This is a genomic window from Mesorhizobium sp. M0136 (assembly GCF_040322515.1).
GTDB lineage: Bacteria > Pseudomonadota > Alphaproteobacteria > Rhizobiales > Rhizobiaceae > Mesorhizobium.
In genome coordinates this window covers 168,097-225,767 of record NZ_JAMYTP010000001.1, presented here as the reverse complement: position 1 = coordinate 225,767, position 57,671 = coordinate 168,097, and the positions used below count along the sequence as shown (strand labels likewise).

Here is a 57,671-nt window from a genome sequence, read left to right as displayed (position 1 = left end):
AACCAATATCCGGGCGGATATCAATCCGAATACCGGCGAGATGAAGCTGCAGCGGCTGATGGAAGTGGTCGAGAAGGTCGACGACTACGCGACCCAGATTGCCATTTCCTCGGCGCGCGAGCGAAATCCGGACGCCCAGCTCGGCGATTTCATCGCCGAACAGCTGCCGCCGATGGATTTCGGCCGTATCGCCGCCCAGTCGGCCAAGCAGGTCATCGTGCAGAAGGTGCGCGAGGCCGAGCGCGACCGGCAATATGACGAATACAAGGACCGCATCGGCGAGATCGTCAACGGCACCGTCAAGCGCGTCGAATACGGCAACGTCATCGTCGATCTCGGCCGCGGCGAGGCGATCATCCGCCGCGACGAGCTGATTCCGCGCGAAAACTACAAGTATGGCGATCGCGTCCGTGCCTATGTCTATGACGTGCGCCGCGAACAGCGCGGTCCGCAGATCTTCCTGTCGCGCACCCATCCGCAGTTCATGGCGAAGCTGTTCACCATGGAAGTGCCGGAAATCTACGACGGCATCATCGAGATCAAGTCGGTCGCCCGCGATCCGGGTTCGCGCGCCAAGATCGCTGTCATCTCGCGCGACAGCTCCATCGATCCGGTCGGTGCCTGCGTCGGTATGCGCGGCAGCCGCGTCCAGGCGGTCGTCGGTGAATTGCAGGGCGAGAAGATCGACATCATTCCGTGGTCGCCTTCGGCGGCGTCCTTCATTGTCAATGCATTGCAGCCGGCGGAAGTCGCCAAGGTGGTGCTCGACGAGGATGCCGAGCGCATCGAGGTCGTCGTTCCCGACGATCAGTTGTCGCTGGCCATTGGCCGCCGCGGCCAGAACGTCCGTCTTGCCTCGCAGCTCACCGGCTGGGATATCGACATCCTGACCGAGCAGGAAGAGAGCGAACGCCGCCAGAAGGAATTCGTCGAACGGTCGTCGCTGTTCATGGAAGCCCTCGACGTCGACGAGATGGTCGGCCAGGTGCTCGCCTCCGAAGGCTTCACCAGCGTCGAGGAAGTCGCGTATGTCGATTCCGGCGAAATCGCGTCGATCGACGGCTTCGACGAGGACACGGCTTCGGAAATCCAGACCCGCGCCCGCGAATATCTGGAGAAGATCGAAGCCGAGCACGACGAGAAGCGCAAGGCCCTCGGCGTCAAGGACGAATTGCGCGAGATTCCCGGCATCACCACCGCCATGATGGTGACGCTCGGCGAGGACGGCGTGAAGACGATCGAGGATTTCGCCGGCTACGCCGCCGACGACCTGACCGGTTGGAAAGAACGCAAGGACGGCGAGACGAAGGTATTCCCGGGTGTGCTCGCCAACCATGGCGTATCACGCGCCGATGCCGAGCAGATGGTCCTGGCGGCTCGCCTGAAGGCTGGCTGGATCACCGAAGACGAGCTTGCCGCCGAGGGCGTGCCGGCTGACGAAACCGTCGGTGCGTGAGGTGAAACCGCATCGCACCGAACCCGCCCTTGGACGAGATGAACGATCGCACCTGCATCGTCACCCGCAGGCAAGCCGAACCGGATGAACTGATCCGTTTCGTCGTCGGCCCGGATTCGGCCGTCGTTCCGGACATCAAGAGAAACCTGCCCGGCCGCGGTTGCTGGGTGACGGCCGACCGCCTACATATAGACAAGGCAGCGGCGAAAAACCTGTTTGCCCGTGCTTTCAAGGCGCAGGTGAGCGTGCCAGCCGATCTTGGCGGTATGGTCGACGCGCTGCTTTCCAGGTCCGCTCTGGGCATGCTTGGCTTGGCCCGCAAGGCGGGCGCCATAGCGCTCGGAGCGACCAAGGTCGAGAGTGCCGTGCGCGGCGGACTTGCACTTTTCGTGCTCCACGCGACCGAGGCTTCCGACGATGGCGTCCGCAAGATAAGCCAGGCGCGACGGGCAACCGTCCACCTCGGCGGGCCTGCGATCCGCGCTTACAAACTTTTCTCCGAGGCCGAGTTGAGCTTGGCATTGGGGGGTACAAATGTGATACATGCTGCCGTTCTCGCGGGAGACGCGGGCAGGGCGGTCCAGAAGCGCATGGTTGCGCTCGACCGATATCGGGGCGGTTCCCCGGACGATCTGGCAATGCTTGCGGCCGTTGCTGACGAAGATGATGCCGCAGAGGATATGGAATGAGCGATACGAAATCGGGCGACGACAAGACGCTGAGTGTTACGCCGAAGAAGACCTTGACGCTGAAGCGCCCCGGTATGGAACAGGGCACGGTGCGCCAGAACTTCTCGCATGGCCGCACCAAGTCGGTGGTCGTCGAGACCAAGAAGCGCAAGTTCTCGCTGCCTGGCGACAAGCCGGAGCCGGCGGCAGCGCCTGTGTCCGTTTTCACGCCGAAGCCGGTCGCGGCAGCGCCTGCCGTGCAGGAAGCTCCCAAGGCGCCGCCGCCTCCGCCGCCGGTCGAACGCGGCGGCATGGTGCTGAACGAGTTGTCGCGCCAGGAAATGGAAGCACGCCGCCGGGCTCTCGAGGGCTCGAAGGTCCGCGACGTCGAGGATCGCCAGCGCGCCATCGAGGAGGCCAAGCGCCGCAGCGAGGACGAAGAGCGCCGCCGCCGCGAGCGCGAGGAATCGGCTCGCCGTCAGGCCGAGGAAGAGGCACGGCTGCAAGCCGAGGCCGAATCCCGCCGCCGTGCCGAGGAAGAGGCGCGCCGCCGTGCGCCGCTCGCCGCCGAACTGGCGACGGTCGATGACGAGGAAGAGGTCAAGCCGAAGCGGACCGGTGCCGGTGCACCGGTGCGCCGTCTGGTCACGCCCGAAGTGGCACGTCCTGCCAAGCCGACCAAGGGCGAGGAAGACCGCCGCCGCGGCAAGCTGACGCTGAATTCGGCTCTTTCCGACGAGGATGCGCGCGCCCGCTCGCTGTCGTCGATGCGCCGCCGTCAGGAGAAATTCAAGCGCGCGTTGCATAACGAGCCACGCGAGAAAGTCATGCGTGAAGTGATCCTGCCCGAAACCATCACCATCCAGGAGTTGGCGCAGCGCATGTCCGAGCGCGCTGTCGACGTGGTCAAGTTCTTCATGAAGCAGGGCCAGATCCTGAAGCCTGGTGACGTGATCGACGCCGACACGGCCGAACTGGTCGCCACCGAATTTGGCCACACGGTCCGCCGCGTCGCCGAGTCCGACATCGAAGAGGGCTTGTTCAACATCGCCGATCGTCCCGAGGACCTGCAGCCGCGTCCGCCGGTGGTAACGATCATGGGCCATGTCGATCACGGCAAGACCTCGTTGCTCGATGCCATCCGCAATGCCAACGTCGTCTCCGGCGAAGCCGGCGGCATTACCCAGCATATCGGCGCTTATCAGGTCGAGAAGAACGGTCACAAGATCACGTTCATAGACACGCCCGGCCACGCCGCCTTCACGGCGATGCGTGCCCGCGGTGCCCAGGCGACCGATATCGCCATCCTCGTGGTGGCAGCTGACGACAGCGTCATGCCGCAGACGATCGAATCGATCAATCACGCCAAGGCGGCCGGCGTTCCGATCATTGTGGCGATCAACAAGATCGACAAGCATGACGCCGACCCGCAGAAGGTGCGCTCGGAACTGCTGCGCCACGAGGTGTTCGTCGAATCCATGGGCGGCGAGGTGCTGGATGTCGAGGTGTCGGCTACCAAGGGCATCAATCTCGACAAGTTGCTCGAAGCGATCCTGCTGCAGGCCGAAATCCTCGACCTGAAGGCCAATCCGGACCGCACCGCCGAAGGCGTGGTCATCGAAGCCCAGCTCGACAAGGGCCGCGGCCCGGTCGCTACCGTGCTGGTGCAGACCGGCACGTTGATGCCGGGCGACATTCTCGTCGCCGGCAACGAATGGGGCCGGGTACGCGCGCTCGTCAACGATCGCGGCGAGCAGGTCAAGGAAGCGCCGCCGGCAATGCCGGTGGAAGTCCTCGGTCTGCAAGGTACGCCGCTGGCCGGCGACCGTTTCGCCGTTGTCAACAACGAAGCCCGCGCCCGCGAGATCACCGAATATCGCCAGCGTCTGGCGCGTGAGAAGGCGGTGGCCAGGCATGCCGGCCAGCGCGGCTCGCTTGAACAGATGATGTCGCAATTGCAGACAAGCGGATTGAAGGAATTCCCGCTGGTCATCAAGGGCGACGTGCAGGGCTCGATCGAGGCGATCAATGCGGCGCTCGACAATCTCGGCACCGACGAGGTGCGCGCCCGCATCGTCCATGCCGGGGCCGGCGGCATCACCGAAAGCGACGTGTCGCTGGCGGAAACTTCCGGGGCTGCGATCATCGGCTTCAACGTTCGCGCCAACGCGCAGGCCCGCGCAGCCGCGGCTGCGGCAGGCATCGAGATCCGCTACTATTCGATCATCTACAATCTGGTCGATGATGTGAAAGCGGCTCTTTCCGGCCTGCTCTCGCCGGAGCGTCGCGAGACCTTCATCGGCAATGCCGAGATCCTCGAGATCTTCGACATCACCAAGGTCGGCAAGATCGCCGGCTGCCGTGTCACCGAAGGCAAGGTCGAGCGTGGTGCGGGCGTGCGCCTGATCCGCGACAATGTCGTCATCCACGAAGGCACGCTGAAGACCCTGAAGCGCTTCAAGGACGAAGTTTCGGAAGTTCCGGCCGGCCAGGAATGCGGCATGGCCTTCCAGAACTACGAGGACATGCGCGTCGGCGACGTCATCGAGTGCTTCCGCGTCGAGATGGTGACCAGGACGCTGTAGTGTCGGCATATGGAGCAAGAACGAAGCCTTGAGTACCGCTTTGTTCTGTCTCCTGCCGATTTTTCAGGGGTCTACTCAAGGGCGCGGAGCGAAAGTCGTCTCGGGGCCCTGAGACGGTTGTTTTACTGCTTTCTCGTTGGCATTCCGCTTGTGCTTGCCACAAACTATCTCGACGGCTCCGGTGCTTTGGCCGGAGTCGCGGGAGTTGTGGGCATGATGACCATTGTCACGGGTATCATGATCAATCTCGGCCCCATTCTCGCGAGGCGAGTCGAGGTTGCTCATTTCGAGCCTGAACCCACCATGATCCGAGTGGATGTCGCCGGCATCTCAAAGCGCGCCGCAGATGCAGAGATCCACATCGGATGGAAATCCGTAAACCGAGTTACTCTGACCGAATTCGGCATCGGTTTTGTGACGCAAGAGGGTGGCTGGTTTATTCCGATGAGTGCATTTGGGTCCGAGAGCGATTTGAAAGCCGAATACGACAGGATCGTTTCGTTCATGGTCTCATTACAGGCCGGCCCGGAGACAGAGCATTCACTGCCGCGCACCTTACATTAGCTGAGGTGCGGGTTCCTTGGGGTAGCCAAGCCGGATCAACGGCGCTAAGTCAACCGTTTGAGGCGGTTCGAACCCGCACTGTGAGAAGAGATTTTCATGCCAAGACCATCAACAGCTGGCCCATCCCAGCGCATGCTGCGCGTCGGCGAGCAGGTGCGCCATGCGCTCTCCGAGACTTTGCAGCGCGGCGAGATTCTCGATCCGCTGATCGAGAATGCCGTGGTCTCGGTCTCCGAAGTGCGCATGTCGCCCGATCTGAAGATCGCCACCGCCTTCGTCTCGCCGCTTGGCGCCAAGGATGCCGGTGCGGTGGTCGAAGCGCTCAACAAGCATGCGAAGTTCGTCCGCGGCCGCGTCTCCGGCGCGCTGCGGCAGATGAAGTACATGCCGGAATTCCGCTTCCGGCTCGACACCAGCTACGACAATTTCCAGAAGATCAACGAATTGCTGCACTCGCCCGAAGTGGCGCGCGATCTCAGCGCCGGCGACAAAGACAAAGACAAAGACGACCGGAAGGATAGCGAATAGTGGCGCGTCACGGCAAGAAGAAGGGCCGGCCGATCTCGGGCTGGCTGGTACTGGACAAGCCGGTCGGCATGGGCTCGACCGAAGCCGTGTCCAAGATCAAATGGCTGTTCCAGGCAGAGAAGGCCGGCCACGCCGGCACGCTCGACCCGCTCGCGTCCGGCATGCTGCCGATCGCGCTCGGCGAAGCGACCAAGACCGTGCCTTACGTCCAGGACGGCGCCAAGGTCTACCGCTTCACGGTTGCCTGGGGCGAGGAGCGTTCGACCGACGACCTCGAAGGCCCGGCGACCAAAAGCTCGGACCGCCGTCCGGCGGAAGCCGACGTACGGGCGCTGCTTTCGAAATATACCGGCGTCATCATGCAGACACCGCCGCAATTTTCGGCGATCAAGATCGCCGGCGAGCGCGCCTACGACCTTGCCCGCGATGGCGAGACGATCGACATTCCGGCACGTGAGGTCGAGATCGGCCGGCTCGACCTGGTCGACCACATGGCCGATCGCACCATCTTCGAGGTCGAATGCGGCAAGGGCACCTATGTCCGCTCGCTGGCCCGCGACATGGGCCGCGACCTCGGCTGCTTCGGCCACATTGCCGAGCTGCGGCGGGTCGAGGTCGAGCCATTCACGCAGGAAGATTTCGTCACCCTGGCCGAGCTGGAAGCCGCCCGCTTCGGCGAGCAGGGCGAGCCGCAGGCAGCGGACGCCCCGATCGACTTCGGTGCCATCGATGCACTTCTGGTTGACACCGCCGCCGCGCTCGAATGCCTGCCGCAGGTCGCGATCAGCGATGATGCGGCAACCAAAATCCGCCTCGGCAATCCGGTCATCATTCGCGGCCGTGACGCGCCGGTAGAAGCGGAGGAGGCTTGCGCCACCGCGCGCGGCAAGTTGGTCGCCATCGGCGCTATCGAGCAAGGCATGTTCAAGCCAAAGCGGGTCTTTATCGGGTAACAGCTGTCGCCCGGCGCATGATCTCCAAACCGGATTCTATTTTGGGAAACGATCATGCGTTAAATCCAACGGGGCTACGGTGCCGTTTGCCGTCCGAAAGGATGCGCTGCGCTGTAGTGCCGTTCGACGCTGCACTTGAGGGGGCACATGGCAAAGGCTGACACGGTCAACAAGCGGGCGGCGCTCAAAACACGGAGGCCGCCGGTCGGGGCTTCGCCGGGCACGCTGATCGCCGACCCGGCGGCGCGCCGCTCCGAGCTCAGGCTGACGTTGATCTCGCCTGAAAAGTTCAAGACGATCGACAATGCCAGCATCGACGACGTCAACACCCATTGCCACAATTGGCCGGTCATCTGGCTCGACTGCACAGGCCTCGCCAATATCCAGCTGATCGAGGAGATCGGCCGGATTTTCAACCTGCATCCGCTGGCGCTGGAAGATGTCGTCAATACAGGCCAGCGGCCGAAGGTGGATTTCTTCGAGGACCACGCCTTTGTCGTCGTCAGGATGATCGACGACGTCACCGCGCACCGTTATGAACAGATCACCGTCTTCTTCGGCAAGAATTTCGTCGTCACCTTCCAGGAGCGCGAAGGCGACCCGTTCGATCCCGTGCGCAAGCGGATCGCAAGCTCGGTGCCCAACCGCTTGCGCTCGCGCGGCGCCGACTATCTCGCCTATGCTTTGATCGACGCCATCGTCGACAGCTATTTCCCGCCGATCGAGGCTGCTGGCGAATTGGTCGACAGCATCGAGGACCAGATGCTGCACCAGGCGCACAAGCACCAGATGCGGCAGCTTCACGAATTGCGGCGCGATGCCAATGTGCTGAAGGGCGTGCTTTGGCCGATGCGCGATGCGCTGGCGACCATGATCCGCAACGACGTGCCCTATGTGAAGGCCGAAACCAAGATATTCCTGAACGACACGCTCGATCATTCGCTGCGATTGATCGAACTGGTCGAAACCCAGCGCGACATGCTGACTGGCCTGATCGAGATGCACTTGTCGCTCAGCCAGGCGCGCACCAACGACGTCATCAGCTACCTGACGATCGTCTCGGTGATCTTCATGCCGCTTACCTTTCTCGTCGGCGTATGGGGCATGAATTTCGACCCCGACACCTCGCCCTGGAACATGCCGGAGCTGAAGGCCTATTACGGCTATCCCCTGTCGCTCGCCTTCATGGCGCTTGTTGCGGTCGGGCTCTTTGCGTACTTCAAATGGAAGAAATGGCTCTGACTAGGCGGAAGTGCCCGTTTATGCAGCAAAAAGCCGGCTTGTGAATTAGGCTGGCCTTTTTGTCGGAATTGCACTATATGCGCCGCAGCTTCGCGCTTTGACGCGTTGCTTGCACCGGCCCCTGCTGGACGACATCCCGGCTGAGGGCGTCCCGTTTCCTCAAACAGACAAGGAAAAACACGATGTCGATTACTGCCGAACGCAAGAAGGAATTGATGGGCGAATTCGCAACCGCCAAGGGCGATACCGGGTCTCCGGAAGTTCAGGTGGCCATCCTTTCCGAGCGCATCAAGAACCTGACCGATCATTTCAAGGACCACAAGAAGGATAACCATTCCCGCCGTGGTCTGCTCGCTCTCGTTTCCCAGCGCCGCAGCCTGCTTGATTATCTCAAGCGCAAGGACGACGCGCGCTATCAGACGCTGATCGAGAAGCTCGGTCTGCGCCGTTGACGAATTGACCGGCGGGTTCTTTCGAGAGCCCGCCGGTCGCGCATTGGAGCACCGGATCATCCAAGGCTCCAATGAAGAAAGCAGAGCGCCGCGCACCGGTTTGGCTGCGCAAAGGACGCTCTGAAGTTTTAGATTTGCGCAGGATACTTTCCGAAAACCTGGTTTTCGGGTCCACGCGCAAGGCCAGTCGGATCGATTGGCCAACCCGGTTTCGAACAGCAGAGGGCCACTCGAAACCGCCCATGGACGGTCATGGGGCAGGATTGCAGGACGCTCGTGCGGCACCGCGCCGAATAGCCGAGCTTCCCGTTGTCTTGCCCGTGGCTGCCCGAGAAAGGAAGCCAAGGGAAAGGGGCATCCGCGCACGCTGAAACGGCGCGGCCCTTTCCGCATACGAAGGACAAGACATGTTCAATTACCATAAAGTGGAAATCGAATGGGGCGGCCGCCCGCTCATTCTCGAAACCGGCAAGATCGCGCGTCAGGCTGATGGCGCGGTGCTGGCCACCTACGGCGAAACCAAGGTTCTCGCCACCGTCGTCTCGATGAAGGAGCCGAAACCCGGCCTCGATTTCTTCCCGCTGACGGTCAACTACCAGGAAAAGACTTACGCCGCAGGCAAGATCCCGGGTGGCTATTTCAAGCGGGAAGGCCGTCCGAGCGAGAAGGAAACGCTGGTTTCCCGCCTGATCGACCGCCCGATCCGCCCGCTCTTCGCCGAAGGCTACAAGAACGACACCCAGATCGTCGTCACTGTCGTCCAGCACGATCTCGAAAATGATCCGGACATCCTGTCGATCGTCGCCACCTCCGCCGCTCTGACCTTGTCCGGCGTGCCGTTCATGGGCCCGGTCGGCGGCGCCCGCGTCGGCTACATCAACGGCGAATACGTGCTCAACCCGCACGTCGACGAGATGCAGGAATCGAAGCTCGACCTGGTCGTCGCCGGCACCGCCGACGCCGTGCTGATGGTCGAGTCCGAAGCCAAGGAACTCGGCGAGGACCTTATGCTCGGCGCCGTCATGTTCGGCCACAGGGGCTTCCAGCCGGTGATCGACGCGATCATCAAGCTGGCTGAAGTCGCGGCCAAGGACCCGCGCGACTTCACCGCGCCGGACTATTCCGCACTTGAAGCCGAGATGCTCAAGATCGTCGAAGGCGAGCTTCGCGACGCCTACAAGATCACCGACAAGCAGAAGCGCTATGCCGCCGTCGACGCCGTCAAGGCGAAGGTCAAGGCCGCGTTCGCGCCGGCAGAAGGCGAAGAGGCCAAATACACGTCCGAACAGATCGGCACCGTGTTCAAGGAGCTCCAGGCCAAGGTCGTGCGCTGGAACATCCTCGACACCGGCTCGCGCATCGACGGCCGCGACCTGAAGACGGTCCGCAAGATCGTCTCGGAAGTCGGCGTCCTGCCGCGCACGCACGGCTCGGCGTTGTTCACCCGTGGCGAGACCCAGGCACTGGTCGTCGCCACGCTCGGCACCGGCGAGGACGAGCAGTATGTCGATTCGCTGACCGGCATGTACAAGGAGAAGTTCCTCCTGCACTACAACTTCCCTCCCTATTCGGTCGGTGAAACCGGCCGCATGGGTTCACCGGGCCGCCGCGAAATCGGTCACGGCAAGCTCGCCTGGCGCGCCATCCGGCCGATGCTGCCGACCGCCGACCAGTTCCCCTATACGTTGCGCGTCGTTTCGGAGATCACCGAGTCCAACGGTTCGTCATCGATGGCTACCGTCTGCGGCACCTCGCTGGCGCTGATGGATGCCGGCGTGCCACTGGCCAAGCCGGTCGCCGGTATTGCAATGGGCCTGATCAAGGAAGGCGAGCGCTTCGCCGTGCTCTCCGACATTCTTGGCGACGAGGACCACCTCGGCGACATGGACTTCAAGGTTGCCGGCACCGCCTACGGCATCACCTCGCTGCAGATGGACATCAAGATCGAGGGCATCACCGAGGAGATCATGAAGATCGCCCTCGACCAGGCCAAGGAAGGCCGTCAGCACATTCTTGGCGAAATGGCCCATGCGCTGTCCGGCGCGCGTGCCGAGCTCGGCGAGTTCGCACCGCGCATCGAGGTCATGCACATTCCGACCGACAAGATCCGCGATGTGATCGGCTCGGGCGGCAAGGTCATCCGCGAAATCGTCGAAAAGACCGGTGCCAAGATCAACATTGAGGATGACGGCACGGTCAAGATCGCTTCGGCCAACGCCAAGGAGATCGAGGCGGCGAAGAAGTGGATCCACACCATCGTCGCTGAGCCGGAAGTCGGGGAGATCTACGAAGGCACGGTCGTCAAGACCGCCGACTTCGGCGCTTTCGTCAACTTCTTCGGCCCGCGCGACGGTCTCGTCCACATCTCGCAGCTCGCCAATGATCGTGTCGCCAAGACCTCCGATGTCGTCAAGGAAGGCGACAAGGTCTGGGTCAAGCTGATGGGCTTCGACGAGCGCGGCAAGGTCCGCCTGTCGATGAAGGTCGTCGACCAGGCCACCGGCAAGGAAATCGCTCGCGACAAAAAGAGCGAAGGCGAAGAAAACGCCGCCTAAGCTGATCTAACTATGCAATCGAAGCGGGCGCGCCGGAAGGTCGCGCCCGTTTGCATTCAACAACAGCCTTGCAGTTCAAGAGTGGTGAATGTCCGCCGAGCCGCTGAAGACGCTTTTCCATCCTTTCGTGGCAGGGGCTGTGTCCCTGCCACGAAAGGATGAATGCATTCTCTTTCTCGGTGCCGAGCCCGGCTTTCGCTTACCCGCAGGCTTTGATGCCAAGCTTCATCTCGTCCAAGGCTTCAGACCGCATTTTCGTGCCTTGCAGGCATCCGGCTTCACTGTCACGCCGCAGGTCGAAGGCGAGGCTTTCGACGCGGCATTTGTGCTCGCCGGCCGCCATCGCGGCCAAAACGAGTTGCGCGTCGCCGAAGCGGTCGAACGCGTGGCACCAGGCGGGTTGATCGTCGTCGCCGGCGGCAAGGACGATGGCATCGCCAGCCTGCGCAAGCATGTCGGCGCCCTTGTGCCGCTCGAAGGCCACCTGCCGAAGCATCACGGCATTGCCTTCTGGTTTCGCCGGCCGACCGATACCGTTGCCGCGGCAACGCTTCGCGCCGCCAATCCGGACTTGGTGGTCGAGGACCACTTCCGCACGGCCCCAGGCATGTTTTCCTTCGACAAGATCGATGGGGGATCGAAGCTGCTGGTCGAAAATCTGCCCAACGATCTGCGTGGCAGTGTTGCGGATTTCTGTGCCGGTTGGGGCTATGTCGCTGCCGAGGTCGCCGCCCGCTCACCCGGCATATCGGCGCTTGACCTTTACGAAGCGGATTTCGAGGCGCTGGAGGCGGCCAAAACCAATGTCGGCAACACAGGCGTGGAGCCACGTTTCTTCTGGACAGATCTTTTGAGCGAACCGGTGGAGCGCCGCTACGATGTGGTCGTCATGAACCCGCCCTTTCACCGCAGCCGGGCGACTGAGCCGGAAATCGGTGCCGGTATGATCCGCGCGGCAGGCAGAGCGCTGAAGCCGGGCGGCCGGTTGTTCATGGTGGCAAACCGCCAGCTTCCCTACGAACCGGTGCTGGCGGCCGCCTTCTCCACCCATGCGGAGCTCGCCCGTGACGGCATGTTTAAGATCTTCTCGGCGCGACGCTGAAACGCTGCGGCGCAAGCCGGCGACACGTCGCTCGCGCTATTCCCGTCCGGCGTCAGTCTGCTTCAACTCGTCAAGCGTCGGCATGGACACGATGTGATAGCCGGAATCGACATAGTGGATTTCGCCGGTGACGCCGGACGACAGGTCGGACAGCAAATAGAGCGCGGAGCCGCCGACTTCGTCGATCGTCACCGTACGGCGTAGCGGCGAGTTGCGCTGCTGGTAGGAGAACATGTGGCGTGCGTCGGAAATCCCGGCGCCCGCAAGCGTCCGTACCGGTCCCGCCGATATGCCGTTCACCCTGATGCCGCGCGGGCCGTAGTCGTTGGCTAGATAACGGACGCTGGCCTCCAGCCCGGCCTTGGCAACACCCATGACGTTGTAGTTCGGCATGACGCGAACCGAACCCGCATAAGTCAGCGTGATCATCGAGCCGCCGTCCTTCATCAACGTGGCGGCGTGGCGGGCAACCTCGGTGAAGGAATAGCAGGAGATCACCATGGTGCGGATGAAATTGTCGCGGCTGGTGTCGGCGTAGAGGCCTTTCAGCTCGTTCTTGTCGGAAAAGCCGATGGCGTGAACGATGAAGTCCAGCCCACCCCATGCCTTGCCCAAGGTCTCGAAAGTTGCGGCGACCGATGCGCTGTCCTCGACGTCGCAAGGCACCACCAGCGAAGCGCCCAGCTTCTCGGCGAGCGGCTTGACCCGGCGTCCGAAGGCGTCGCCCTGATAGGTGAAGGCGAGTTCCGCGCCATGTTCGGACAGTTTGCGGGCGATACCCCAGGCAATGGAATGATCGTTGGCGACACCCATGACAAGCCCGCGCTTGCCCTTCATCAATCCGTCCATGGTCGGCAAATCCTTATGCGGAATAGCGCTGGAAAATCAGCGTAGCGTTGGTGCCACCGAAACCGAACGAATTGGACAAAACAGTGTCGATCCTTGCGTCGTCGATGCGCTTGCGCACGATCGGCATGCCTTCGAATTCCGGATCGAGGTTCTCTATATGGGCGCTCTCGCCGATGAAGCCGCCTTGCATCATCAGGATCGAGTAGATCGATTCCTGCACGCCGGCCGCACCTAGCGAATGGCCGGTCAGCGATTTCGTCGATGTGATGAAAGGCATCTCCTCTCCGAACACCTCGCGGATGGCGCCCATTTCCTTGGAGTCGCCGACCGGCGTCGAGGTGCCGTGCGTATTGATGTAGTCGACTGGTGAAGTGACGGTCGCCATTGCCTGTCGCATGCAGCGTGCCGCGCCTTCGCCCGATGGCGCCACCATGTCGTAGCCGTCCGATGTGGCGCCATAGCCGACGATCTCGGCATAGATCTTGGCGCCGCGCGCTTTTGCGTGCTCGAGCTCTTCAAGAATCAGCACGCCGGCGCCGCCGGCAATGACGAATCCGTCGCGATCGACGTCATAGGCGCGGGAGGCGACCGATGCCCTGTCGTTGAACTTGGACGACATGGCACCCATGGCATCGAAGAGATCCGACATCGTCCAGTCGAGATCCTCATGGCCGCCGGCGAAGACGATGTCCTGCTTGCCCCACTGGATCAGCTCGTAGCCATTGCCGATGCAATGCGCTGACGTCGAGCAGGCCGATGAGATGGAATAGTTGACGCCGTGGATCTTGAACCAGGTGGCAAGCGTCGCCGACGCGGTCGACGACATCGCTTTTGGCACCGCGAACGGGCCGATCCGCTTGGGGCTGCCGTTTTTGATCGTGGTCTCGGCCGCCTCGACGATTGCACGGGTCGACGGTCCGCCGGAGCCCATCACGATGCCGGTGCGCTCGTTGGTGATGTCGGTCTCGTCGAGGCCGGCATCTGCGATCGCCTGGTCCATCGCGACATGGTTCCAGGCAGCACCCTGCGACAGGAAGCGCATGGCGCGACGGTCGATCATGCCCGATGGATCCAGCGTCGGCGCACCCCACACCCGGCAACGGAAGCCATGCTCGGCGAAAGAGTCGGAGAAGCTGATGCCGGATCTGGCATCGTGCAGCGAGGTCTGCACCTCGTTGGCATTATTGCCTATCGACGACACGATGCCGAGACCTGTGACTACGACCCGTCTCATTCGCAACTCCTTCCAGCGCGGACCGAAACCTGAAATCGATTTCCGGAACGGAACCATGCGCAAAATTAAAGTGCTACAGCGTCCTTTGGACGTCCAAGACGTGGCACTGTAGGGTCTTCGTTCAGACGGCGGCCGATTGCTTGGAAAGACCGACCTTCAGATCCGTTGCCGCATATATGGGCTCGCCATCTGCCTTCAGCCAGCCATCGGCGATACCAAGCACAAGCCGACCGCGCATCACCCGCTTGAAGTCGACGCCATACTCCACCTTCTTGACCGTTGGCGTGACCATGCCTTTGAACCTCACCTCACCGGTCGACAGTGCCATCCCCTTGCCGGGTTCACCGAGCCATCCGAGATAGAACCCCGTCAACTGCCACATGGCGTCCAGGCCCAGGCATCCCGGCATGATCGGATTGCCGATGAAATGGCAGGCGAAAAACCACAAATCCGGCTTGATGTCGAACTCCGCGCGGATGAAACCCTTGTCGAACGCACCGCCAGTTTCGCTGATCTCGGTGATGCGGTCGAACATCAGCATCGGCGGATAGGGCAGCTGCGCATTTCCCGGTCCGAACAGCTCGCCGCGGGCGCAGGCAAGCAATTCCTCGTAACCGTAGCTGGATTTCGAACCCGCCATCAATCTCGTCCCCGTGATCGTCCCGGGCGAAAGGCGCCCTTGTCGGTGGTTTCCTAACACAATCTGTTTCAGGCCGGAAACCGGCGTTTGCGCTTAACCTGCCCGTCTGCCCGGGTCAATGCGCGCTATTGATCGCATTCGGTCGACAGAATATATGTCAGGACACGTCCAGTTTCGGCAGATGCTCAATTTCTGCCATTTTGGACGTGTCTGAGGCGCAACTGTGAGCGCGACGGATAGATGGATCTGGGTTGCCGGAAGGATAATGTCGCTGTGGACAAGCGGGTTCGCGAGGCCGGTCTGAGGCCGACACGCCAGCGCATCGCGCTGGCCGATCTGCTTTTCGCCAAGGGCGACCGCCATCTTTCGGCCGAGGAACTGCACGAGGAGGCGCTTGCCGCCGGCGTGCCGGTGTCTCTGGCCACCGTCTACAATGCTCTGCACCAGTTTACCCAGGCCGGTCTTCTGCGCATCCTTGCCGTCGAGGGATCGAAGACTTATTTCGACACCAACACCTCCGATCACCATCATTTCTATATCGAGGGCGAAAACAGGATCTTCGATATCGACAGCGGCCCGGTGACGGTTTCCAACTTGCCGGAACCGCCGGAAGGCATGGAGATCGCCAATGTCGATATCGTGGTGAGACTGCGTCCGAAACGCTGCGACTGACCGGCGCCTTATGAAATTCCTGGATTTGACGCTCCGGCTCGAATGGGTCGCAGTCGCGGTGGCGGCTTTTGTCTTCTATGCGATCGCTGGTGTTCCTGGTGGTTGTTTGGGATATGGCTTGAAGCTGTCGAGCAGTTTCCAGGATACCCATCTCGGCCGCATCGGCCGCTAAACCATCCCCGAACCGAAGATCAGCGAAACAAGTGCCGGATCCGGTGCTTGCCGTGCTGGCCCGACCTGCGGTCCAGAAACGTCAGTTCTTGACCTTTTCGCCGGGATAGGCACCCCAGACGAGCGACTGCGCGAGCCAGCCGGTATGACCGTCGAAGGTCATTTCGCACCACTGGCCATCGCAGGACTTGATCGTGCCCATCACCCCCGGTTCGAGGATCGCGATGACGCCAGCATCTTTTGCCGGATCGTCCAGGAGGTTGACGCGAGCGTCCTTGCCGCGCTGCCAGGGGGCGACGATCGCCGTACGGCGGCCCGAAAGCAGCGACTGATTGATCCAGCCTTCCGAGCCGTCGGCATCGCGCACACGGCGCCACGTATCGAACTCCTGGATGATCTCCATCGGCAGGCCTGGCTTCATATACATCCAGTCGACGGAATAATTGACGCCCGGCCCAACGCGCGAGTTGACGCGGCCGGATTTCAGGCTGACGAAGCGCGGCAGCGGCAAGCCGCTTGGTCCGAGCGTGACGCTCTGGGCGGGTGCCGCGGCACTTTGCGCCATCACCAGTGGGCTATGGATGAGAGCGCCGAGGAATGCTGCACTGAGGGTCAGGCGGAGCGACGCGAAACCAGACACTTTCGTTCCTTTCGGCGCCGGCCCATCGGCCTTCGCCCCTTTTTCTTTGTCTTCGGCGGAACCGCTTGTTACATGAATGACCGGTACCGCGATCGGCTCTCAGTTTCGCCGTTCTTGGTTAAAGAGGTCTCAACGAGATCGGGTTCGAGGAAACAATGGCAGGCAAAAAGAAGCCCCTCGTCATCATCACGCGCAAATTGCCCGACCCGGTCGAGACCCGCATGCGCGAGTTGTTCGACGCCCGCTTGAATGTCGAGGACAGGCCGATGACGCAGCCGGAATTGGTGGCGGCGGTCAAGGAGGCCGACGTGCTGGTGCCGACCGTGACCGACAATATCGATGCGGCGCTGATTGCCCAGGCTGGCGACAACCTCAAGCTGATCGCCAATTTTGGCAACGGCGTCGACAAGATCGATGTTGCGGCAGCGGCCAAGAAAGGCATCACCGTCACCAACACGCCGAACGTGTTGACCGAAGATACGGCCGACATGACCATGGCGCTAATGCTGGCCGTGCCGCGGCGGCTGGCCGAAGGCGCCAACGTGCTGACCGGCGACAAGAAATGGGCGGGCTGGTCGCCGACTTGGATGCTCGGCCGGCGCATCTGGGGCAAACGGCTCGGCATTGTCGGCATGGGTCGCATCGGCACCGCCGTCGCCAGGCGCGCCAAGGCCTTTGGCCTCTCGATCCACTACCACAACCGCCACCGCGTGCTTCCGGCAATCGAGGACGAGTTGGAAGCGACATATTGGGAAAGCCTCGACCAGATGCTCGCCCGCATGGACATTATCTCCGTCAATTGCCCATCGACACCGGCAACCTTCCACCTGCTTTCGGCGCGGCGGCTGGCGCTTCTGCAACCGTCAGCTTACATAGTCAACACCGCGCGCGGCGATATCATCGATGAGGAATCGCTGGTCAAGCTCATCCATGACGGCAAGATCGCGGGCGCCGGCCTCGACGTCTACGAGCACGAGCCGGCGCTGAACAGCAAGCTGCTGAGACTTGCCCACAAAGGCAAGGTCGTGCTGTTGCCGCATATGGGCTCGGCGACCCTCGAAGGCCGTATCGACATGGGCGAGAAGGTAATCATCAACATCCGCGCCTTCTTCGACGGTCATCGCCCGCCCGACCGCGTGCTGCCATTGAGGGCGTGACCTGCCGTCACACCGGCACCGGTCTTGCCGCGGCAACCGCGTGTTCGTCGTTGGATAGCGTTGGCTTACCAAAGGGCCTTGCGCATGGTGATTGAGGTCGGTCGGTCGTAGCCCTTGTGCGCTGTCCGTTCGGTTTCACGAAAACCGAGGCGGGCAAAGGCTGCGTGATTTCCGGTCAGCTCGATCCGGGTCTGGAGCTCGATGGCGGTCCTGTTATGGCCGCGGGCGAGATCTTCGACGGCCTGCAGCAGCTGTTTTCCAATGCCTTGTCCCTGAAGAACCGGCTCGACCGCGAGCTTTCCAATATAGAGGTCGTCTGCGCGCTTCAGGACGAAGACGCAACCGACGATCTCGTTTTCCTTCAGGGCCAGGAATGCTGTCTCCTCCAGCGCTCTAGCCCTGAGATTTTCAACGGTAAGTCGATGCGCCGAGGACGGCGGGTCAATGACGCCGTCCATGAAGGCGAAGGCGCGCAGGACAAGGGCCAAGAGCTCGGCCCAACGGTCGAAATCGGCCGCAAGCTGCACAATGGAGACCTCGGCAGGCTGGCTCACGGGCTGGTTCGCTTGTAGCGGATCGTATCGAAGCGTGCGGCCAGCGCATCGTAGAGCAGCAGTCGCCCGACCAGCGGCTCGCCAATCCCGGTGATCAGCTTGATCGCTTCCATTGCTTGCAGCGTGCCGATGACCCCGGTCAGCGCGCCGACAATGCCGGCCACCGCGCAGGACGGCACCAGTCCCGGCGGCGGCGCCTCGGGAAAGAGATCGCGGTAGCTTGGGTTCAACGTGCCGTCCGGGCCGGTTTCGAACGGCTTCAGCACGGTGACCGAGCCGTCGAAGCGGCCAACGGCGGCATGCACGAGCGGCCGGCTTTCGGCGGCGCAGGCGTCGGCCACTGCGTAGCGTGTTTCGAAATTGTCGGAGCCGTCAACGACGATGTCATAACGGGCGATGAGGGCAGGGGCGGTGTCTGCGGTCAGCCTGAAATTGTGCTCTTCCACCACGACGTTTGGATTGATGCGGCTGATCGCAGCCTTGGCACTGTCGGTCTTTGCCATGCCGACCATGTCCGTGCCGTGGATCACTTGTCGTTGCAAGTTGGAAAGGGAGACACTGTCGTCATCGACGATACCGAGCGTGCCAACGCCCGCAGCGGCGAGATATTCGAGCACCGGCGCACCCAATCCGCCGGCGCCGATGACCAGCACCCGCGCCCGCTTTAGCCGCTGCTGGCCGGCGCCGCCGATTTCGGGCAGCACTATGTGGCGGGCGTAGCGTTCGAGCTCTTCGTCGGTAAGGGCGGCTGCGATCATCCCCGGACCTTATAACGGAGGAAAAAACTTGTCAGGCATCAATACGTGCCACTCAGCAATGCGCCATGGCCGAAGGTCAAATGGTCGGCCTGACCTTACCGTGATCTACGGTCAGGAACTGCGCTCGTCCCTTGAGGCTGTCAAACAACGCGGCATCGGTCCCGGTCATGAAGGCCTGGCAGTTCAGTTCCTCCAGGATCGAGAACAAGGCCGCCCGTCGACCGCCGTCGAGATGGGCGGCAATCTCGTCGAGCAGCAGGATCGGCGTCATGCCCGATATTTCGCCGGTTAGCCGCGCATGCGATAAGACGATGCCGACCAGCAGCGCCTTCTGCTCGCCGGTCGAACAGAGCTCGGCTGGCATCGCTTTGGGCCGGTGGCGCACCACGAGGTCGGTACGGTGCGGGCCGTCGAGCGTGCGCCCGGCGGTGCGGTCGCGGTCGCGCCCCTGGGCAAGGGCGTGACGGAACCGTTCCTCGACGTCGACGGCCGGTAAAACACCGATTTCGCCTTCCAGTTCGCCCGAGATGCCGATGTCGGCTTGCGGAAACGGTCCGTCGCCGGGCAGCCGGTCGATCATGGCGGCGAGCAGGCGCACCAGTTCGGCACGCGCCGCGGCAATTGCCACGCCGGTCTCGGCCATTTGCATCTCGATTGCATCGAACCACGCACTGTCGCGCGAACCGTCGGCGAGCAGCCTGTTGCGGCCGCGCATTGCCTTTTCGTAGTCAAGCGCGCGCTGGCCGTGGCCGGGATCGATCGCAAGCACCAGCCGGTCGAGGAAGCGCCGACGATCGGCCGCCGGCCCGGGGAACAGGCCGTCCATAGCCGGTGTCAACCAGACCACGCGCAGCCATTCCAGCATGTCTTCGGCTGAGCGTGCCGCCGCGCCGTTGATCCGCACTCGCCGGCCGCCTTCGCCGTCGCTGCCCGCTATTCCGGTACCGATCTCGACCTGGCCTTCCGGCCCGTCAAGCCGGGCATGCAGCGCAAAGCCACCGTCACCGCCTTCGCGCGCCACCTCGGCATAGGGTGCGCGGCGCAAGCCGCGGCCAGGCGTGAGCAGCGAGATCGCTTCAAGCAGATTGGTTTTTCCGGCGCCATTGTCGCCGGAAAAAACCACGGCGCCGGGATCAAGGTCGATTGCCAACGCCGCATAGTTGCGGAAATTCGTAAGCGTAAGCTTACTTATGTAGGTCTGCTGCGGTTTTGCAAATTTGGTCACGACAGCAAGATGGCCCCGTTCGGGCCCTACACCCGCATCGGCATCAGCACGTAGAGCGCGGTCTCGTCGGCCATATCGTGGATCAGCGTCGGGGAACCGGCATCCGCCAGCATGAACTTCGCCTCCGTGCCGGTCAGTTGCGCGGCAACGTCGAGCAGGTATTTGGCGTTGAAGCCGATCTCGATCGGATCAGACGAATAGTCGGCCGCCAGTTCCTCGGTGGCACTGCCCGAATCCGGGTTGTTGACCGCAAGCGTGACCTGTCCTTCGGCGATCGAAAGCTTCACCGCCCGGCCGCGTTCGGACGAAATGGTCGAAACGCGATCGACGGCAGCGGCGAAACTCTGGCGATCGATAATCAGCTTCTTGTCGTTGCCGGTCGGAATGACGCGCTGGTAGTCCGGGAAAGTGCCGTCGATCAGCTTGGAGGTCAAGATAACGCTGCCGATGGTGAAACGGATCTTGGTGTCGGACAACTCGGTGGTGACTGCAACATCGGGATCGTCGACCAGCTTTTGCAGTTCGCTGACCGTCTTTCGCGGGATGATGACGCCAGGCATACCCTCAGAGCCTGCCGGCGCATCGATCTCGGCGCGCGCCAGCCGGTGGCCGTCGGTCGCGACAGAGCGCAGCTTCAGCTTGCCGCCGGCCTCGTGCGTGTGCAGATAAATGCCGTTCAGATAATAGCGCGTCTCCTCGGTCGAGATGGCGAACTGGGTCTTTTCGATGAGGCCCTTTAGTCCGACGGAATCGAGCCGGAAAATATGCGAGAACGACCCGGCTGAAAGTTCGGGAAAGTCGGACTGCGGCAGGCACTGCAGGCGGAAGCTCGAGCGCCCCGACGTCACCGTCATGGCGTTGCCGTCTTCGTCGGTCTTCAGCGCCACCTCCGCGCCGTCGGCAAGCTTACGCACGATGTCGTAGAGCAGATGCGCCGGGACCGTTGTCGCCCCGCCGCGTTCGACCTTTGCCGGCGTCGCTTCGGTCACCTCCAGGTCGAGGTCGGTCGCCTTCATTTCAAGGCTGGCCCCCTCGGCGCTGAGCAGCACATTCGACAGGATCGGAATGGTGTTGCGCCGCTCGACCACGCGGTGAACATGGTTGAGAGACTTCAGGAGATTTGACCGTTCCAGGATAACACGCATGACGAAACAGGCTCGCTTGAATGAATGAACGGGTCTCCGGCAAGCGGCGCCCCGCGAAAGGTCTGAACAGGCTCAGAATCTGCGTAAACTGACAGGAAAAACCCGGCAAACGCAAGCCCGCGCCACCGGTTCGGACCGGCTGCGCGGGCCTTCTGGGGATAAAAAGGCCGAAGTTCGCGAGCCGGCGTTTCTCGGGCCATCAGGCCTGGTCGTTGATCAGCCTTCTCAGCAATTCGAGTTCCTGCGCCAGTGTGTTGTCGGCACCGGAAAGATCCTCGATCTTGCGCACCGCATGCAGCACGGTCGTATGGTCGCGGCCGCCGAACCGCCGCCCGATCTCCGGGAGCGAGCGCGGCGTCAAAACCTTCGACAGATACATAGCGACCTGCCGCGGCTTGACGATGGTGCGTGTGCGCCGGTTGGACAGCAGTTCGGTCTTCGACACGTTGTAGTGGCGCGCGACGATGCGCTGGATGTCCTCGATACGCACCCGCTTCGGTTCACCCGAACGATAGATGTGGCCGAGGATCTCGTCGATGCGGTCGATGGTGATCTGCGGTTCGAAGGATTGGCGAAACAAAAGCTGGTTGAAGGCACCTTCGAGCTCGCGCCCGCTGCCGGTCACCGTGCGGGCGACGTGGTTGAGTATCTCTTCGGAAATATCCAGCGACGCATCGTCGAGCTTGGCGGTGGCAAGCCTGAGCTTGAGCATACCGATGCGCATGGCGAAATCCGGGGCTGACATTTCCAGCGCGACGCCGCCGTTGAGGCGCGAGCGGACGCGAGGCTCCAGCGACTCCAATTCCGACGGCGGCCGGTCGGCAGCGACCACCACTTGCTTGGCGCTGTCGAGCAGCATGTTGATCAAATGGCAGAATTCGTGCTGGATCGACTTGCCCTGCAGGAACTGCATGTCGTCGATGATGAGGAGATCGATGTCGCGCAGCTGTTCTTTCAGCGTCAGTGCGTTGTTGTCGCGGATCGCGGTGGCGAACCGCCACATGAAATACTCAGCCGTAAGATAGACGACCCGCGATTTCGGATTCTGCTTCAGCGATTCTGCGGCGATCGCCTGCAACAGATGCGTTTTGCCCAGCCCGACCGTCGCGTGAAGAAAGAGCGGATTGAAACGCACCGCGCTCGACTGCGATTCCGCGACCGCCTTGGCGGCGGCAAAAGCCACTCGGTTCGATGGTCCTTCGATGAAGGAGGTGAAAGTGTAGCGTGGATCGAGCGGCGAACCGAGAACATTGTGCCGGAACTCGGTTTCTGCCGGCATCCCCGGGCGGGGTGTCGGGACCCGTTCGACCCTGCTGGGGCTCGCCGTGCCCGCAGAGAGCGCGGTTTGCGTCTGCCTGGTCATCTTGCGCGCCGGCGCCACTTCTGGCTCGACGCTGTTGCGGCCCTGCCGTGTGGCGGTGCGAACCACGATCTCGATCTTGAGGATCTCCGGATCCTCGTGCTTCCACAACTCGGTGATGAGATCGAGATAGTGGCCGTTGATCCATGAACGCAGGAATGCGGTTGGCACTGAGATGCGGACAATGCCCTTAGAGGATTCAGCGACCTTCATGCGCCCGAACCAGCTCGAATAGACCTCGGTTCCCAGACGCGCCTTCAAGTGGGCCTTGACCCGATCGAACTTCTGTTCAGCTTCATTGGAAGCCGCCATGTCGTTCCTTCCGACTAACGTTCCAGGAAATGGGAGGTCGCCTGTAAGCTCCCTTTCGATGCCGCCGCTCTGCATGATCGAGTTCCTTGTCTCTTGTACCTGTTTTCCGCCGGGGATGCGCCTCCTGCATCCATGTTTCCGGCGACCGTGTCTTCGCTGCGACACCATCGCCGCCGCCGGCTGATGAATCGCCTCGTTGTCGGTCCGGCGCCGAAGCGCCGATCCGCGTTGGTCATGTCAGGGCAACAAAATGCCGTCCGGCGAAAAACCGCCGGCGCACCGTCGACCTGCCATGTACAATTACGCCAGTCCCCTACCGTATCGAAAAGACAAACCAACCCCGTCCGCGGAGTTGAATCCGCGCTGTAAACTCTGCCAATTTGAGCTGGCCGGTTTCAGGCTGGTCAAGGGCCAAGGGCCCATCCCTTCGATGGACAGACATTACCGAAATCGCTGTGGATAGGGCAAGGCCACCCCTAACGGATTTTTAAGGAATCTGACTAGCAAGGGACGTTTCGAACGCCATGCTGCAATAGTTGATTTTGACAAAGCCATTGTGATTCAAACCCTTTTCCGGCGAATATGAAAAAGGCCACACAACGCGAAATTTTCTGAAATAATTCACTTGACAGCCAATTGTCGCCTATCGGCCGCAGCTGATGTGAACAAGCTGTGGATCACCATCGGTAAGCTTCTGAAAGGAAACGGTAATCCGTGACGCTCGGAAATTTTCGTATTGGCGGTTTCGGAGGCTCCGAATATAAGCGGGCATGTATATGCCGGCAAAGCATTTCGAACTTTGAAATGCTCGCGGAGCGCCATTTTGCGGGCTTTCTTTTAAGTACTTGCCGGCAAACGAAAAAACCCGGCGCGATTGGCCGGGTTTGAAGTAGCGCAGTTCAGGAATGGATATATCAGGCTGACAGCACCTTGACCCGTTGGGCCAACCGCGACACCTTGCGCGATGCCGTGTTCTTGTGCACCACGCCCTTGGTCGCGGCGCGCATCAGTTCCGGCTCGGCCACCTTGAAGGCAGCTTGTGCGGCCGCCTTGTCGCCAGCCGCGAGCGCCTCTTCGACCTGGCGGATGTAGGTTCGGACGCGGGAGCGGCGGTTCTTGTTGATCGCTGCGCGACGGGCGATCTTGCGCGTTGCCTTTTTGGCCGAGGAGGTATTGGCCATGGTGCCTCTCTTCTGATCTGGTGGGCGCTTGCGGGATACCGCGGGGCGCAAAAAACAAACGGGCAGCCACAGGGCCGCCTCGGTTGGTGCGGCTTATAGTTCAGCTTTTCCGGCACGTCAACGCTGCAGTGCTTTCTTTTTGACCGGTGCCTCGTCATCTCATCGGTTAGTGAAATTCGGCTTCCGCTTGCCGGTGAAGGCCGCCATGCCTTCCTTCTGGTCATCCAGCGCAAACAGCGAATGAAACAGCCGGCGCTCGAACCGCAGACCCTCGGTGAGCGTCGTCTCATAGGCGCGGTTGACGGCCTCCTTCGCCATCATCACCGACGGCAAGGAAAAATCGGCGATCTTCGCTGCTGCCTTAAGCGCTTCCTCGATCAACTCGCCGGCTGGCACGACGCGCGAGACAAGGCCGGAACGCTCGGCCTCGGCTGCGTCCATCATTCGTCCCGTCAGGCACATATCCATTGCCTTCGACTTGCCGACAAAGCGGGTCAGGCGCTGCGATCCGCCCATGCCGGGCATGACGCCCAGCGTGATCTCGGGTTGGCCAAACTTGGCGGTGTCGGCGGCGATGATGAAGTCGCACATCATCGCCAGTTCGCAGCCGCCCCCCAGCGCATAGCCCGCCACCGCCGCGATGATCGGCTTTCGTGCCCGCGTAAATTCTTCCCAGCCGACGAAGAAATCCTGCACATAAGCATCCACGTAGGAGATCGACTGCATTTCCTTGATATCGGCACCTGCCGCGAAAGCCTTCTCCGAACCAGTGATGACCATGGCGCCAATGTCGGCATTGGCGCCCATGCTGTTCACCGACGCGACCAGTTCCGCCAGCACTTGTGAATTCAGTGCGTTGAGCGCCTGCGGCCGGTTCAGCGTAATCAGCCCGACCTTGCCGCGGGTTTCGACGATGATGGTTTCATAGCCCATGCTTTGCTCCTCCTCGCTTCTGGTTTAAGCCTGACAGGCCCGGCAATGGAAAGTCGAACGACCGCTTTGCACGATGCGCTCGATGTGGCCGCCACAACCAGGCTTGGAGCAGGCTTCCCCCTCGCGATCGTAAACCGCGAAGGAATGCTGGAAGTAGCCCAGCGATCCATCGGTCTGCATATAATCGCGCAACGACGAGCCGCCGGCGGCGATCGCATCGGCGATGACCGAGCGGATTGCTTCGGCCAGACGTTCGCTCTGCTCTTTGGCTTTCTTGCCGGCTCTCGCGAGGGTGCCCGCTTCGCGCAGCGGCGACAGGCCGGCCCGCCAAAGCGCTTCCGAGACGTAGATATTGCCCAGCCCGGCAATTAGCCTCTGGTCCAGAAGTGCCGCTTTCAGCGGTGACTTGCGACCTTTCAGCAACGAAGCGAGCAGCGTGCCGTCCAGTGCGTTGCCTGTAGGCTCGACGCCTAATCCGGCCAGCATCGGATGCATGTCGGGCTCGCCTTCCGAAAACAGCATGAACCCGAAGCGGCGCGGGTCGTTGAAGATCACGCGAGAGCGGACGCCGGCAGGGGATGCGATGTCGAAGACGACGTGATCGTGAGCAGTGTTTTTCGAACGTTCGTGGTGGAACGTGCCGGGCGTTGCGCTCTCGTCGGCCGTTTCGATGCGAAACGAACCCGACATGCCGAGATGGCAGATCAGAACCGGGCCGTTGTCCATGTGCATTGTCAGATATTTGGCACGGCGGCCGAGCGCCGCAATCGTCTTGCCGGTCAGCCGCTCCGAAAATTTCACGGGGAACGGAAACCGCAAATCCGGCCGGCGTGCCTCGACACCGACAATGCGGGCACCTTCAAGGGCCGGCTGCAGACCGCGCCTGACCGTCTCTACCTCCGGCAGCTCAGGCATGGCCGCCTATCATCGCATGGAAGGAGGTGCCGTAAGGGCCGCGCGCCAGCCCGAGATGTTCGGCCACGGTTTCGCCGATGTCGGCAAATGTCATCCTCAGTCCGATGTCTGCGCCTTTGAAACCCGGCCGTGTCCCGATAACCGGAATCCGCTCGCGCGTGTGGTCTGTGCCGCGCCACGTCGGATCGTTGCCGTGATCGGCGGTCAAAATGAGCAGATCGCCTGACCTCAGCCGTGCGAATGCCTCGGGCAGGCGCCGGTCGAACGCCTCGAGCGCGGCGGCATACCCCGCAACGTTGCGCCGATGCCCGAACTCGGTGTCGAAATCGACAAAGTTCGCGAAGACGAGGTCGCCGTCGCGGGCGTCTTCCATGGCGCCAAGCGCTTTGTCGAACATCGCCATGTTGCCGGCAGCCTTGCGGACTTCCGAGATGCCCCGGTGGGCGAAAATGTCGCCGATCTTGCCGACCGCGATAACCGGGCTGCCGCGCGCCGTCAGACGGTCGAGCAGCGTCGGTTCCGGCGGCGGTACGGCATAGTCGCGACGATTATGCGTTCGCTCGAACGTGGCGGCGGTTTCACCGATGAACGGCCGTGCTATGACGCGGCCGATATTCAGCGGATCGACGAGCCTGCGCACCACCTTGCAGAACTCGTAAAGCCGTTCCAGGCCGAAATGAACCTCATGCGCGGCGATCTGCAGGACGGAGTCGATCGAGGTGTAGCAGATCGGATTGCCGGTCCGGATATGGTCTTCGCCGAACCGTTCGATGATTTCGGTGCCCGGAGCATGGCAATCGCCGAGGATGCCAGGCACCTTCCCTTCACGCACCATTGCTTCGGTCAACTCGGCCGGAAAGGCCGGAAGCGTGTCCGGGAAGTAACCCCAGTCGAAACGGACCGGCAGGCCGGCTATTTCCCAATGGCCCGATGGCGTGTCCTTGCCGCTCGAGACCTCTTGGGCCGCGCCGTGAAAGGCGGCGGCAAGCGGCGCACTGCCGACATTCTCGAACCTGAAACCCGTCGCCGTTGCCGCGGCCTGGCCGAGGCCGAGCGAAAGCATGTTTGGTACAAGAAGGGGCCCGTCACGCAGGCCTTCGCGATCGGCGCGGCCTTCCGCGCAGGCCCGTGCGATGTGTGCGAACGTATTGGAGCCGGTGTCGCCATAGCGTTCGGCATCGGCCGCGCCGCCGATGCCGAAGGAGTCGAGGACAAAAAGGAAGGCGCGTGCCATCGAAAGGTTCATCATTGCCTGTGTGTTGGCTCAGACATAGGGTTCCGCGTCGCCATTGGCAATTCGGAAACCCAAACAGCACGGTTGGCATGCTGGTCCCGGAGAGACGAATCGCGGCATGGTCGATCTGCGGATGGAAATGCGCGGCGCGGAGCTCGCATGAGGCTTGCCCTGACAGCATTCGCCGCCGTACTGGCTTTGCTGCTGGAGGGGTCTTGCGCAAACCTGGCGCGCGCCGATTGGCGCTATGTTATCGGAACGTTCCGTATCGGTATCGTCGCCGAACCGTTGCCGGTCCGAGGGACGATGTGCCGGCTGCAGCCATCGTGCGTCTAGTCTCGGCCCGCGGTTGCAACCAATAGCAACAGACCGGTTAGCGGGCTTCAGGCGTCAGCAATCGCTGCACGGAATGGTCGGGCTCCTGCGCGGCCGCAGATAATAAGTTTCCGCAATCGATATCGAATTGAAGACCGAGCTCAACCCGAACCGGCTTTGGCCGTCCGCCGACCAGGTGATGATTGGCTTGTAGGCGAGATCACTCTCGACCCGAATGAGGAAAGTGCCTTTGATCTTGAGCGCGCTCGGGACCGTTGTGGTGGAATCCTTGACCGCGTCGACACTAGAGACGCCATCCACCAGTTTGCGCGACCACACGACCAGGACTTTCGGCGTCGTCTCGTTCGTCACCTGTATCGCCGTGATAATGATCTTCGGTTTCGAGCGGTTGTAGGGCTGGAGCGTGGAACTGCCGATCGCCATGATGGCGTCGACATCGGCCGCCTTGATGGTCTGCTGCTGTGTGACGAGGTCCGCTACCATGCTGCCGATGCGGCTGACCTTCTTGCTGGTCTCGATGGCTTGCGAGGCCTCCATTGTCATAAAGTACATGATCAACAGGACAGGCACGATGAGGGCAAACTCGACGGCCGCAATACCGCGGCGGTCGGAGCAAAGCCGGACTGCTCTTGTACAAATCCCTGCGATGCCCAACTGTGCCCCCGCACGAATCATGGCTTTGCCCTTTTCAAGCGACTAGGTGGTTCAGTTGTCGAAAGGCTCGTTCTGCCAAGTGATCGAGGCAAAATGCAGCGTTTTGCCGTCCTTCAGATTGGCCATCGACTTGGCCATGAAGTCGGTCATCACCGGCCATTTGTAAAAAACCCGCAGCATGTTTCTCGACTCCGCCAGGCCCGGTGCGACCGTGAAGGTCTGTGTGCTCGTGCCCTTGGTCAGCACGACGTCGCCATCCTGGATCTTGAAACCGGCCAGCGCCGCATCGGCGAAGGTCGGATATTCGCGCAAGTCCACCAGCAATCCGGGACAGGTCTTGGCGACCATGATCTCCAATTTGGCGCAGATCATATCCCGCAGCTTGGTCCCGGAGACGTCCGCCGGCCTTAGCTGGCCGGTACGCAATTGGCGCGCGATGTCGTCTGTGGCGTTTGCCATCACTTCCTGTGCGGCAAATGAAATGCAGCTCTCCAGTATGGCGAATACAAGAAGCGCGAAAGGAATTGCAAGCATGGCGAATTCGATCGCCGTGCTTCCGCGGCGGTCGCCCAAAAACCGTCTTGGAGAACCTGCTCGTCCTGCCTTGCTCATGTCCTCTGCCCGCCGATGCCGCTTCTGTATCGGTCCCACCCTTAGTCGGAACCGATTGAAGTCCGGTTGGAATGACCGTTAAATTCAACGGGAAGGCCTTAACCCGGCCATAACCGAAGCACGTTCTCGCCAAAGACGGAGACGTCGGCTAGCTAATGCCCGGCGCTCATCTCGGCTTCAGAGGCCTTCTCGGCATCGCTCTTATACGAGCTTTCGCAATACGGCGCGCAGGACATCGTCTGCACTTCGGCGCGTCGATAGATGCGCACCGACGCCGCCGCCTGGCGCACGACGGTTATCTGCTCATCGACGATCGGGTTGCCCTCCTGATCGAGGACGACAAGATTGGTGACGCCAAATCCCTTGCCGGTCAGTACGATCGTCGATGCGTCCTGCACGGAGGCGTCGGCGATCGCCGGATTGCCGACGACAATCGTATCGGCGGCGCGCGACAATTTGATGATCTTTGCCTGGTTCATCGTTACCTCGATGCCGGCGCCGGCCTTGGCTGGAAAGGCGAAAGCCGCTGCGGCACAAAGCACGGCAACTGGAAATGATGATCTCGGCCCGGCCATTGAGGCGTCCCCTGGCAAACTGTTCAACGGAACATGAACGAGATTGGTGAACCAACCGTTAAGCGGCTGGAGTCCAGGATCAAGCCGGAACCGGCATTGGGCCTAGCCGGCACGGCTGGAACGTCTTTGCCGAATTGCGCCTTTTGCGCCTTTTGTCGGCCCGGGGTCCTAGCGGCGGGTATTTTAGTTCTGGGTTAACCACGCAATGCCATCGAAGCGGGAAAGGAATCGGTAAGCCTGTTTATTAAGCCGATTGAAACAGCTTCTCCTTAGATTCGCAGTATCCGATCAGCCACCAAGAGAAGTTGACGGAAGTGCTGTAACAATTGGAGTAGGAGCTCAAATGTCTAACCTCATCGCACGTTTTGTGAAGGACGAATCCGGCGCGACCGCTATCGAATACGGTCTGATCGCCGCTCTCATCGCGCTCGCCATCATGGTCGGCGCCACCTCGCTCGGCACCGCGCTGAACGCCAAGTTTGACAAGATTGCCACCAAGGTCAACGCTTCGTAAGCAACAACATTCCGTTGCTTCCCAATAAGGGCCGCCGCACTGGCGGCCCTTATTTAGTCCTACGCATGATTTTGAACTTTAGACCTCATCAATCGTTAATCGAACATACCTAGGCTGGGACCAGGTACAGTTTGACCACAGGCGCCATGCCCATGCTTGAAGCCGTGATCTTCGTCGTCTTTCCATTCTGCATGCTTTTTGCCGCGATCTCCGACATGCTGTCGATGACGATCGCCAATCGCGTGCCTGTGCTGCTCGTCGTTGTCTTTGCCTTGGTTGCGCCCTTGACCGGCATGAACTGGGCCACCTATGGCGGGCACTTCGCCGCTGGCGGCCTGGTTCTTGTAGTGACATTCGGCCTGTTCGCGCTTGGCGGCATGGGCGGCGGCGACGCCAAGCTCTTGGCCGCCACTGCCGTGTGGATGGGACTGAATATCCATCTCGTCGAGTATCTCGTCACCTCGACATTCATCGGCGGTCTGCTGACCCTTGCCATCCTCGCCTATCGAAAATCGCTGCTTGCCGCCGTCACAAGCCACAATCGGTTCCTGCGCCATTTCGCCGATGAGGCGACCGGCGTTCCGTACGGCATTGCGCTTGGCATTGGCGGTCTGCTCACCTATTCCGACTCACCGTTGATGGCCTGGGCGCTTACCAGGCTGGCGGGCTGAATTTCGCTTTACGCCATTGGCGCCGAGCAGGCGAATTGGCCACGTTTTCCTTCGGGCCAGAGTTGTCGCTCTAATTTATGTAAACCTTAAATTAATCACGATCGTAAGTATAACATTAACCTTGTTTTGACGATTGCCGCTGCAAAGTCCGGCTTGGCTAGTGGTTTGCCAAGGCGAGGTTCGGACAGATGCCAGCATCCCGATTAATTATTCTAGGCGTGGCGATAGCCGCGGCCGGCGGTGCAGGCTATGTCGCGAAGAACATGGTTGTGGCTCCGCCGCCTCCGGTTGTCGATTCCGGTCCTCAGGCGCCGGCGATCGCGCTGCAGGATGTGCTTGTTCTTTCCGGCGACGTTCCGATGGGCAGTCCGCTTGAAAACAACATTTCCTGGGAGTCATGGCCGTCCGCCGGCATCAACGCAAATTTCATCACCCGCGCTGCCGAGCCTGAAGCGCTGGACAAGCTGAAGGGCGCCGTCGCCCGCGTGGCGCTCTATGCCGGCGAGCCGCTGCGCCGCTCGAAGCTGATCGGTGAAGGGCAAAGCTTCATGTCGTCGATCCTGCCCTCCGGCATGCGGGCTGTCGCCACAAGCATTTCGGCCGACACCTCGGCCGGTGGCTTCATTCTTCCGAACGATTTCGTCGACGTCATCATGACCCGCAGAACCGATGCCGCCAATGGCGGTGGTCCGGGCTTCACGACCGAAACTATCCTCAAGAACATTCGTGTCCTGGCGATCGACCAGACCATTCAGGAGGATGAGGAAGGCAAGAAGACCAGAGTCGGCCAGACCGCCACCCTGGAGCTGACGCCGCAGCAGTCCGAGATCATCACCGTCGCACAGCAGATGGCGGATCGCCTGACACTGGCGCTGCGCTCGATCAAGGACAGCCAGGACAAGAATGTGGGCGAGGCCGACTACCTGGTTTCCGGCAATGGTCGGCGCGGCACCGTGCGGTTGATCAAGTCGGGCGAAGTTTCCGAGGTGGGGGCAAGGAAATGAGGCTAAAAACCAAACTGCCGCTCACCCTGGCTGTGGCGATCGGCCTGTTTCTCCTTGGAACGAATGCATATGGCATCCTCGATGCCAGTGCGGCGGGCAATGCCAGGGTCACGGCTTCGACCGCCACCCAGCGGGTCAAACTCGGACTCAATAAATCGGTGGTCATCGACCTGCCGAGCGATGCCTATGATATTCTCGTCGCCAACCCCGCTGTAGCCGACGCAGTGACCCGCACCGCCCGCCGCATCTATCTGTTCGGAAAGGCGGTCGGCGAGACCAACATCTTCGTGTTTGGCCCGAATGGCGAGCAGATCGTCAGCCTTGACCTGGCGGTCGAACGCGATGTTGCCGGGCTGGAGGATTATATCAAGCGCTTCATCCCGTCATCGACCGTTAAAGTCGAACTCCTGAACGATAATGTCGTTCTGACCGGAACCGTGGACACTCCTCTGGACGCCAAGCGCGCGGCCGATCTGGCAAACATCTTCGTGTCCGGCGGCGAGGCGACCACGGGTCAATATTCGCAGACCGCTGCCGGCGGTTCGGCCGAAGCCGGCGTCGCCATCGACAACCCGGATGCCGAGCGCCGCGTCAGCCAGATCGTCAACCTGCTGCAGATCATCGGCGACGACCAGGTGACGCTGAAGGTGACGGTTGCCGAGGTCAGCCGCACGGTGATGAAGCAGCTCGGCGTCAACATGGTCGGCAACGGCAGCAGCAACGGCATCAGTTGGAGCGCTCTCACCACGCCCGCATACGGATTGGGAAAGCCACTGTCGCAATATTCGGGGGCCGCGATCGGCAGCTCAACTCTTCAAGCGTACATAAACGCCATGGAGCAAAGCGGTGTCATGAAAACGCTGGCCGAGCCGACTCTCACCGCCGTTTCCGGCGAGAAGGCGACCTTCAAGGTCGGCGGCGAATTCAATATCATCACCGGCCGAACAAGCAACGTTTCAAACGACAATCAAACTGGCCAGATTACCTACGAGCACGAACGCCTTGAATATGGAATTGGGCTCGAATTCCAGCCGGTCGTGCTCTCGGCGGGCCGCATCAGCCTGAAAGTGAGGACGTCGGTTTCGGAACCTACGACCGAAGGCGCCGCAGTGCTGGAAGGAGCCGGCGACTTGCCCGGCACCACTTTTCTGTCGATCCGCAAACGCCTGGCCGACACCACGGTGGAGTTGCCCTCCGGCGGTTCCATGATGATCGCGGGCCTTGTCCGCGACGACATCAGGCAGGCGGTTGCCGGGCTGCCCGGCCTGACCAAAATACCGGTGCTAGGCACGCTGTTCCGCAGCAGGGATTTCGTCCGCAACGAGACCGAACTCGTCATCATCATCACGCCCTATCTGGTGAAGCCGGTGGCGCGCAACGATCTTGCCAAGCCGGATGACAATTTCAACGCAGCCAGCGATGGCGCCGGCATGTTCCTTGGCCGCGTCAACCGCGTCTACGGCACCATGCAGACCGACAAGCCCAACGGCCGCTATCACGGCGTTGTCGGCTTTATCTACAAGTAAGCGGGGAAGTCGACATGTCTCAGGCAGTATCGAAGGCAAGGGCGGTCACCGCGATACAGTCCGTTCATTCGCGGATCTGGCGGCCGGCCGTTCCGATCATAGCGATCGCGATGGTGGCATCACTGGCCGGCTGCGCCAATCGCGACAGCGTCACGGTCGGTGCCATACCGGACGACTATCGCACCACGCATCCTATCGTCATCGCCGAGAAGGTCCAGAAGATCGACCTTCCGGTCGGCGCCGGCGACCGTGGCATGACCAGATCCCAGCGTGACACGCTCCTGGGCTTTCTCAACGGATACGACAGGAGCGCGGCTCCGGTGCTGACGATCGAGATTCCGAGCGGCTCAGCTAACGAAATCGCAGCGGCCGCGGCCGGCCGCGATTTCGCCAGGCTCGCCATAGCCAGCGGCATCAGCCGGAAGCGGATCGCCATGCGGTCCTATCAGTCTGTTTCAGCCGAAGCGTCCGCACCGGTCCGCGTTGCCTATGTCTCGGTGAAGGCTCAGACGGATAAATGCGGGCGCTGGCCCGAAGACCTGCTGCAGACTTCGGAAAACAAGCACTATGCCGATTTCGGCTGTTCGTATCAGAACAACCTGGCTGCCCAGATGGCCAATCCGTCCGATCTGATCGGGCCACGCAAACCGTCGCCGATCGACGCGGAAAATCGCGGCGCGGTGATCGACGTCTATCGTGACAGGGGTATTTCGGACGAATTCCTCGGCAATTCGGAAGTCGATTATTAACGAGTGTTGAGGCTCAACAAACTCTAAGCCGCGCAAGTCACGGAAAGTGATGACAATGAGCAATCTTGCCTATGACACAGAGGTACCGGGCGGCGAAACCTCGGAGCAGGATATTGCCGCGATGCAGGCGTTGCGGCCGATCCCGCGCATTTCGATCCAGGCATTTTGCGAGACCGAAGGCGTAGCCAATCCGGTCGAGCGCGCCGGCGAGGATCGCCGCATGGCCAAGGCCCATCTGAAGGTGCATATGGGGGGCATCCCCACCGCTATCGAATTCTATCAGTCGGCGCCGACACCGAACCTGATCCTGCTTGAATCCCGCAGCGAGCCGAAGCTGTTGCTTGAACAACTCGCCCAGCTCTCCGAGCATTGTGACCCGACCTCCAAGGTGGTGGTTGTCGGCCACTACAACGATGTCGGCCTGTATCGCGAACTCATTCGTTCGGGCATCTCCGAATATGTCATCGCGCCCGTATCGATGGCCGACATCGTCAGCGTGGTGTCTTCGATCTTCGTTGATCCGGAAGCTGAGCCGATCGGCCGCTCGATTGCGTTCATCGGCGCCAAGGGCGGCGTCGGCTCCTCGACCATAGCCCATAATGTGGCCTGGGCCATGTCGTCCCTTTTCAAATCCGAAGTGGTTGTCGCCGATCTCGACCTCGCCTTCGGAACGGCCAATATCAACTTCGACCAGGACCCGGCCCAAGGCATTGCCGAGGCGGTCTTCTCGCCGGAACGCGTCGACGAGGTCTATCTCGACCGACTGCTCGCCCAATGCGCCGAGCACCTGTCGCTGCTTGCGGCCCCTTCGACCCTGGAGCGGGTCTACGATTTCGATCCCGACGCTTTCACCCAGCTTATCGACATAGCCCAGCGTAGCGCGCCGCTCCTCGTGCTCGATGTTCCCCACTTGTGGGCGGGCTGGACCAAGAACACGCTGGTCAAGGCCGATGAGATCGTCATCACGGCGACGCCCGAACTGGCCAATCTGCGCAACACGAAGAACCTGGTCGACATGCTGAAGCGGCTTCGTCCGAACGATCCTGCGCCAAAGCTTGTGATCAACCAGGCCGGTGTGCCGAAGCGTCCCGAGATTACGCCGTCCGACTTCTCCGAATCCCTCGGCCTTTCGCCGATGTCAGTCATCCCGTTCGAGCCGCTTTTGTTCGGAAATGCTGCCAATAACGGACGTATGCTTGGTGAAATGGATGCCAAGAGTCCGGTCGTCGCCACGATCAACGAGATCGCCCATGTGCTGACAGGGCGCAGCGAAATCAAGGTGAAGAAAAAGGCTGGCCTCGGCAACCTGATAGGCAAGCTTTCGCGCAACAAGAAGTGATGCCTCAGCGGTGGAATTGGTAAGCGATCATGTTTGGTAAAAGAGGCAGCGACGACGGCAACCGGACCATCCCGGAATTCCGTCAGCCCGCACCCGCAGCTGCTGCGCCGGCTGCCGCGAACCCCATGGAAGCGGCTATAGCTGCCAGACCCGCGACGCTGCCGCCGTCCGGCGCGCCTGCAGCGCAGGTTCGCCGTGCAGTCGAGCCGCCGCCATTGGCGCCGGAGCCGAAAACTATCCAGCGCCAAAAGAGCGAAACCTACTACGACACCAAAAGCCAGGTCTTCGCCGCACTGATCGACACGATCGACCTGTCGCAGCTGGCCAAGCTCGATCCCGAAAGCGCGCGCGAGGAAATCCGCGACATCGTCAACGACATCATCGCGATCAAGAATTTCGCGATGTCCATCGCCGAGCAGGAAGAGCTTCTCGAGGACATCTGCAACGACGTTTTGGGCTACGGGCCACTGGAGCCACTGCTTGCGCGCGACGATATTGCCGACATCATGGTCAACGGCTCCAAGAACGTTTACATCGAAGTCAACGGCAAGGTCGAGCAGACCGGCATCCGGTTCCGCGACAACCAGCAGCTCCTCAACATCTGCCAGCGTATCGTCAGCCAGGTCGGCCGCCGCGTCGATGAATCAAGCCCGATCTGCGATGCCCGTCTTCCTGATGGCTCGCGTGTCAACGTCATCGCACCGCCCCTGGCTATTGACGGCACCGCACTTACCATCCGCAAGTTCAAGAAGGACAAGCTGACGCTCGACCAGTTGGTCAAGTTCGGCTCGATTTCGCCGCAAGGGGCCGAGATTCTCAAGATCATCGGCCGTGTCCGTTGCAACATCGTCATCTCGGGCGGAACCGGCTCGGGCAAAACGACGCTGCTCAATTGCCTGACCAACTATATCGACCGGGAGGAACGCGTCATCACCTGCGAGGACTCGGCTGAGCTGCAATTGCAGCAGCCGCATGTGGTGCGTCTCGAAACCCGCCCGCCCAACCTCGAAGGCGAGGGCGAAGTGACCATGCGCGACCTGGTCAAGAACTGTCTGCGCATGCGGCCCGAACGCATTATCGTCGGCGAGGTGCGCGGACCCGAAGTGTTCGACCTGCTGCAGGCGATGAACACTGGCCATGACGGCTCGATGGGCACGATCCACTCGAACAGCCCGCGCGAATGCCTCAACCGTATAGAGTCGATGATCGCCATGGGCGGCTACACGCTGCCGCAAAAAACCGTGCGCGAAATCATCGTCGGCTCCGTCGACGTGATCATACAGGCTGCACGCCTGCGCGACGGATCGCGGCGCATCACCCACATCACCGAGGTGATCGGCATGGAGGGCGACGTCATCATCACCCAGGACATCGTCCTCTATAACATCAAGGGCGAGGACGCGAACGGCAGGCTGCTGGGCGAGCACGTGTCGACCGGCATCGGCCGTCCGCATTTCTGGGAGCGCGCCCGCTACTACGGTGAGGAGCAGCGCCTCGCCGTTGCGCTCGAGGCAATGGAGAAGCGCGCTGACTGATCCGTCCGGAAACGTGGGGGCCAGGATCGATGTTCGGAATTGACGGCACCGTATTGGCATTCGTCGTGCTCGCCGGCTTCAGCGCCGGCGCTGTGGCCTATGCTTTCCTGTTCAACCGGATCAGCACCGAGAAGCAGGTCGGCAAGCGGCTTGAATCGATCAAGACCGCCGAGACGGATCGTTCCGTCGTCAAGGCTTCGCGCGATCGCGTCGCGGAAGCGGCCAAGCGTCGCAAGTCCGTCCAGGATTCGCTGAAGGATCTCGATCAAAAGCAAAAGTCCAATCAGAGCCTGGTCAAGAAACCACCGCTGAAGATCCAAATCCGTCAGGCCGGCATGAAGATCTCGCTCGAGCGCTTTTATGTCTACTCGGCGGTCTGCGGCGTCGTCTTGACGGCTCTTATTTATTTCATCGGCGCACCGCTGCTGGTCTTGCCGGCTGCGCTGCTGGTCGGCGTCTTGGGTTTGCCACGCTGGTTCGTCTCGTTTCGCCGCGGGCGCCGCGTCAAGGCGTTCCTCAACGAATTTCCGAACGCGCTCGATATCATTGTGCGTGCGGTAAAATCCGGCCTGCCGCTGAACGATGCCGTGCGCCTGATCGCCAACGAATCCCCCGAGCCGGTCAAGACCGAGTTCCGCCGCATCGTCGATTCGCAGCAAATGGGTTTGTCGATCCCCGACGCGGCCATGCGCATGCCAGAAACGATGCCGTGCACCGAGGCGAGCTTCTTCGGCATCGTCATCCAGATCCAGTCTCAGGCCGGCGGCAATCTTTCCGAAGCGCTGGGCAATCTTTCGCGCGTGCTTCGCGATCGCAAGAAAATGAAAGCCAAGGTCCAGGCGTTGTCCATGGAAGCCAAGGCATCCGCCGTGATCATCGGCGCGTTGCCTTTCGTCGTCGCCTGTCTCGTCTATTTGACGAGCCCGAACTACATCATGCCCCTATTCACCACCAGCACCGGCCATCTGATCCTCGGTTGTTCCGGCATCTGGATGTCGATGGGCATCCTGGTAATGCGCAAAATGATGAATTTCGAAGTTTAGGACTCGCGTATGACCGATCACGTCGTCAGAACTCTCACCGATCCGTCCCTGCTGATCGCACTGCTGGTCGGCATAGCGGTGTTTGCGACCGTCTTCACGCTGCTGCCCGCCTTTGGCGGGAACCAGCTCAAGGCGCGCATGAAATCCGTGGCGCTGGAGCGCGATGAGCTGCGCGCCAAGCAGCGGGCGCGGCTGGCAATCGAAGCCGACCGCCGCCGCAAGGGCCTGCGCGAAGAACAGTCGGTCGGCATGCGCAATATTGTCGATCGCCTGGATCTCAGGCGTGCGCTGGCGGATGAAGGTACCTTGCAGAAATTGAAAGTGGCGGGTTTTCGCGGGCAAAATCCGCTGACGCGCTTCCTTTTCTTCCGTCTCGTCCTGCCCTTCATCGGCTTTGCATTGGCGGCGATGTATCTGTTCGTGCTCGGCGGATTGCCCGAGCAGCCGTTTTTCGTGAAGCTGTTCGTGTGCATCGTGGTTGCCTATGCGGGGTTCTACGCGCCGGTGCTCTACGTCAACAACCGCGCTACCAAGCGCAAGCAGTCGATTCAGATGGCGTGGCCGGACGCGCTCGACCTGATGCTGATATGCGTCGAGTCCGGCATGTCGGTGGAAGCGGCGCTTCGCAAGGTCGCCGATGAGATCGGCGCGCAATCGGTGGCATTGGCGGAAGAATTCATCCTGACCAACGCCGAGCTTTCCTATCTGCAGGAGCGCAAGCAGGCCTACGAGAACCTTGCAAGCCGAACTGGGCTGGAATCCGTCAGGTCGGTGTCCCAGGCGCTGGTTCAGGCCGAGCGCTACGGCACGCCCGTGGCGCATGCATTGCGGGTGCTTGCCAGTGAGAGCCGCGACATGCGCATGAATGCCGCCGAGAAGAAGGCGGCCGCGCTGCCGCCGAAGCTCACCGTGCCGATGATCCTGTTCTTCCTGCCGGTACTGTTCGCCATCATTCTTGGTCCCGCCGGCATCCAGGTGAGCCAGCGCGGCATCTTCGGCGACCAGCCGAAATCCAGCAGCGAGTAGCACCAGCGGCGTTGCCAGAAACGCTGATACGATTCAGAGCCACGCTGCCGGTGCAGCGCGGCTCTTTGCGTGAGACATGTTGCGGAATTCGCGCGCCGGTTCGCCGGTCGAAGCGGTCAGTTGGTGGCGGGCTTTGCCTTGTCCTGGTCCTTGAGCTGGCTCCAGGCATTCTGCTGCGCCAGCATCTGGCGAAGGTAAGCGACGTTAGCCTGCGCCTGATCTGGCGACAGCTCTTGCGAGGCGATCTTCTCGGCCTCGTCGAAACGGCCTTGCAGACCGACGACCAGCGCGAGGTTCTGGCGAACGCGGCTATCTGCATTCGGCTGCTGGGCGGCCGAGCGCATATAGGTTTCGGCCGTGCGCAAATCGCCTTCCAGCACGTACGACATGCCGAGATTGGAAAGGATCGACGGTTCGTTCGGCCTGAGGTCAAGCGCCTTGCGATAGCCTTGGCGCGCCTCGTCCTTTTGGCCCAGCTGGTCGAGAATAGCAGCTTCCGCCGACACCAGTTTCCAATCAGGATATTCAGGAGTCTGCGCGCGGCGCACGGCATCGAGAGCCGGTTCGAACTGTCCGTTGGCGGCAAGTGCCTTGCCATAGGCGGCGAGCACGTCGCGGTCCTTCGGCAAGGCGATCGCCAGCTTGCGCATCACCGCAAGCGATTGGTCTGCGTCGCCGTCCATCTGCAGCGCCGCGGCATAATTTGTCGCGATGCGCTTGTCGCTGGGGTTTTTCGCATAGGACTGGCCGAGCGCCATCGTAGCGTTGTGCAGTTCGCCCGCCGACATTGTTTCCAGCGGCCTGCCGCTTGGACGAGAAATCGAACCAGTCGTCAATTTGCTGGTTCCGCAGCCAGCGACGCCTGCGGCAAGCGCCATCATCAACGCCGTGCTGATCAGCCTGTTTGCGCTGGCGTTCATCCTGCGGTTGGTCAGCATCGGCACCAAGGCTCCGTTCATCGCGTGACCATTTGCGTGGTCATCTTCCCTCCCGCAGAAATATTCTGTTAACCCTAACGGAGAGTTAAGAAACGCCGACTCGGAAACCCGGAGACCAGCGAATGCCTGTCGAACTCGTCGAGAAAGAATTGAGCAATGCGCTGCCGGTCCATCTGGTGGCGAAGGATGCTCTGGCGGCAGCGGGCCTTGCGCCATCCTCGGTCGCCTGGGCCAAGGCCAACAGCTTCTCCGGCGAAGCTGGCAGGACGCTGATCGTGCCTGGCGACAACGGCGCGATTGCCGGAGCCCTGTTCGGCACCGGTGATGACGAGGGCGCACTGGCCATCGGCGCACTGGCGAGAGCCTTGCCCGCGGGCGACTGGCATTTTGCGTCGGCACCCGCCAAGCCGGAGCTTACGGCACTCGCCGTGGCGCTCGGCGGCTATGTCTTCACCCGCTACGGCAAGAAGCCAGGCAAGAGCCTTCGCCTCGCGCTGCCGGCAGGCACAGACGCTGCCCGCATCCGCCGCATCGCCAATGGCGTTTTCCTGGCGCGCGATCTGGTCAACACGCCGACCAGCGATATGGGCCCCGGCCAGCTGGAAAAAGCCGCCCGGACCTTGGCCGCGACGCACAAGGCCGAAATATCGGTGACCAAAGGCGACGATCTTCTTACCGCCAACTTTCCGATGATCCACGCCGTCGGTCGGGCATCTGCCGACGCGCCGCGCCTGATCGACATGATTTGGGGGCCGAACAATGCCCCCAGGATAACGCTGGTCGGCAAGGGGGTCTGCTTCGATACAGGCGGTCTCGACATCAAGCCGTCCTCGGGCATGCTTTTGATGAAGAAGGACATGGGCGGCGCTGCCAACGTGCTGGGCCTCGCTTCCATGATTATGGCCACCGGGCTGAAGGTCCGGCTACGCGTGCTCATCCCGGCTGTCGAGAATTCGATAGCCGGCAACGCCTTCCGGCCAGGCGACGTGCTGGTGAGCCGCAAGGGCATCACCGTCGAAATCGGCAACACCGACGCCGAAGGACGGCTGGTACTCGCCGATGCCTTGGCCTTGGCCGATGACGAAGAGCCGCAGATGCTGGTCGATATGGCGACGCTGACAGGCGCTGCCCGTGTTGCGCTCGGTCCCGACCTGCCGCCGTTCTACACCGGTGACGAGGCGCTTGCATCCGAGCTGGCGGACGCCTCCGTTGCGGTCGAGGATCCGCTATGGCGCATGCCGTTGTGGAAGCCCTATGACGCCAAGCTGGCGTCGAAGGTGGCCGACATCAACAACGTCACGTCAGACGGTTTCGCCGGCTCGATCACCGCGGCGCTTTTCCTGAAGCGCTTCGTGGAAAAGACCGCCGGCTGGGCGCATGTCGACATCTTCGCCTGGAACCCGTCCGACCGCCCGCACGGTCTTGCCGGTGGCGAAGCGCAAGGCATCCGGGCGCTGGAGCAGGTCATTTCGAACCGCTACGCTTGATTCTTGGGCATAGCCGACGAAGGTATTGACTGAAACGGAACCGAAACAATTTTCAGTCATGCTGGACGGATGTCGATTATCATGCGTCCAAGCCAGGCCTTGCGACTATGGCAACAGGTGGTGTTATCCGAGGTGCGTGACGACGCGCCCGATCTCACCATGCGCCAGACGGCGATCCTGTTCACCATCTATCTCGATCCGCCGCCACACACGGTGCGGGGGTTAGCCGCCCGCCTCAACGTCACCAAGCCGGTGATCACCCGTGCGCTCGATACGATGGGGGCGCTGAAACTGGTGTCGCGCCACCGCGACGAGCTCGACAAGCGCAACGTGCTGGTCAGGCGTACTGTCGAAGGCGCGCTCTTTGTCGAGCGCTTTGGCGATGTTATCATTGCCAGAGCCCAAGAGTTGCCGATTTGAACGAGTTGCCGATTTGACCGCCAGGGATGCCCGCCTCCATGCCTTCCGCTCCGATCTCGCCGACGCCAGGCTGAAAGGCGAGGTTTCCGCCGACCGTTTCGTCGCCGGCCGGCCGGCTCGCATATCAGCCTCCGTCGCTGACATCCGCAGGGCGCCGCGGCCGGACGCCGGCGTCGATACCCAGCTTCTGTTCGGCGAAGACGTCCTCGTCTTCGAGAACGTTGGGGGCTGGGCCTGGATACAGGCCGAGCGCGACGGCTACGTCGGCTATGTCGCCGACACGGCACTGGGCGCGCGGGACCATGCGCCGACCCATGTCGTTTCGGTGCCGCGCACGTTTCTCTATCCAGGACCCGACTTGCGCTTCCCGGTGAGCGGGCAGCTCTCGATGGGATCGTTGGTGACGGTGACGGGCTCAGCGGAAACGCGCGGCACGCATTATGCGCTGTTGCCGTCCGGCCAGGCGGTCATATCGGGTCATCTCAGGCCTGTCGCCGAGGCGGCCGCCGACTACGTTGCCGTTGCCGAGAGCTTTCTCGGCACGCCCTATTTGTGGGGCGGCGCCTCGGGCTTCGGCATCGACTGTTCCGGCCTGGTGCAGCTTGCGATGCGAATGGCCGGCAGGCAAGTGCTGCGCGACACCGACATGCAGGCGGCGACCATCGGTGAACCGCTCGATCCCGGGCCGGATCTTGCCGGGTTGCGGCGCGGCGACCTGGTCTTCTGGAAAGGCCACGTCGCGATCATGACGGATCCGGAGACCATGATCCACGCCAACGGCCACACCATGCTGGTGTCGCGCGAAGGACTGAGGGAGGCGGTAGCCCGTATCGGTTATCTCTATGGCGGCCCGACCGGGTTTCGCCGGCCCTAACGCGAATCGATCACCTTTTGTTCTGATTCTGCTTGGCGATTGCGCATCGCCGCGCTACCTCTGGCACGTGACAGAGCAGCCGCGCCTTGCCCAACAGAATGCCGCCGTCGTCCTGCCCGAGCCATTCGTCAAATGGTTTGCGGAAAAGGGCTGGTCGCCGCGCGCTCACCAGATCGATTTGCTGGCCAAAGCCCAGGACGGGCAGTCGGTATTGCTGATCGCCCCGACCGGCGCCGGCAAGACGCTGGCCGGGTTCTTGCCATCGCTGACCGAACTGGCCGGCCGACCGAGGAGAAGGCCGGGGCAGGCGCATCGAGGCATCCATACACTCTACATCTCGCCGCTGAAGGCGCTGGCCGTCGACATCGAGCGCAATCTCGGCAAACCCGTCGCAGAAATCGGGCTGCCGGTCACCGTCGAGACGCGCACCGGTGACACACCCGCACACAAGCGCCAGCGGCAGAAGCTGGCGCCGCCCGACATCCTCCTGACCACGCCCGAGCAATTGGCGCTGCTGATTGCCGCGTCCGATGCCAGGCGCTTCTTCGAGGACCTGCGCTATGTCGTGCTCGACGAATTGCATTCGCTGGTGACCTCGAAGCGCGGGCATCTCCTGTCGCTCGGGCTGGCCCGGCTGCGCTCGTTTGTGCCCGCCCTGCAGACGATAGGCCTATCGGCGACGGTCGCCGAGCCCGACGAATTGCGGCGGTGGCTGGTCAGCCAGAATCCACCAGGGCCGATGGCCGAACTGATCGTCGTCACCGGCGGCGCCAAGCCCGACATATCCCTTCTCGATTCGGAGGAGCGCGTGCCGTGGGCGGGACATTCGGCCCGCTATGCAACGCCGGAGATCTACAACGAGATCAAGCGCCACAAGACAACCCTGCTGTTCGTCAACACACGCAGCCAGGCGGAGCTGCTGTTCCAGGAGTTGTGGCGGGTCAACGAGGACACATTGCCGATCGCGCTGCATCACGGTTCGCTCGATGTCGCCCAGCGCCGGCGCGTCGAAAAGGCGATGGGCGAGAATGCCTTGCGTGCGATCGTCGCCACCTCGACGCTCGACCTCGGCATCGACTGGGGCGATGTCGACCTGGTCGTCCATGTCGGCGCCCCGAAAGGTGCCAGCCGGCTGGCGCAGCGCATCGGCCGCGCCAACCACCGTATGGACGAGCCGTCCAAGGCGATCCTGATTCCGGCCAACCGCTTCGAGGTGCTGGAATGCAGGGCGGCGCTCGATGCCAATTATCTCGGTGCCCAGGATACGCCGCCGCTGGTCAATGGCGGGCTCGACGTGCTGGCGCAGCATGTGCTGGGCTGTGCCTGCGGTGCGCCGTTCCATGCCGATGCGCTGTTTGAGGAAGTGCGAACGGCAGCACCCTACGCCGATCTCGATCGGCCGACATTCGATCGCGTCATCGATTTCGTCGCCACTGGCGGCTATGCGCTGAAGAACTACGAGCGCTATGCCCGCATCCGGTTGAACAAGGACGGACTGTGGCGGGTCTCAAATCCTCGCGTCGCCCAGCAATACCGGCTTAACGTCGGCACCATCATCGAAGTGCCGGCGCTCAACGTCCGCTACGTCCAGCCCGGCAGCAGAGGCGCGGCTTCGCGTGGCGGCCGGGTTCTGGGCAAGATCGAGGAGGCGTTCCTCGAAACGTTGACGCATGGCGACACCTTCATGTTCGCCGGCAAGGTGCTGCGCTTCGAAGGTATCCGCGAGAATGAGTGCTTTGTCTCGAATGCACCCGGCAGCGACGCCAAGGTCCCGTATTACGGTGGTGGCAAATTCCCGCTTTCGACGTACCTGGCCGAACAGGTTCGCGCCATGCTGGACGATCCGCAGCGCTGGAAGAAGCTGCCGGAGCAGGTCGCCGACTGGCTGCGTTTCCAGGCCGACAAGTCGGTGCTGCCGAAACGCGACGATCTGCTGATCGAGACTTTTCCGCGCGGCAATCGCTACTATCTGGTGGCCTATCCGTTCGAGGGCAGGCTGGCGCACCAGACGCTCGGCATGCTGCTCACCCGCCGCCTCGACAGGGCGGGAGCCAAGCCGCTCGGCTTCGTCGCCACCGACTATGCGCTTGCCATATGGTCGCTTGCCGATATGGGCCGGATGTTCAAGGCGAAGAAACCGTCGCTGGCAGCGCTCTTCGACGAGGACATGCTGGGCGACGACCTCGAAGCTTGGCTCGCCGGCAGTTGGTTGTTGAAGCGCACCTTTCGCAATTGCGCGCTGATCTCGGGATTGATCGAGAAACGCCACCCGGGCCAAGAGAAGAGCGGCCGCCAGGTGACCGTGTCGACGGATCTCATCTACGACGTGCTGCGCAGCCATGAGCCTGACCATATCCTGCTGCAGGCGACGCGTGCCGACGCCGCGACCGGTCTGCTGGATGTCAGCAGACTTGCCGAGATGCTCTCGCGCGTCCAGGGTCGAATCATGCATAAGAACCTCGAGCAGATATCGCCGCTCGCCGTGCCGATCATGCTCGAGATCGGCAAAATGCCGGTGCACGGCGAGGCCGATGACACGCTGCTGATGGATGCAGCCACGCTGGTCGAGGAGGCCATGGGGACGAAATGACTGTCGCGCTAGCCATGGCTGCACCTCTGGCGGAGGTGGGCTCTGTCGATATCGCCGGCGAACGCGCGGTCTGCGACCGCCGCGGCGTGCTCTACTTTCCCGAATTTCGGCTTCTGGCCGTGTCCGACCTGCATCTGGAAAAAGGCTCTTCGCTGGCCAGGCGCGGCATGCTGATTCCCCCTTACGACACCGGAGCCACGTTACTCCGCTTGCAAGCGGTAATCGCCGACTACCAGCCTTCGATCGTCATCAGCCTGGGGGACAGTTTTCACGATGGCGGCGGCGCTGCGCGCATGCACGCAAGCTTTCGCGAAAGGCTGGAAGGCCTGATGGTTGGGCGCGACTGGTTCTGGGTCACCGGCAATCATGATCCTGAAGCACCGGCCGACCTGCCCGGCGAGACCGTGCGCGAATTGGCCATCGGCTCTCTGCTCTTCCGGCACGAGCCTTCGGCGGTAAGGGTGGAGGGCGAGATATCAGGCCATCTGCATCCTTGCGCCCGCATCGTGCAGCAAGGCCGCTCGGTGCGGCGGCGCTGCTTTGCTGGCGATGGCGGCCGCATGATCATGCCGGCCTTCGGCGCCTATACCGGCTCGCTCAATCTGCTTGATCGCGCCTATGCCGGGCTGTTCCGCCGTGAAACGCTGATAGCCTACATGCTTGGCACCGAACGCATCTTCGCGATTTCCCACGCGATGCTCAGGCCGGGCTGAACCTACCTGCCGTAGTACAAAGTGACGGTGTGCTTGGCCTCGGCGAAGAACAGCCAGCGCTCGACCAGCATGCCGGCGAGTTGGGCGATTGTGGCGAGCATCGACGAAACCGCCGCATAAGGCCACGGCAGGGCGAACGCCGCCACCAACAGCAACGTAGGCAAAGCAAAGGCCAGCACCTGCGTGATCTGGCGTAGCCGCACGCTGTGCTTGCGCGCGATGCGGAAGCCCATCTCCTTGAGCAAGTAGTTTTCCTCGGTATGCGGCCATTCCATCGACCGCACCATGCCGCCGGCCAGACCCGTCGCCGTGTTGGCGGTGGTCGGGATTTCCAGCCGGTCGTTGTACCGCCAGGTCGCCAGCTTCCAGCCCCAGCCGAGCACGGTCAGCAATAGGGCAGCCGCGAGAAGCGTATTCGAGCCGACGGCAAAACCCTGCAGCAGCGCATTGAGCAGCACGCAGCCGGTCATTGCCGAAAAGATCAGATAGCCGGACAGGGTGAAGCGGCTGTGCCATTGGGCGATAGGCTTCAACGACGCGTAGATCATGCCGGTGGTGCAGACGGTTGCGACCGCGCCGATGGCAGCGAGCAGCCCGGCGACAGCCACCCAGCCGCTCGTACGGCCGAGGACCACCCAGCCAATACCGAACAGTCCCGCCGGCATGAACGTCGCAACCGACGCAACGCCTTCGCGTGACAACCAGGAGCTTCGCCATTGCGAGAAGGCACGCCAGGCGCGTTCGGGACGGCCGAGATGGCCGGCCGACGACAGCAGGCCTGCCGAGATCAGGCCAAGCGCCAGCCCCATGCCGGTGAGGCCAAGCCAGAAATCGGGCGGGATAAAGCCCTGTCCGGCGAGCACGCCAAGGAGTGCGAGCAGGCCGTAACCCGCGCCCGTGGCGGTGGTGAAAAAGACGACGGAAAATGCTGGATGCATTGAGACGCGGGTTAGTTCGAAAGCATGCGGTCGACCCAGCCGAGGAAGCCGCCTTCGGCCCGCACCGCTTCAAGCGCCGGCGCCGGCACCGATGCGGCGCGGGTGGTGTGGGCACGTGGCGGCAGATATTTGTTGGTCGGCTTATAGCCCATTTCCGGCATCAGATCGACACCGCCGCGCTCGGCCACCAGTTGCGAGATAGCCGATGCCGGATCGCCCAGATCGCCGAAATGCCGCGCGCTGGTCGGGCAAGCAGCGACGCAGGCCGGAACGCGATCTTCTTCCGCCAGATTGTCGTTGTAGATACGGTCGACGCACAGCGTGCATTTCTTCATTACGCCGACATCGGTGTCGAACTCGCGCGCGCCATAGGGGCAGGCCCAACTGCACAATTTGCAGCCGATGCACTTGTCCTCGTCGACCAGCACAATGCCGTCCGAGGCCCGTTTGTAGGAGGCGCCGGTCGGGCATACGGTGACGCAGGCCGGTGTCTCGCAATGCAGACAGGAGCGCGGGAAATTGACTGTGCGCCCACCCATCTCAGTCATGTGCTCATAGCTGTGCACGCGGTTGAACCAGACCCCGTCGGCGTCGCCGCCATAAGGATCGATGTCGGTCAGCGGCGCCATGTGTCCGCCGGTGTTCCATTCCTTGCAGGCGGTGACGCAGGCCTGACAGCCGACACAGGTATCGAGATCGATGACCAGGCCGAGCTTCTTGTCGGTTTGGGCGGGAAGGCAGGTCATGGTCTGGCAGCTTCTCTTTCCCGGCGGAACTCTGCGCCGTAAGTGAGCTTGTCAGGCGAGGGTTCGAAATGCGGTGGCTGCCGGAACCGTTCGAACTGCGGCTCGGTGAAGCCGGCTTCCTCGGCCGCGCATTTGACGATGCGCACGCGCAGGTCGAACCACGCCGCCTGGCCGGTCACCGGATCGGAATTCGAATAACGTTTGCCGCTGGCATCGGCGGAGGTCTGGTCGCCGATGATGTGGTTGAGCAGGAAGCCGCGATTGGATTCGGCCGCGTCATCCTTGAGCCCCCAGCTGCCGCGACGCTTGCCGATCGCATTCCACGTCCACACCGTATCGGCGTTGACGCCGTCGACCAGCTTGATCTGTCCTTTGACCTTGCCGTTGATGCTCTCGATCCACACCCAGTCGTTATCGACAAGCCCGAGGCTGGCGGCGGTCCGGTGATGCACGAACAGCCGGTTCTGGCTGGTGATCTGCCTTAGCCAGGCATTCTGCGAGCCCCAGGAATGATACATGTGCATTGGCCGCTGCGTCAGCGCGTGCAGCGGATAGGCTTGGCTGTCAACCGCAGTCTCTTCGAAGGGCGCATACCAGAACGGCAGCGGATCCATATAGGTCTCGATGCGGCTACGCTCGGCTTCCGGCGGCAGCACCCGGCCATGGCCGCGTGCCGCCAGGCGGAAGCGCTGCATCGGCTCGGAATAGAGTTGGAACACGATCGGCTCGGCTTTCGGGGTGAAGCCCATGCTCTCCGCGAAGTCGAGATAGGAGCGGTTGGCCATCTTATAGTAGCGCTGATCGGCGGCGAAATCCTGGTGCCAGAAGCCGCCGTTGTCGATGTAGCGCTGCAACTGGTCGGGATTGACGTCGCCCTTGCCGACCAAGGTCCCGTCCTTGCCGCGCCAGCCGGCGAGTGGACCGACACCTGGCGTACGCTCGTGATTGACGATGTAGTCGGCATAGTCGCGGTATTTGGCGGAGCCGTCGTCATCGACGAAACCGGGCAGACCGAGCCGCGCGCCGAGTTCGATCAGCACCGTCTGGAACGGCCTGACGTCGCGGTCCGGCTCGACGACGGGATGGCGGATGGCGTCGCCCGGACCGTCGGCGTGGCTGATCGGCCGGTCGAGCAGACTGATACAGTCATGACGCTCGAGATAGGTCGTGTCCGGCAGCACCAGATCGGCAAAAGGCACGGTCTCGGAATAATAAGCGTCGGAATAGATGATGAACGGGATCTTATACTCGCCCGACGCATCGATATCGGTCAGCATCGCCATCGTCTCGACCGTATTCATCGACGAGTTCCAGGCCATGTTGGACATGTACATGAACAGAGTGTCGATATTGTAGGGATCGCCTGCCCAGGCGTTACGGATGACCGTGTGCATGAGCCCATGGGCGGCCAGCGGCGCGTCCCAGGAGTATGCCTTGTCGATACGAACAGGCCTGCTGCCTTCATCGATCAGCAGGTCCTCAGGTCCGCAGACGAAGCCGAGCGGCATGCCTTCGAGCGGTGTCATCGGCTTCACATTCTTGCCGGCGGGCTTTGGACCCGGCGGCGCGGACCGCGGATAAGGCGGTTTGAAGCGGAAGCCGCCCGGCACGTCCACCGTGCCGAGAAGCACCTGAAGCAGATGAATGGCGCGGCAAGTGTGAAACCCGTTCGAATGGGCCGAGATGCCGCGCATCGCATGCATCGACACCGGCCGACCCTTGATGGTCTTGTGCCGGCGGCCGGCCCAGTCCGTCCAGGCCACCGGCAGTTCGATTTGCTGTTCGAAGGCGACATGAGCGAGTTCTGCAGCAATGCGTCGGATCGTGTCGGCGGAGATGCCGCACCGGTCAGCGACGGCGTCGGGTGAATAGCACTCGTCCAGATAGCGTTCGGCGACGAGTTGGAAGACCGGCACGCAGCGGCGGCTGTCGACGAGAACGTTGCCGGTCAGTGCGGGCTTTGCGTCGGTATCGCCGGCGTCGACAGGCGTCTTCGCCACCCTGTCCCAAGCCAGCGGATTGCCGTCGGCGTCGCGCAGGAACAGCCCGTCATCGGCGGCTCCAGGCTCCTGAATGACCAGGATGTGGGCGTTGGTGTAGCGCAAGAGGTAGTCGAGATCGACGCGCCCTGCCTTCAGCAATTCGTGGATGAGGGCGAACACAAACAGGCCGTCGGTGCCGGGCCGGATGCCGATCCAGTCGTCGGCAATCGCGTTGTAGCCGGTGCGGCAGGGATTGATTGAAACCACCTTGGCGCTGCGCGCCTTGAGCTTGCCGAGGCCGATCTTGATCGGATTGGAATCATGGTCCTCGGCAACCCCGAACAGCATGAAATACTTGGTGTTGTCCCAGTCGGGCTCGCCGAACTCCCAGAACGAGCCGCCAATCGTGTAGAGGCCGCCGGCTGCCATGTTCACCGAGCAGAAACCGCCATGGGCCGCGAAGTTCGGCGTGCCGAACTGGCTCGCCCACCAACCGGTCAGCGATTGCGACTGGTCGCGGCCGGTGAAGAAGGCGAGTTTCTTCGGATCGGTCTGGCGGATGTTCGAAAGCCGCTCTGTCGCGAGCGACAAAGCTTCCTCCCACTCGATCTCGCGGAACTCGCCCGAGCCGCGCAGTCCGGTGCGCAGCAATGGTTTCGTTAGCCGGGCCGGGCTGTAATGCTGCATGATGCCGGCGCTGCCTTTGCCGCACAGCACGCCGCGATTGACCGGATGATCCTTGTTGCCGTTGATGTAGCGGACCTTGCCATCTTTGATATGGACGTCGATGCCGCAGCGGCAGGCGCACATATAGCAGGTGGTCTTGGCGATGCTGTCGGAGACATCAGGCGAAGTATCGACGCCGTCGCGTTCAGCGGGCGCTCGCGTATCGGCAAGCGGCCGTTGTGATGGTGCCGAATTAGCTCCGCGCAGCAGGTTGTTGGTCATGATCCGGTGATGCTCTTGCGCCCCGCGAACTTGGCTCTCGTCTTCGGGCCTGGGCCGCGCATGTAATGCTCTTCCGGGCGATAGCGTTCACCCAAGAGCCGCCGCCGCAGGCTGCGGGTCCAGTGCGCAAACACGGATTTGAACCGCCCCACCAATTCTACCCTCGACTGCTCTGGCGCGACTTTTTTCCAATTTCGAGCCAAAATTTAGAACAAAGCGACCGATCCGTCTAACAACTTGCTCTTGTAATTCCAATCGGATTTGCTTCTTAGTGTCGGAATGACCCTGGACCAGTTGCGGATCTTCGTCGCCGTCGCCGAACGGGCGCACATGACCAAAGCGGCCGAGTTGCTGGGCATCTCACAGTCGGCCGCATCCGCCGCGATCCGCTCGCTCGAACAGCAGCATGGCGTCCAGTTGTTCAACCGCGTCGGCCGCAACATCGAGCTCGCCGAAACCGGACGCCGATTCTTGCCCGAGGCCAAGGCGGTCCTCGAGCGGGCTGCGGCCGCCCACAACGTGCTGGAGCATGTCTCGCAAACGATCACCGGCAGTCTCTCGATAGCTGCCAGCCAGACGATCGCCAGCTATTGGCTGCCGCGCCGGCTCGCCTCTTTCCACGAAGCCTATCCTGCCGTCAGGCTGAGCGTGAGCATTGGCAACACCAGGCAGGTCGAGACCGATGTACTTGATGGCGCAGCCGATTTTGGCCTGGTCGAGGGGCGCACCGAATCCGACATTTTGCGGCGTGCCAAGGTCGATATCGATCGCATGATGCTGGTCGTGGCGCGCTCGCACCCTGAGATCGCGGAAGTTTCGCCTGGACATCCCGATCTTGGCGGGCTTCGCTGGATCATTCGCGAAGGCGGTTCGGGCACGCGCGAGGCGCTGGAGGACCTTGCCCGACGCGACGGGATTTCGTTCGCGGACCTGCAGATATTCCTGGTATTGCCGAGCAATGAGGCTATTCGCCAGGCGGTCGAGGCCGGCTCCGGCGCCAGCATCATCTCGGAACTCGTCGTCGCACGCGCGGTCGCCGAAGGTAGCCTACGTTCTGTGCCGGTCGATCTGCCGAAGCGCGAATTTGCCATGATCACGCATCGCGACCGGCAGCCAAGCCTGGCCCAGATGGCGCTCAAGGCGCATCTTGGCGGCAAAGCTGAGATACCCGCGCCGCTTTAAGCCGATCAGCCGAACTTCCGCTGCGCGTCGAGCGCCAGCCCAAGCCCGACCGAGCCGAACACATCGCCTTCGATTACCGACGCCTGCGGCACCAGCGCCAGGATCCGCTGCCTGGCCAGCGGGGTCGCGGTCGATCCGCCGGTCAAGAACACCGCGGTGATGTCCGAGGCCTTCACCTGTGCGTCGCGGATGGTCTGCTGGACCGTAGCCGCAACACGCTCAATGTCCCTGGCTATGGTGGCTTCGAGACCCTTGCGCGTGATTTCTGCCGTGAACCTCACCTCCGGCAGCGCGACCTCGACATCGGCCGACGAACGGTCCGTCAGCTCGATCTTGGCCTTTTCGACCAGCGCCGCCAGCGCGTGGCCATAACGATGCTCGACGATGTGGATGAAGCGGTCGACCAGGTCTGCGCGCTCCGCCTCATAGCGGATCTGGCGCAGATGCGTCATCGCCCTCGCGGTATAGACCAGATTGATGCGCTGCCACGTCGCCAGGTCGATGAAGTAGCTCGCCGGCAGATTACGTTTGCCATCCTTGGTCAGTGAGAGATAGCCGAGCTGCGGCATCACATGGGCGATGCTCAACAGCCGGTCGAAGTCGGTGCCGCCGATGTGGATGCCGCGGCTGGCCAGGATGTCGTCCTTGCGGTCAAGCGAGCGGGCGCGCTCGGGCGAGACGCGCACGATGGAGAAGTCGGACGTGCCGCCGCCCATGTCGACGATCAGCGCCAGTTCCTCGCGCGTCACCTTTTGTTCGTAGTCGAGTGCCGCGGCAATCGGTTCGAACTGGAAGGCGATGTGCTTGAAGCCGTGGGCACGAGCGGCATTTTCGAGTTCGTGCTCCGCCTTCGCGTCAGCCTGGGCATCGTCGTCGACGAACTGCACGGGCCGTCCCAGCACGACGCTGTCGACCGCGTCATGGGCTTCTTCTTCCAGCTTCTTTTTCAGATGGCCGACGAACAGGCCGACAATCTCCATGAAGCCGATCGAGCGCGCCTTGATGCGTGTCTTTTCGTGGGCGAGCGAGCTGCCGAGCACACTCTTCAACGAGCGCATCAGGCGGCCTTCGATACTGTCCGTATAGTTGGCAAGGGCGCGTCGCCCGAAATAGGTGCGGTTGTCCTCGAAATTGAAAAACACCGCACTGGGCAGCGTGACCTGGCCGTCTTCCAACGCCACCAGCCGCGGCTGCCCGTTCCTGACCACGCTTACGGTGGAATTCGAAGTGCCGAAGTCGATCCCGGCGAATGCTGGTCGCATCGTGCGTTCCTGTATTTCTGATTTGGGGAGCAGCAGCTCGTGTCCGGTCGGGCCCGGGGGTCGCGGTCTAACCCATACCCTCGGAAAGGGAAACCACTTTTACGAGAGTTCAGTCTTTCCTGAAGACCAGTCTTCCGAGCCAGCCTGTCAGCATGGCCAGCGATACGGCAAAGACACCGTAGAGGAACGAGTAGTCGTGGGCGACGCGGAAGATCGATTGTTCGAAACCGGACTTGCGGATTTCGAGCTGGGCGGAGCTTTCCTTGATGAACAGGCCGCTCTTGAACAGGAAGGCGCGGGCCTTGTGGGTGCCGACCGGAACGTTTGGGGCGAGCCTGACGGTGGCGCGGAACAGGTTCTGCGACAGGAACTGCACACCGCCGACATTCTCGCTGTAGAGGCCGGTCGCCGCCTTGCGTTCGCGCAGCGCGGCGGTGAACTCCTCGATTGTCGCCGGGCTGTCGCCGGCGTCGGCCGGCTGCAAATAGAGGTTCGAGGCGCCAAGCGACAGCTGCTTGTAGCTGTTCGGATCGGTGACGTCCTGCAGCGGCCGCGTCGTCGCCACCGAATAGGAGACAGGTACGTTTTTGAAGGTCTCCGACTCCAGATTGACCCAGACGCCGAGCACCCGGTCCTTGCGGCGCACGACGACCGGTCGGGCCGGGCCTTCCAGCACGACGATCACGTCGTAGCGCCCTTGCCGCGCGACAAGCGGATCCGCATTTTCCAGCGAGCCGAAGATGGTAAGGTCGGCGCCGGAAAAGCCGGCGGTAATCGAGACATTGTCGGTCGAAAGCCCGATCTGGATATTTTCGGTCAGAGGCGCCTGCGCCTTCGCCGGTGGCGCAGCCGCCAGCAGCGACAGCAAGGCGGCGGCCGCGAGCGTCCTTAAGCCAGCCATCAGCTCAGGCCCACGCCGGACAGCGAATAGAGATTGGGCGGCGTGACGAAGAGATCGATTGCAAGCCGGATGGCGACCGCCAGTACCAGCAGCGCCAGCAGCGCCCTGAGTTGCTCGCCCCGCAGCCGCTGACCGGCCTTGGCGCCATATTGCGCGCCGGCTACGCCGCCTGCCATCAACAGGAAAGCGAGCATGACGTCGACGGTCTGGTTGGTGGTGGCGTGGACCAGCGTGGTGTAGGCCGAGGTGAAGATGATCTGGAACAGCGAGGTGCCGATGACGACGTTGGTAGGCACTTTCAAAAGGTAGATCAGGGCCGGCACCATGATGAAGCCGCCGCCGACGCCCATGATCGACGACAGGAAGCCAATCGCCGCGCCCAGCCCAAGCACCGGAATGACGCTGACGAAGAGCTTTGAGGCCCTGAACCGCATCTTCAGCGGCAGGCGGTGGATCCAATTGTGCTGGCCGGATTTCTTCAACACCGGTGCGGCGCCGCTGCGAGTGGCGCGCAATGCATTGACACTCTCGACGAGCATCAGTCCGCCGACAGTGCCGAGCAGCACGACGTAGAGCAGCGAGATAAACAGGTCGAGCTGGCCGAGCCGGCGCAGGAGCGCAAAGACATAGATACCACCGGTCGAGCCGACGATGCCACCGCCTAAAAGCACGCCGCCAAGCTTGAAGTCGAGCGTGCCGCGCTTCATGTGCGACAGGGCGCCGGAGAAGGAGGAAGCGATGACCTGGTTGGCGCCGGTGGCGACCGCGATTGCCGGCGGTATGTTGTAGAAGATCAGCAGCGGCGTAATGAGAAAGCCGCCCCCCACGCCGAACATGCCCGACAGGAAACCCACCGCCGCACCCATGGCCAGCAGCACGAAGATGTTGACGGAAATTTCCGCGATCGGGAGATAGATGCCCACCCGTCAGTCTCGATCAGTTTGCCTCCTGGCGAATGCAACCGTTGCGGGCATTTTGCGCCAAAAGGCTATTTCGTTCTTGCGCCGGCCGGGCGGTGAAGTCAAACTTCGCCGCGCCGCCGAAACAAAAAACAACTCAATCAGTTAACAGGCAAATCTGTGGCAAGGGCGTCGCGGAAACGACGCATCCGCCGTTATTTACGCGCGAGCAGCGCTTTGACCAGCTTTTCGTCGATCGCGCCGGTTGCCCTCATATCGTTGTCGGCCTGGAAGGCCATGATTGCGTTCTTGGTTTTCAGGCCCATCATGCCGTCGGGATTGCCGGCCTCGTAGCCGTTCTTGTTGAGAATGCGCTGGATGTTCTGGACCGCTTTCTTCATATCGATGCCGGCGGTCGTCTGCGGTGTGCCGTCCTGCCACGATTCAGGAATGTCGGCCGAATTGGCGGCTGGATCGAGCGGCTTGGCTTTCCACAGTTCAGCCGCGGCCCGCGCACGCTCCAACTGCTCGGGCCTCAGCGCCTTGGCGATCTCGTCGCGCTTGGCCGCTGCATCCTTGTCGCCGGTCTTGGCGACGAGCGCGAACCATTTATAGCTCTCCTCGAGATTCTGCTTCATGCCGACACCCTTCGCCGCGAGGATGCCGAGGTTGAACTGGCTGTCCTTGACGCCGAGATCCGCCGCCGCCTGGAACCAGCGTGCTGCCGATTCGTTGTCGGTCACGCCGTCCGCCGCCATCGCAAACAGCACGGCAAGATTGTGCATTGCGCTGGCATTGCCCTGCTCTGCGGCAAGCTGGTACCAGGTCTTCGCTTTCTTGATGTCGCGTGCGACGCCGATGCCCTTCTCGTAGAAGTTGCCGATGCGGTATTCTGCCGGTGCGAAACCGAGTTCGGCAGCTTTCTCATACCATTTGGCCGCCGCCGTCATGTCTTCCTTAACGCCGCGCGACTCGGCGTAACGCGAGCCGATCTCGAACAGCGCCTTGGCGTCGCCGCCGGCCGCTGCATCGCGCAGGGCGGCCGGCCCGGCATCGGCCGGAACGTCGATCTTGGCAACGCCTGCCGGGGCAGCATCCGCCGGCGGCACAGTGCCGGTCGTGTCCTGCGTGGCAGCGGGGGCAATAGCAGGCGCGGCAGCCTTTGGCTCGGCGGTCGCCGCTGCCGGCGCGGGCACTGCGGCCGTGGTGTCTGGCGCCGCCAGGTCAGCGGACGCTCCGGAAGGCGAGGGCGCCGTCGATGCCTCGGCTGCCGATGTGGCGGGGCCGGTTTGCGCCGCCGTGTCGTCCTTGGTCATCGATGCGGATGGCTCGGCCTGCCTGACGGTGGGCGACGGCTCGCTCTCCTGTGTTGTTGTCTGCGCGTCCGCCTTCGGCTCGCTGGCAACGCTGGCCAATGCGGTTTCCACCGGCTGTACGGGCACGGCCGGCGCCGCCTCATTGTCGGCGACTTCGACCGGGTCGGAGAAGAAGGCTTTGCCCAGTTGCAGGCCGGCAAGCGCCAGCATGATGGCGATTGCCCCCATCAGGATCGGCTTGCGCCGCGCCTTGAGCAGGTCGCCGATCCTGAGTGCCTTGACCGGGCCTTTCATCGTCGACTGGCGCTTGAGGGCGTCCGCCTCGGCGGCCGCCGCTTGCGCGGCCCTTCTGGCTGCCGCGATGAAGTCCGATTTCGCCGCCTCGGCGCTGCCTTCTCTGGCCGGCTGCCCGCGCTCGTCGCGCACGCGCTTCATGATGGCGCTGAGGTCGGGTGCGCCGGAGCCGGGTTCCAGTGGCCGGTTGGCGAGCTTGGGGTCGAGGGGCTCGTCGAGATCGACGCTCGGTATCTCGGCGCTCGGCGCCGAGCCTGCAAGCGGCGGCGTCTCGGCCTCCTTCTTGCCCTTCAGGGCGCGCGCCAGCCCGCCTAACATCGATTTCCTGCCGCCGCCTTGTTCGTTCTTTTCACGTGTCGTGTCTGAACTGAGAGCCGCCAGTGCGGCTGCGGCGGCGGCCTCGGCCGGCGTTCGCGGACCTGGCTCTCCGCGCACGAGCGCGGCGGCGCCGCCGTCGAGATCGGCCATGTTGCCCGTTAACGGCAGCGACTGGTCGATGTCCATCGACGGTGCGTCCTGCACCGAGATCTTGGATGCCCGGCCGGAGCGTTTGCTCAACTCGGCGCTTGCCGGTTCGCTGGTCTCCAGTGAACCAAGCCTGTCAACGATCTTGAGCAGCGTATCGTGGATAGCCTCGAACGTCCTCGAATTGCGCTCGTCCGAACGGCGCGTCAGCGCCTCGAGCGTCTTCAGGTCCTGGGCGAGGCCGGTAACGGCCGCCGTGTTGGCGCTTGATCCGGCCAGCGAGCGGACGGCACTCTCGGCCGCCTCGCGCGCCGCGCCGAGGATGGAATCGCGGGTTCCGGCCAGCGATTTCTCGATTTCGTTGAGACGCGGGCTGATGTCGTCGAATTCCGGCAGCGGCGTGCCGGGCTTGGAAAGATGCGCCGTCAGGCCGGCGACCTGCGCTTCGAGGCTGCGGATCAAAGCCGGGTCGATGCTGGCGACTTGTGCGGCGGACGAATCCAGCCGGCTTGAGATGTCTTCGAGCCGGCTCTCCAGGCCGCGGATCGCCGCTTCGTTGGCGGGATCTGGAACGCGTGTCTCCATCCGCTTGGCCAGTGCCGTGAAGCGGGCGTCGATGGCATCCATGATGTCGGCGTTGTCGACCTGCGGCATGCGCTGGTCCAGCCTGTCGGCGACCTCGTCCAACCGGCGCTCGAGGTCGCGAAACAGCATGTTGCCTTGTTCGATGGCGTCGCCCTGGCGACGTTCCATCATGCTGGACAGCACGTCGAAGCGCTGTTCGAGCCCCTGGAAGATGTAATCGGCGTCGGGCATGGCCGGTGCGTGGTCGATCTTGTCGGAGATAAGCGCGATTTGCCTGGCAAGGCGCTCCATCGCCTGTTCCGGCAGATTGGCTCGGCCGGCCAGTTCGTCCACGCGGCTCGACAATGTGTTGAGACGGTCGATGACCTCCCGGCCCGGACGATCCTGCGACACTTCTTCGATTTGCTGGGCCAGTGAATCGATCCGCTTCTCGATGCGTTCGAAGGGCTCGGGGTCGAACGA

General features: G+C 62.2%; 52 protein-coding genes (2 of these 52 only partly in view). 28 read left to right on the top strand and 24 right to left on the bottom strand.

Translation table 11 applies throughout. The features are described 5' to 3' along the window. The 10 genes from nusA to NKJ35_RS01035 form a co-directional block, all read left to right on the top strand. Positions 1-1,456, top strand: the 3' portion of a protein-coding gene (gene nusA, locus NKJ35_RS01080; RefSeq protein WP_023719563.1) for a transcription termination factor NusA. Its footprint begins 140 nt before the window's first position; 1,456 of the gene's 1,596 nt are visible here — the last part of the coding sequence; its start codon lies off the left edge, out of view; the stop codon is at positions 1,454-1,456. Positions 1,457-1,494: 38 nt separating this feature from the next. After that, positions 1,495-2,145 carry an RNA-binding protein gene (locus tag NKJ35_RS01075; protein WP_352644408.1) on the top strand — a complete coding sequence of 217 codons (651 nt, stop codon included), beginning with the start codon at positions 1,495-1,497 and terminating at the stop codon, positions 2,143-2,145. Further along, entirely contained in the window at positions 2,142-4,709 is a 2,568-nt protein-coding gene (gene infB / locus NKJ35_RS01070) for a translation initiation factor IF-2 (protein ID WP_352644406.1), read from the top strand. Before NKJ35_RS01075 ends, infB begins: the two co-directional genes overlap by 4 nt. Positions 4,710-4,922: 213 nt before the next feature. Then, positions 4,923-5,273, top strand: a complete 351-nt coding sequence (locus NKJ35_RS01065; RefSeq protein WP_352644404.1) for a hypothetical protein — start codon at positions 4,923-4,925, stop codon at positions 5,271-5,273. A gap of 96 nt (positions 5,274-5,369) precedes the next feature. Next, positions 5,370-5,801 carry a 30S ribosome-binding factor RbfA gene (gene rbfA, locus NKJ35_RS01060; protein ID WP_352644402.1) on the top strand — a complete coding sequence of 144 codons (432 nt, stop codon included), beginning with the start codon at positions 5,370-5,372 and terminating at the stop codon, positions 5,799-5,801. Further along, the gene (truB, locus tag NKJ35_RS01055) at positions 5,801-6,754 is read left to right on the top strand and encodes a tRNA pseudouridine(55) synthase TruB (RefSeq protein WP_352644400.1); all 954 of its coding nucleotides are present in this window, start codon (positions 5,801-5,803) and stop codon (positions 6,752-6,754) included. The genes rbfA and truB overlap by 1 nt, the downstream gene beginning before the upstream one ends. A gap of 147 nt (positions 6,755-6,901) precedes the next feature. Next, entirely contained in the window at positions 6,902-7,996 is a 1,095-nt protein-coding gene (gene corA / locus NKJ35_RS01050) for a magnesium/cobalt transporter CorA (protein WP_352644398.1), read from the top strand. 140 nt (positions 7,997-8,136) lie between these two features. Next, entirely contained in the window at positions 8,137-8,448 is a 312-nt protein-coding gene (gene rpsO / locus NKJ35_RS01045) for a 30S ribosomal protein S15 (protein ID WP_280940423.1), read from the top strand. A 407-nt stretch (positions 8,449-8,855) separates the two neighbouring features. After that, positions 8,856-11,003, top strand: a complete 2,148-nt coding sequence (gene pnp, locus NKJ35_RS01040) for a polyribonucleotide nucleotidyltransferase (protein WP_254816273.1) — start codon at positions 8,856-8,858, stop codon at positions 11,001-11,003. 88 nt (positions 11,004-11,091) lie between these two features. Further along, on the top strand, positions 11,092-12,105 hold the full coding sequence (locus NKJ35_RS01035) for a class I SAM-dependent methyltransferase (protein WP_352644396.1): 1,014 nt from the start codon (positions 11,092-11,094) through the stop codon (positions 12,103-12,105). Positions 12,106-12,141: 36 nt separating this feature from the next. Here NKJ35_RS01035 and fabI read toward each other — a convergent pair whose 3' ends face one another. From fabI to fabA, 3 genes are all read right to left on the bottom strand, one after another. Further along, entirely contained in the window at positions 12,142-12,954 is an 813-nt protein-coding gene (gene fabI, locus NKJ35_RS01030) for an enoyl-ACP reductase FabI (RefSeq protein ID WP_254816275.1), read from the bottom strand. Between the two features lie 13 nt (positions 12,955-12,967). Next, positions 12,968-14,188 (bottom strand): beta-ketoacyl-ACP synthase I, encoded by a 1,221-nt coding sequence (gene fabB, locus NKJ35_RS01025; RefSeq protein WP_352475968.1) that lies wholly within the window; start codon positions 14,186-14,188, stop codon positions 12,968-12,970. Between the two features lie 121 nt (positions 14,189-14,309). Continuing rightward, positions 14,310-14,828, bottom strand: coding sequence for a 3-hydroxyacyl-[acyl-carrier-protein] dehydratase FabA (gene fabA, locus NKJ35_RS01020; protein ID WP_352506149.1), 519 nt, complete (start codon positions 14,826-14,828; stop codon positions 14,310-14,312). 240 nt (positions 14,829-15,068) lie between these two features. On the opposite strand from fabA, the gene irrA reads away from it, so the two are divergent. Further along, positions 15,069-15,500 carry an iron response transcriptional regulator IrrA gene (gene irrA / locus NKJ35_RS01015; RefSeq protein ID WP_023676913.1) on the top strand — a complete coding sequence of 144 codons (432 nt, stop codon included), beginning with the start codon at positions 15,069-15,071 and terminating at the stop codon, positions 15,498-15,500. Between the two features lie 10 nt (positions 15,501-15,510). Then, on the top strand, positions 15,511-15,672 hold the full coding sequence (locus NKJ35_RS01010; RefSeq protein WP_352644393.1) for a hypothetical protein: 162 nt from the start codon (positions 15,511-15,513) through the stop codon (positions 15,670-15,672). Positions 15,673-15,753: 81 nt separating this feature from the next. On the opposite strand, the gene NKJ35_RS01005 is transcribed toward NKJ35_RS01010, so the two are convergent. Further along, positions 15,754-16,311 carry an SH3 domain-containing protein gene (locus NKJ35_RS01005; protein WP_023676915.1) on the bottom strand — a complete coding sequence of 186 codons (558 nt, stop codon included), beginning with the start codon at positions 16,309-16,311 and terminating at the stop codon, positions 15,754-15,756. A 155-nt stretch (positions 16,312-16,466) separates the two neighbouring features. Here NKJ35_RS01005 and NKJ35_RS01000 point away from each other — a divergent pair, with 155 nt between their 5' ends. Then, positions 16,467-17,468: a 2-hydroxyacid dehydrogenase gene (locus NKJ35_RS01000; protein WP_352644391.1), complete on the top strand. Its 1,002-nt coding sequence runs from the start codon at positions 16,467-16,469 to the stop codon at positions 17,466-17,468. Between the two features lie 65 nt (positions 17,469-17,533). On the opposite strand, the gene NKJ35_RS00995 is transcribed toward NKJ35_RS01000, so the two are convergent. The 12 genes from NKJ35_RS00995 to NKJ35_RS00940 form a co-directional block, all read right to left on the bottom strand. Continuing rightward, positions 17,534-18,022 (bottom strand): GNAT family N-acetyltransferase, encoded by a 489-nt coding sequence (locus NKJ35_RS00995; protein ID WP_352644389.1) that lies wholly within the window; start codon positions 18,020-18,022, stop codon positions 17,534-17,536. After that, positions 18,019-18,780 carry a molybdopterin-synthase adenylyltransferase MoeB gene (locus tag NKJ35_RS00990; protein ID WP_352644387.1) on the bottom strand — a complete coding sequence of 254 codons (762 nt, stop codon included), beginning with the start codon at positions 18,778-18,780 and terminating at the stop codon, positions 18,019-18,021. Before NKJ35_RS00990 ends, NKJ35_RS00995 begins: the two co-directional genes overlap by 4 nt. A 76-nt stretch (positions 18,781-18,856) precedes the next feature. Beyond that, positions 18,857-20,005, bottom strand: coding sequence for a DNA replication/repair protein RecF (gene recF, locus NKJ35_RS00985; RefSeq protein ID WP_352644385.1), 1,149 nt, complete (start codon positions 20,003-20,005; stop codon positions 18,857-18,859). Positions 20,006-20,031: 26 nt separating this feature from the next. After that, positions 20,032-21,150, bottom strand: a complete 1,119-nt coding sequence (gene dnaN, locus NKJ35_RS00980; RefSeq protein ID WP_023676920.1) for a DNA polymerase III subunit beta — start codon at positions 21,148-21,150, stop codon at positions 20,032-20,034. A gap of 199 nt (positions 21,151-21,349) precedes the next feature. Beyond that, positions 21,350-22,822, bottom strand: coding sequence for a chromosomal replication initiator protein DnaA (gene dnaA, locus NKJ35_RS00975; RefSeq protein WP_352644383.1), 1,473 nt, complete (start codon positions 22,820-22,822; stop codon positions 21,350-21,352). Between the two features lie 914 nt (positions 22,823-23,736). Beyond that, a complete protein-coding gene (gene rpsT, locus NKJ35_RS00970) occupies positions 23,737-24,003 on the bottom strand; it encodes a 30S ribosomal protein S20 (RefSeq protein ID WP_023676922.1) in 267 nt (88 codons plus the stop codon). 159 nt (positions 24,004-24,162) lie between these two features. Then, entirely contained in the window at positions 24,163-24,936 is a 774-nt protein-coding gene (locus NKJ35_RS00965) for an enoyl-CoA hydratase (RefSeq protein ID WP_254816283.1), read from the bottom strand. Positions 24,937-24,960: 24 nt separating this feature from the next. Continuing rightward, the gene (gene mutM, locus NKJ35_RS00960; RefSeq protein WP_352644381.1) at positions 24,961-25,851 is read right to left on the bottom strand and encodes a bifunctional DNA-formamidopyrimidine glycosylase/DNA-(apurinic or apyrimidinic site) lyase; all 891 of its coding nucleotides are present in this window, start codon (positions 25,849-25,851) and stop codon (positions 24,961-24,963) included. Next, positions 25,844-27,085 (bottom strand): phosphopentomutase, encoded by a 1,242-nt coding sequence (locus NKJ35_RS00955; protein WP_352644379.1) that lies wholly within the window; start codon positions 27,083-27,085, stop codon positions 25,844-25,846. Before NKJ35_RS00955 ends, mutM begins: the two co-directional genes overlap by 8 nt. A 390-nt stretch (positions 27,086-27,475) precedes the next feature. Beyond that, positions 27,476-28,096 carry a TadE/TadG family type IV pilus assembly protein gene (locus NKJ35_RS00950; protein ID WP_352644378.1) on the bottom strand — a complete coding sequence of 207 codons (621 nt, stop codon included), beginning with the start codon at positions 28,094-28,096 and terminating at the stop codon, positions 27,476-27,478. 30 nt (positions 28,097-28,126) lie between these two features. Continuing rightward, positions 28,127-28,687, bottom strand: coding sequence for a TadE/TadG family type IV pilus assembly protein (locus NKJ35_RS00945; protein ID WP_352644376.1), 561 nt, complete (start codon positions 28,685-28,687; stop codon positions 28,127-28,129). Positions 28,688-28,839: 152 nt separating this feature from the next. Then, positions 28,840-29,262, bottom strand: coding sequence for a pilus assembly protein N-terminal domain-containing protein (locus tag NKJ35_RS00940; protein ID WP_254816289.1), 423 nt, complete (start codon positions 29,260-29,262; stop codon positions 28,840-28,842). 343 nt (positions 29,263-29,605) lie between these two features. Here NKJ35_RS00940 and NKJ35_RS00935 point away from each other — a divergent pair, with 343 nt between their 5' ends. From NKJ35_RS00935 to NKJ35_RS00895, 9 genes are all read left to right on the top strand, one after another. Next, positions 29,606-29,776 (top strand): Flp family type IVb pilin, encoded by a 171-nt coding sequence (locus NKJ35_RS00935; protein ID WP_254816290.1) that lies wholly within the window; start codon positions 29,606-29,608, stop codon positions 29,774-29,776. A 152-nt stretch (positions 29,777-29,928) separates the two neighbouring features. Continuing rightward, positions 29,929-30,447, top strand: a complete 519-nt coding sequence (locus NKJ35_RS00930) for an A24 family peptidase (protein WP_352644374.1) — start codon at positions 29,929-29,931, stop codon at positions 30,445-30,447. Positions 30,448-30,635: 188 nt separating this feature from the next. Continuing rightward, complete coding sequence (gene cpaB, locus NKJ35_RS00925; protein WP_254816292.1) at positions 30,636-31,451, top strand: Flp pilus assembly protein CpaB; 816 nt, start codon at positions 30,636-30,638, stop codon at positions 31,449-31,451. Next, positions 31,448-32,977, top strand: a complete 1,530-nt coding sequence (locus NKJ35_RS00920; protein WP_352644372.1) for a type II and III secretion system protein family protein — start codon at positions 31,448-31,450, stop codon at positions 32,975-32,977. Before cpaB ends, NKJ35_RS00920 begins: the two co-directional genes overlap by 4 nt. A 14-nt stretch (positions 32,978-32,991) precedes the next feature. Next, positions 32,992-33,726, top strand: a complete 735-nt coding sequence (locus NKJ35_RS00915) for a CpaD family pilus assembly protein (RefSeq protein ID WP_352644370.1) — start codon at positions 32,992-32,994, stop codon at positions 33,724-33,726. A 55-nt stretch (positions 33,727-33,781) separates the two neighbouring features. Next, the gene (locus NKJ35_RS00910; RefSeq protein WP_254816295.1) at positions 33,782-35,065 is read left to right on the top strand and encodes a CpaE/TadZ family protein; all 1,284 of its coding nucleotides are present in this window, start codon (positions 33,782-33,784) and stop codon (positions 35,063-35,065) included. Between the two features lie 29 nt (positions 35,066-35,094). Further along, positions 35,095-36,600: a TadA family conjugal transfer-associated ATPase gene (locus NKJ35_RS00905; RefSeq protein WP_352475953.1), complete on the top strand. Its 1,506-nt coding sequence runs from the start codon at positions 35,095-35,097 to the stop codon at positions 36,598-36,600. A 29-nt stretch (positions 36,601-36,629) separates the two neighbouring features. Continuing rightward, a complete protein-coding gene (locus NKJ35_RS00900; RefSeq protein WP_352644368.1) occupies positions 36,630-37,643 on the top strand; it encodes a type II secretion system F family protein in 1,014 nt (337 codons plus the stop codon). A gap of 9 nt (positions 37,644-37,652) precedes the next feature. Next, entirely contained in the window at positions 37,653-38,669 is a 1,017-nt protein-coding gene (locus NKJ35_RS00895) for a type II secretion system F family protein (protein WP_254816298.1), read from the top strand. 116 nt (positions 38,670-38,785) lie between these two features. Here NKJ35_RS00895 and NKJ35_RS00890 read toward each other — a convergent pair whose 3' ends face one another. After that, positions 38,786-39,607 carry a tetratricopeptide repeat protein gene (locus NKJ35_RS00890; protein ID WP_254816398.1) on the bottom strand — a complete coding sequence of 274 codons (822 nt, stop codon included), beginning with the start codon at positions 39,605-39,607 and terminating at the stop codon, positions 38,786-38,788. 122 nt (positions 39,608-39,729) lie between these two features. Here NKJ35_RS00890 and NKJ35_RS00885 point away from each other — a divergent pair, with 122 nt between their 5' ends. From NKJ35_RS00885 to pdeM, 5 genes are all read left to right on the top strand, one after another. Then, positions 39,730-41,094 carry a leucyl aminopeptidase family protein gene (locus NKJ35_RS00885; protein WP_352644366.1) on the top strand — a complete coding sequence of 455 codons (1,365 nt, stop codon included), beginning with the start codon at positions 39,730-39,732 and terminating at the stop codon, positions 41,092-41,094. A 69-nt stretch (positions 41,095-41,163) separates the two neighbouring features. After that, the gene (locus NKJ35_RS00880; protein WP_023676939.1) at positions 41,164-41,514 is read left to right on the top strand and encodes a MarR family winged helix-turn-helix transcriptional regulator; all 351 of its coding nucleotides are present in this window, start codon (positions 41,164-41,166) and stop codon (positions 41,512-41,514) included. Positions 41,515-41,527: 13 nt separating this feature from the next. Then, positions 41,528-42,388: a C40 family peptidase gene (locus tag NKJ35_RS00875; protein ID WP_352644364.1), complete on the top strand. Its 861-nt coding sequence runs from the start codon at positions 41,528-41,530 to the stop codon at positions 42,386-42,388. 67 nt (positions 42,389-42,455) lie between these two features. Continuing rightward, positions 42,456-44,978 (top strand): ligase-associated DNA damage response DEXH box helicase, encoded by a 2,523-nt coding sequence (locus tag NKJ35_RS00870; protein WP_352644362.1) that lies wholly within the window; start codon positions 42,456-42,458, stop codon positions 44,976-44,978. Then, entirely contained in the window at positions 44,975-45,691 is a 717-nt protein-coding gene (pdeM, locus tag NKJ35_RS00865; protein WP_352644360.1) for a ligase-associated DNA damage response endonuclease PdeM, read from the top strand. Before NKJ35_RS00870 ends, pdeM begins: the two co-directional genes overlap by 4 nt. A gap of 2 nt (positions 45,692-45,693) precedes the next feature. On the opposite strand, the gene NKJ35_RS00860 is transcribed toward pdeM, so the two are convergent. Genes NKJ35_RS00860 through NKJ35_RS00850 form a run of 3 tightly spaced genes read right to left on the bottom strand, consistent with a single transcriptional unit; the run spans position 45,694 to position 50,305 of the window. Then, positions 45,694-46,629 (bottom strand): dimethyl sulfoxide reductase anchor subunit family protein, encoded by a 936-nt coding sequence (locus NKJ35_RS00860; RefSeq protein ID WP_352644358.1) that lies wholly within the window; start codon positions 46,627-46,629, stop codon positions 45,694-45,696. A gap of 11 nt (positions 46,630-46,640) precedes the next feature. Beyond that, entirely contained in the window at positions 46,641-47,375 is a 735-nt protein-coding gene (locus tag NKJ35_RS00855) for a 4Fe-4S dicluster domain-containing protein (protein WP_254816304.1), read from the bottom strand. Further along, positions 47,372-50,305, bottom strand: a complete 2,934-nt coding sequence (locus NKJ35_RS00850) for a molybdopterin oxidoreductase family protein (RefSeq protein WP_352644356.1) — start codon at positions 50,303-50,305, stop codon at positions 47,372-47,374. Before NKJ35_RS00850 ends, NKJ35_RS00855 begins: the two co-directional genes overlap by 4 nt. A 279-nt stretch (positions 50,306-50,584) precedes the next feature. Here NKJ35_RS00850 and NKJ35_RS00845 point away from each other — a divergent pair, with 279 nt between their 5' ends. Next, a complete protein-coding gene (locus tag NKJ35_RS00845) occupies positions 50,585-51,487 on the top strand; it encodes a LysR substrate-binding domain-containing protein (RefSeq protein WP_352644354.1) in 903 nt (300 codons plus the stop codon). Positions 51,488-51,492: 5 nt separating this feature from the next. On the opposite strand, the gene NKJ35_RS00840 is transcribed toward NKJ35_RS00845, so the two are convergent. The 4 genes from NKJ35_RS00840 to NKJ35_RS00825 all read right to left on the bottom strand — a co-directional run. Continuing rightward, complete coding sequence (locus NKJ35_RS00840; RefSeq protein WP_352644352.1) at positions 51,493-52,749, bottom strand: Hsp70 family protein; 1,257 nt, start codon at positions 52,747-52,749, stop codon at positions 51,493-51,495. Between the two features lie 109 nt (positions 52,750-52,858). Next, a complete protein-coding gene (locus tag NKJ35_RS00835) occupies positions 52,859-53,650 on the bottom strand; it encodes a TIGR02186 family protein (protein ID WP_352644350.1) in 792 nt (263 codons plus the stop codon). Further along, complete coding sequence (locus NKJ35_RS00830; RefSeq protein WP_254816309.1) at positions 53,650-54,573, bottom strand: sulfite exporter TauE/SafE family protein; 924 nt, start codon at positions 54,571-54,573, stop codon at positions 53,650-53,652. The genes NKJ35_RS00835 and NKJ35_RS00830 overlap by 1 nt, the downstream gene beginning before the upstream one ends. A 191-nt stretch (positions 54,574-54,764) precedes the next feature. Continuing rightward, positions 54,765-57,671, bottom strand: partial view of a peptidoglycan-binding protein gene (locus NKJ35_RS00825; protein ID WP_352644348.1) — the 3' portion only. 948 nt of this gene lie beyond the right edge of the window; 2,907 of the gene's 3,855 nt are visible here — the last part of the coding sequence; the start codon falls outside the window, past its right edge; the stop codon is at positions 54,765-54,767.

Excerpts from the sequence above, each read along its gene's own strand:
- NKJ35_RS01075 (WP_352644408.1), top strand. The coding sequence starts at position 1,495 with ATGAACGATCGCACCTGCATCGTCACCCGCAGGCAAGCCGAACCGGAT.
- infB (WP_352644406.1), top strand. The coding sequence starts at position 2,142 with ATGAGCGATACGAAATCGGGCGACGACAAGACGCTGAGTGTTACGCCG.
- NKJ35_RS01065 (WP_352644404.1), top strand. The coding sequence starts at position 4,923 with ATGATGACCATTGTCACGGGTATCATGATCAATCTCGGCCCCATTCTC.
- rbfA (WP_352644402.1), top strand. The coding sequence starts at position 5,370 with ATGCCAAGACCATCAACAGCTGGCCCATCCCAGCGCATGCTGCGCGTC.
- corA (WP_352644398.1), top strand. The coding sequence starts at position 6,902 with ATGGCAAAGGCTGACACGGTCAACAAGCGGGCGGCGCTCAAAACACGG.
- pnp (WP_254816273.1), top strand. The coding sequence starts at position 8,856 with ATGTTCAATTACCATAAAGTGGAAATCGAATGGGGCGGCCGCCCGCTC.
- NKJ35_RS01035 (WP_352644396.1), top strand. The coding sequence starts at position 11,092 with ATGTCCGCCGAGCCGCTGAAGACGCTTTTCCATCCTTTCGTGGCAGGG.
- fabI (WP_254816275.1), bottom strand. The coding sequence starts at position 12,954 with ATGGACGGATTGATGAAGGGCAAGCGCGGGCTTGTCATGGGTGTCGCC.
- fabB (WP_352475968.1), bottom strand. The coding sequence starts at position 14,188 with ATGAGACGGGTCGTAGTCACAGGTCTCGGCATCGTGTCGTCGATAGGC.
- fabA (WP_352506149.1), bottom strand. The coding sequence starts at position 14,828 with ATGGCGGGTTCGAAATCCAGCTACGGTTACGAGGAATTGCTTGCCTGC.
- irrA (WP_023676913.1), top strand. The coding sequence starts at position 15,069 with ATGGATCTGGGTTGCCGGAAGGATAATGTCGCTGTGGACAAGCGGGTT.
- NKJ35_RS01010 (WP_352644393.1), top strand. The coding sequence starts at position 15,511 with ATGAAATTCCTGGATTTGACGCTCCGGCTCGAATGGGTCGCAGTCGCG.
- NKJ35_RS01000 (WP_352644391.1), top strand. The coding sequence starts at position 16,467 with ATGGCAGGCAAAAAGAAGCCCCTCGTCATCATCACGCGCAAATTGCCC.
- NKJ35_RS00990 (WP_352644387.1), bottom strand. The coding sequence starts at position 18,780 with ATGATCGCAGCCGCCCTTACCGACGAAGAGCTCGAACGCTACGCCCGC.
- dnaN (WP_023676920.1), bottom strand. The coding sequence starts at position 21,150 with ATGCGTGTTATCCTGGAACGGTCAAATCTCCTGAAGTCTCTCAACCAT.
- dnaA (WP_352644383.1), bottom strand. The coding sequence starts at position 22,822 with ATGGCGGCTTCCAATGAAGCTGAACAGAAGTTCGATCGGGTCAAGGCC.
- rpsT (WP_023676922.1), bottom strand. The coding sequence starts at position 24,003 with ATGGCCAATACCTCCTCGGCCAAAAAGGCAACGCGCAAGATCGCCCGT.
- NKJ35_RS00965 (WP_254816283.1), bottom strand. The coding sequence starts at position 24,936 with ATGGGCTATGAAACCATCATCGTCGAAACCCGCGGCAAGGTCGGGCTG.
- mutM (WP_352644381.1), bottom strand. The coding sequence starts at position 25,851 with ATGCCTGAGCTGCCGGAGGTAGAGACGGTCAGGCGCGGTCTGCAGCCG.
- NKJ35_RS00955 (WP_352644379.1), bottom strand. The coding sequence starts at position 27,085 with ATGGCACGCGCCTTCCTTTTTGTCCTCGACTCCTTCGGCATCGGCGGC.
- NKJ35_RS00950 (WP_352644378.1), bottom strand. The coding sequence starts at position 28,096 with ATGATTCGTGCGGGGGCACAGTTGGGCATCGCAGGGATTTGTACAAGA.
- NKJ35_RS00945 (WP_352644376.1), bottom strand. The coding sequence starts at position 28,687 with ATGAGCAAGGCAGGACGAGCAGGTTCTCCAAGACGGTTTTTGGGCGAC.
- NKJ35_RS00940 (WP_254816289.1), bottom strand. The coding sequence starts at position 29,262 with ATGGCCGGGCCGAGATCATCATTTCCAGTTGCCGTGCTTTGTGCCGCA.
- NKJ35_RS00935 (WP_254816290.1), top strand. The coding sequence starts at position 29,606 with ATGTCTAACCTCATCGCACGTTTTGTGAAGGACGAATCCGGCGCGACC.
- NKJ35_RS00930 (WP_352644374.1), top strand. The coding sequence starts at position 29,929 with ATGCTTGAAGCCGTGATCTTCGTCGTCTTTCCATTCTGCATGCTTTTT.
- cpaB (WP_254816292.1), top strand. The coding sequence starts at position 30,636 with ATGCCAGCATCCCGATTAATTATTCTAGGCGTGGCGATAGCCGCGGCC.
- NKJ35_RS00920 (WP_352644372.1), top strand. The coding sequence starts at position 31,448 with ATGAGGCTAAAAACCAAACTGCCGCTCACCCTGGCTGTGGCGATCGGC.
- NKJ35_RS00915 (WP_352644370.1), top strand. The coding sequence starts at position 32,992 with ATGTCTCAGGCAGTATCGAAGGCAAGGGCGGTCACCGCGATACAGTCC.
- NKJ35_RS00910 (WP_254816295.1), top strand. The coding sequence starts at position 33,782 with ATGAGCAATCTTGCCTATGACACAGAGGTACCGGGCGGCGAAACCTCG.
- NKJ35_RS00905 (WP_352475953.1), top strand. The coding sequence starts at position 35,095 with ATGTTTGGTAAAAGAGGCAGCGACGACGGCAACCGGACCATCCCGGAA.
- NKJ35_RS00900 (WP_352644368.1), top strand. The coding sequence starts at position 36,630 with ATGTTCGGAATTGACGGCACCGTATTGGCATTCGTCGTGCTCGCCGGC.
- NKJ35_RS00895 (WP_254816298.1), top strand. The coding sequence starts at position 37,653 with ATGACCGATCACGTCGTCAGAACTCTCACCGATCCGTCCCTGCTGATC.
- NKJ35_RS00890 (WP_254816398.1), bottom strand. The coding sequence starts at position 39,607 with ATGCTGACCAACCGCAGGATGAACGCCAGCGCAAACAGGCTGATCAGC.
- NKJ35_RS00885 (WP_352644366.1), top strand. The coding sequence starts at position 39,730 with ATGCCTGTCGAACTCGTCGAGAAAGAATTGAGCAATGCGCTGCCGGTC.
- NKJ35_RS00880 (WP_023676939.1), top strand. The coding sequence starts at position 41,164 with ATGTCGATTATCATGCGTCCAAGCCAGGCCTTGCGACTATGGCAACAG.
- pdeM (WP_352644360.1), top strand. The coding sequence starts at position 44,975 with ATGACTGTCGCGCTAGCCATGGCTGCACCTCTGGCGGAGGTGGGCTCT.
- NKJ35_RS00860 (WP_352644358.1), bottom strand. The coding sequence starts at position 46,629 with ATGCATCCAGCATTTTCCGTCGTCTTTTTCACCACCGCCACGGGCGCG.
- NKJ35_RS00855 (WP_254816304.1), bottom strand. The coding sequence starts at position 47,375 with ATGACCTGCCTTCCCGCCCAAACCGACAAGAAGCTCGGCCTGGTCATC.
- NKJ35_RS00850 (WP_352644356.1), bottom strand. The coding sequence starts at position 50,305 with ATGACCAACAACCTGCTGCGCGGAGCTAATTCGGCACCATCACAACGG.
- NKJ35_RS00845 (WP_352644354.1), top strand. The coding sequence starts at position 50,585 with ATGACCCTGGACCAGTTGCGGATCTTCGTCGCCGTCGCCGAACGGGCG.
- NKJ35_RS00840 (WP_352644352.1), bottom strand. The coding sequence starts at position 52,749 with ATGCGACCAGCATTCGCCGGGATCGACTTCGGCACTTCGAATTCCACC.
- NKJ35_RS00835 (WP_352644350.1), bottom strand. The coding sequence starts at position 53,650 with ATGGCTGGCTTAAGGACGCTCGCGGCCGCCGCCTTGCTGTCGCTGCTG.